This is a genomic window from Congregibacter sp. (assembly GCF_047617445.1).
Taxonomy (GTDB): domain Bacteria; phylum Pseudomonadota; class Gammaproteobacteria; order Pseudomonadales; family Halieaceae; genus Congregibacter.
This window is the reverse complement of the sequence record NZ_JBLGBE010000022.1, coordinates 1-45922: the sequence shown is the minus strand read 5'-3', so window position 1 is coordinate 45922 and position 45922 is coordinate 1. Positions and strand designations below refer to the sequence as shown.

At 52.4% G+C, this 45922-nt stretch carries 45 protein-coding genes, 1 tRNA gene and 1 pseudogene; 18 read left to right on the top strand and 29 right to left on the bottom strand.

Annotation, left to right across the window (positions count from 1 at the left end):
• The 4 genes from ACI9KD_RS07490 to ACI9KD_RS07475 all read left to right on the top strand — a co-directional run.
• Window positions 1-877 (top strand): homocysteine S-methyltransferase family protein (locus tag ACI9KD_RS07490; protein WP_414980537.1); only part of this gene is annotated, 877 nt, incomplete at its 5' end.
• Between the two features lie 70 nt (window positions 878-947).
• Window positions 948-1667: an IS6 family transposase gene (locus tag ACI9KD_RS07485; RefSeq protein ID WP_414980536.1), complete on the top strand. Its 720-nt coding sequence runs from the start codon at window positions 948-950 to the stop codon at window positions 1665-1667.
• A gap of 159 nt (window positions 1668-1826) precedes the next feature.
• Window positions 1827-2450, top strand: coding sequence for a DUF1294 domain-containing protein (locus tag ACI9KD_RS07480; protein ID WP_414980535.1), 624 nt, complete (start codon window positions 1827-1829; stop codon window positions 2448-2450).
• Between the two features lie 611 nt (window positions 2451-3061).
• Entirely contained in the window at window positions 3062-4054 is a 993-nt protein-coding gene (locus tag ACI9KD_RS07475) for a reverse transcriptase domain-containing protein (protein ID WP_414980534.1), read from the top strand.
• Here the strand turns inward: ACI9KD_RS07475 and ACI9KD_RS07470 are convergent.
• From ACI9KD_RS07470 to ACI9KD_RS07460, 3 genes are all read right to left on the bottom strand, one after another.
• The gene (locus tag ACI9KD_RS07470) at window positions 4001-4564 is read right to left on the bottom strand and encodes a PEP-CTERM sorting domain-containing protein (RefSeq protein WP_414980533.1); all 564 of its coding nucleotides are present in this window, start codon (window positions 4562-4564) and stop codon (window positions 4001-4003) included. The two genes, ACI9KD_RS07475 and ACI9KD_RS07470, sit on opposite strands and share 54 nt — an antisense overlap.
• A 402-nt stretch (window positions 4565-4966) precedes the next feature.
• Window positions 4967-5293: a hypothetical protein gene (locus tag ACI9KD_RS07465; protein WP_414980532.1), complete on the bottom strand. Its 327-nt coding sequence runs from the start codon at window positions 5291-5293 to the stop codon at window positions 4967-4969.
• A gap of 21 nt (window positions 5294-5314) precedes the next feature.
• The gene (locus tag ACI9KD_RS07460; protein WP_414980531.1) at window positions 5315-6211 is read right to left on the bottom strand and encodes an alpha/beta hydrolase family protein; all 897 of its coding nucleotides are present in this window, start codon (window positions 6209-6211) and stop codon (window positions 5315-5317) included.
• A gap of 367 nt (window positions 6212-6578) precedes the next feature.
• On the opposite strand from ACI9KD_RS07460, the gene ACI9KD_RS07455 reads away from it, so the two are divergent.
• From ACI9KD_RS07455 to ACI9KD_RS07435, 5 genes and pseudogenes are all read left to right on the top strand, one after another.
• Window positions 6579-7250: a response regulator transcription factor gene (locus ACI9KD_RS07455; RefSeq protein ID WP_414980530.1), complete on the top strand. Its 672-nt coding sequence runs from the start codon at window positions 6579-6581 to the stop codon at window positions 7248-7250.
• A complete protein-coding gene (locus ACI9KD_RS07450; protein ID WP_414980529.1) occupies window positions 7231-8520 on the top strand; it encodes a sensor histidine kinase in 1290 nt (429 codons plus the stop codon). Before ACI9KD_RS07455 ends, ACI9KD_RS07450 begins: the two co-directional genes overlap by 20 nt.
• Before the next feature lie 168 nt (window positions 8521-8688).
• Entirely contained in the window at window positions 8689-9549 is an 861-nt protein-coding gene (locus ACI9KD_RS07445) for a hypothetical protein (RefSeq protein WP_414980528.1), read from the top strand.
• A gap of 72 nt (window positions 9550-9621) precedes the next feature.
• Complete coding sequence (locus ACI9KD_RS07440) at window positions 9622-10506, top strand: sterol desaturase family protein (RefSeq protein WP_414980527.1); 885 nt, start codon at window positions 9622-9624, stop codon at window positions 10504-10506.
• A gap of 95 nt (window positions 10507-10601) precedes the next feature.
• Window positions 10602-11289, top strand: a pseudogene (locus ACI9KD_RS07435) (IS6 family transposase).
• Window positions 11290-11959: 670 nt separating this feature from the next.
• On the opposite strand, the gene ACI9KD_RS07430 reads toward ACI9KD_RS07435, so the two are convergent.
• Together ACI9KD_RS07430 and ACI9KD_RS07425 are read right to left on the bottom strand one after the other, a co-directional pair.
• The gene (locus tag ACI9KD_RS07430; protein ID WP_414980526.1) at window positions 11960-13300 is read right to left on the bottom strand and encodes an amidohydrolase family protein; all 1341 of its coding nucleotides are present in this window, start codon (window positions 13298-13300) and stop codon (window positions 11960-11962) included.
• A 164-nt stretch (window positions 13301-13464) separates the two neighbouring features.
• Window positions 13465-13995 (bottom strand): IS6 family transposase, encoded by a 531-nt coding sequence (locus tag ACI9KD_RS07425; protein WP_414980538.1) that lies wholly within the window; start codon window positions 13993-13995, stop codon window positions 13465-13467.
• Between ACI9KD_RS07425 and ACI9KD_RS07420 the strand changes: the two genes are divergently transcribed.
• Window positions 13888-14241: a hypothetical protein gene (locus ACI9KD_RS07420; protein WP_414980525.1), complete on the top strand. Its 354-nt coding sequence runs from the start codon at window positions 13888-13890 to the stop codon at window positions 14239-14241. The genes ACI9KD_RS07425 and ACI9KD_RS07420 overlap by 108 nt on opposite strands.
• Window positions 14242-14350: 109 nt before the next feature.
• On the opposite strand, the gene ACI9KD_RS07415 is transcribed toward ACI9KD_RS07420, so the two are convergent.
• The 5 genes from ACI9KD_RS07415 to ACI9KD_RS07395 are packed head-to-tail and all read right to left on the bottom strand — an operon-like array spanning window position 14351 to window position 19220.
• Window positions 14351-15253: an alpha/beta hydrolase gene (locus tag ACI9KD_RS07415; RefSeq protein WP_414980524.1), complete on the bottom strand. Its 903-nt coding sequence runs from the start codon at window positions 15251-15253 to the stop codon at window positions 14351-14353.
• Window positions 15254-15312: 59 nt separating this feature from the next.
• The gene (locus ACI9KD_RS07410) at window positions 15313-16767 is read right to left on the bottom strand and encodes a flavin-containing monooxygenase (protein WP_414980523.1); all 1455 of its coding nucleotides are present in this window, start codon (window positions 16765-16767) and stop codon (window positions 15313-15315) included.
• Window positions 16767-17222 carry a DUF3237 domain-containing protein gene (locus tag ACI9KD_RS07405; RefSeq protein WP_414980522.1) on the bottom strand — a complete coding sequence of 152 codons (456 nt, stop codon included), beginning with the start codon at window positions 17220-17222 and terminating at the stop codon, window positions 16767-16769. The genes ACI9KD_RS07410 and ACI9KD_RS07405 overlap by 1 nt, the downstream gene beginning before the upstream one ends.
• A gap of 12 nt (window positions 17223-17234) precedes the next feature.
• On the bottom strand, window positions 17235-18455 hold the full coding sequence (locus tag ACI9KD_RS07400) for a cytochrome P450 (protein WP_414980521.1): 1221 nt from the start codon (window positions 18453-18455) through the stop codon (window positions 17235-17237).
• 9 nt (window positions 18456-18464) lie between these two features.
• Window positions 18465-19220, bottom strand: coding sequence for an SDR family NAD(P)-dependent oxidoreductase (locus tag ACI9KD_RS07395; RefSeq protein ID WP_414980520.1), 756 nt, complete (start codon window positions 19218-19220; stop codon window positions 18465-18467).
• Window positions 19221-19327: 107 nt separating this feature from the next.
• Here ACI9KD_RS07395 and ACI9KD_RS07390 point away from each other — a divergent pair, with 107 nt between their 5' ends.
• Window positions 19328-20023: a TetR/AcrR family transcriptional regulator gene (locus ACI9KD_RS07390; RefSeq protein WP_414980519.1), complete on the top strand. Its 696-nt coding sequence runs from the start codon at window positions 19328-19330 to the stop codon at window positions 20021-20023.
• A gap of 211 nt (window positions 20024-20234) precedes the next feature.
• On the opposite strand, the gene ACI9KD_RS07385 is transcribed toward ACI9KD_RS07390, so the two are convergent.
• Both ACI9KD_RS07385 and ACI9KD_RS07380 read right to left on the bottom strand, forming a co-directional pair.
• A complete protein-coding gene (locus ACI9KD_RS07385; RefSeq protein ID WP_414980518.1) occupies window positions 20235-20915 on the bottom strand; it encodes a DUF4956 domain-containing protein in 681 nt (226 codons plus the stop codon).
• Between the two features lie 139 nt (window positions 20916-21054).
• Window positions 21055-21240: a hypothetical protein gene (locus tag ACI9KD_RS07380; RefSeq protein WP_414980517.1), complete on the bottom strand. Its 186-nt coding sequence runs from the start codon at window positions 21238-21240 to the stop codon at window positions 21055-21057.
• 221 nt (window positions 21241-21461) lie between these two features.
• Between ACI9KD_RS07380 and ACI9KD_RS07375 the strand changes: the two genes are divergently transcribed.
• A complete protein-coding gene (locus ACI9KD_RS07375; RefSeq protein ID WP_414980516.1) occupies window positions 21462-22385 on the top strand; it encodes an alpha/beta hydrolase family protein in 924 nt (307 codons plus the stop codon).
• Between the two features lie 156 nt (window positions 22386-22541).
• Here the strand turns inward: ACI9KD_RS07375 and ACI9KD_RS07370 are convergent.
• Window positions 22542-22618: transfer RNA gene (locus ACI9KD_RS07370), tRNA-Ile, on the bottom strand.
• A 190-nt stretch (window positions 22619-22808) separates the two neighbouring features.
• Between ACI9KD_RS07370 and ACI9KD_RS07365 the strand changes: the two genes are divergently transcribed.
• The gene (locus ACI9KD_RS07365; RefSeq protein WP_414980515.1) at window positions 22809-24863 is read left to right on the top strand and encodes a neutral/alkaline non-lysosomal ceramidase N-terminal domain-containing protein; all 2055 of its coding nucleotides are present in this window, start codon (window positions 22809-22811) and stop codon (window positions 24861-24863) included.
• On the opposite strand, the gene ACI9KD_RS07360 is transcribed toward ACI9KD_RS07365, so the two are convergent.
• The 8 genes from ACI9KD_RS07360 to rpsU all read right to left on the bottom strand — a co-directional run bounded on the left by ACI9KD_RS07360 (window position 24864) and on the right by rpsU (window position 34893).
• Window positions 24864-25928: a sphingomyelin phosphodiesterase gene (locus ACI9KD_RS07360; protein WP_414980514.1), complete on the bottom strand. Its 1065-nt coding sequence runs from the start codon at window positions 25926-25928 to the stop codon at window positions 24864-24866.
• A gap of 74 nt (window positions 25929-26002) precedes the next feature.
• Window positions 26003-27553 (bottom strand): arylsulfatase, encoded by a 1551-nt coding sequence (locus ACI9KD_RS07355; RefSeq protein WP_414980513.1) that lies wholly within the window; start codon window positions 27551-27553, stop codon window positions 26003-26005.
• 110 nt (window positions 27554-27663) lie between these two features.
• Window positions 27664-28194, bottom strand: a complete 531-nt coding sequence (locus ACI9KD_RS07350; RefSeq protein ID WP_414980512.1) for an MOSC domain-containing protein — start codon at window positions 28192-28194, stop codon at window positions 27664-27666.
• A gap of 164 nt (window positions 28195-28358) precedes the next feature.
• A complete protein-coding gene (locus ACI9KD_RS07345; protein ID WP_414980511.1) occupies window positions 28359-29951 on the bottom strand; it encodes a WS/DGAT/MGAT family O-acyltransferase in 1593 nt (530 codons plus the stop codon).
• 152 nt (window positions 29952-30103) lie between these two features.
• The gene (gene rpoD, locus ACI9KD_RS07340; protein WP_414980510.1) at window positions 30104-31924 is read right to left on the bottom strand and encodes an RNA polymerase sigma factor RpoD; all 1821 of its coding nucleotides are present in this window, start codon (window positions 31922-31924) and stop codon (window positions 30104-30106) included.
• A 147-nt stretch (window positions 31925-32071) separates the two neighbouring features.
• Complete coding sequence (gene dnaG / locus ACI9KD_RS07335; RefSeq protein WP_414980509.1) at window positions 32072-33973, bottom strand: DNA primase; 1902 nt, start codon at window positions 33971-33973, stop codon at window positions 32072-32074.
• A gap of 84 nt (window positions 33974-34057) precedes the next feature.
• Window positions 34058-34528, bottom strand: a complete 471-nt coding sequence (locus ACI9KD_RS07330) for a GatB/YqeY domain-containing protein (RefSeq protein WP_414980508.1) — start codon at window positions 34526-34528, stop codon at window positions 34058-34060.
• Between the two features lie 149 nt (window positions 34529-34677).
• Window positions 34678-34893, bottom strand: coding sequence for a 30S ribosomal protein S21 (gene rpsU / locus ACI9KD_RS07325; RefSeq protein ID WP_414980507.1), 216 nt, complete (start codon window positions 34891-34893; stop codon window positions 34678-34680).
• A gap of 230 nt (window positions 34894-35123) precedes the next feature.
• Here rpsU and tsaD point away from each other — a divergent pair, with 230 nt between their 5' ends.
• From tsaD to folK, 3 genes are read left to right on the top strand one after another with little or no spacing between them, the layout of a single operon-like run.
• Window positions 35124-36179, top strand: coding sequence for a tRNA (adenosine(37)-N6)-threonylcarbamoyltransferase complex transferase subunit TsaD (gene tsaD / locus ACI9KD_RS07320; protein WP_414980506.1), 1056 nt, complete (start codon window positions 35124-35126; stop codon window positions 36177-36179).
• Complete coding sequence (folB, locus tag ACI9KD_RS07315) at window positions 36176-36538, top strand: dihydroneopterin aldolase (protein ID WP_414980505.1); 363 nt, start codon at window positions 36176-36178, stop codon at window positions 36536-36538. Before tsaD ends, folB begins: the two co-directional genes overlap by 4 nt.
• On the top strand, window positions 36535-37038 hold the full coding sequence (gene folK, locus ACI9KD_RS07310; protein ID WP_414980504.1) for a 2-amino-4-hydroxy-6-hydroxymethyldihydropteridine diphosphokinase: 504 nt from the start codon (window positions 36535-36537) through the stop codon (window positions 37036-37038). Before folB ends, folK begins: the two co-directional genes overlap by 4 nt.
• On the opposite strand, the gene ACI9KD_RS07305 is transcribed toward folK, so the two are convergent.
• The 4 genes from ACI9KD_RS07305 to rsmA form a co-directional block, all read right to left on the bottom strand.
• Window positions 36990-38285, bottom strand: coding sequence for a multifunctional CCA addition/repair protein (locus ACI9KD_RS07305; RefSeq protein ID WP_414980503.1), 1296 nt, complete (start codon window positions 38283-38285; stop codon window positions 36990-36992). The two genes, folK and ACI9KD_RS07305, sit on opposite strands and share 49 nt — an antisense overlap.
• Before the next feature lie 10 nt (window positions 38286-38295).
• Entirely contained in the window at window positions 38296-39120 is an 825-nt protein-coding gene (locus ACI9KD_RS07300; RefSeq protein ID WP_414980502.1) for a symmetrical bis(5'-nucleosyl)-tetraphosphatase, read from the bottom strand.
• A 16-nt stretch (window positions 39121-39136) separates the two neighbouring features.
• Entirely contained in the window at window positions 39137-39556 is a 420-nt protein-coding gene (gene apaG / locus ACI9KD_RS07295) for a Co2+/Mg2+ efflux protein ApaG (RefSeq protein ID WP_414980501.1), read from the bottom strand.
• Between the two features lie 115 nt (window positions 39557-39671).
• On the bottom strand, window positions 39672-40484 hold the full coding sequence (gene rsmA, locus ACI9KD_RS07290; RefSeq protein WP_414980500.1) for a 16S rRNA (adenine(1518)-N(6)/adenine(1519)-N(6))-dimethyltransferase RsmA: 813 nt from the start codon (window positions 40482-40484) through the stop codon (window positions 39672-39674).
• A gap of 88 nt (window positions 40485-40572) precedes the next feature.
• Here rsmA and ACI9KD_RS07285 point away from each other — a divergent pair, with 88 nt between their 5' ends.
• Window positions 40573-41349, top strand: a complete 777-nt coding sequence (locus tag ACI9KD_RS07285) for an ABC transporter permease (RefSeq protein ID WP_414980499.1) — start codon at window positions 40573-40575, stop codon at window positions 41347-41349.
• On the top strand, window positions 41346-42089 hold the full coding sequence (locus ACI9KD_RS07280) for an ABC transporter ATP-binding protein (RefSeq protein WP_414980498.1): 744 nt from the start codon (window positions 41346-41348) through the stop codon (window positions 42087-42089). The genes ACI9KD_RS07285 and ACI9KD_RS07280 overlap by 4 nt, the downstream gene beginning before the upstream one ends.
• A gap of 188 nt (window positions 42090-42277) precedes the next feature.
• Here ACI9KD_RS07280 and ACI9KD_RS07275 read toward each other — a convergent pair whose 3' ends face one another.
• The 4 genes from ACI9KD_RS07275 to ACI9KD_RS07260 form a co-directional block, all read right to left on the bottom strand.
• Complete coding sequence (locus ACI9KD_RS07275) at window positions 42278-43042, bottom strand: hypothetical protein (protein WP_414980497.1); 765 nt, start codon at window positions 43040-43042, stop codon at window positions 42278-42280.
• An 81-nt stretch (window positions 43043-43123) separates the two neighbouring features.
• Window positions 43124-43882: a polysaccharide pyruvyl transferase family protein gene (locus ACI9KD_RS07270; protein ID WP_414980496.1), complete on the bottom strand. Its 759-nt coding sequence runs from the start codon at window positions 43880-43882 to the stop codon at window positions 43124-43126.
• Window positions 43883-43953: 71 nt separating this feature from the next.
• Window positions 43954-44796 carry a hypothetical protein gene (locus tag ACI9KD_RS07265; protein ID WP_414980495.1) on the bottom strand — a complete coding sequence of 281 codons (843 nt, stop codon included), beginning with the start codon at window positions 44794-44796 and terminating at the stop codon, window positions 43954-43956.
• A gap of 77 nt (window positions 44797-44873) precedes the next feature.
• On the bottom strand, window positions 44874-45922 hold a 1049-nt coding region (locus ACI9KD_RS07260; protein WP_414980494.1), incomplete at its 5' end, for a glycosyltransferase.

Sequence of the window (45922 nt, the reverse complement as noted above, 5' to 3'; positions counted from 1 at the left end):
ATTACTTGATGGAGGCAGGGGGCAAGAATTATTGCGCAGAAGCTCACGTGTAGTTACTCCTATGTGGTCTGCTGACATCATGTTGAACGAGCCAATGCTAGTCAGAGATTTGCATCGTGAGTTTATTGATAGCGGTGCTCGCGTCATCACCCTGAATACCTATACTGCGACACCGCAACGCTTAAGACGAGAAAACCAATTCAGTCAATTAAAAAACCTTCATCAGCACGCCATGAATGCAGCTAAAGAAGCAATAGAATTGGCCCAGTGCAATACTGTAGCCATAGCGGGCTGCCTGCCCCCATTGGTTGCTAGTTATCGTCCTGACGTATCCTTATCCTTCGAAGACTCGCTGGCTACTTACCGTCAACTTGTTGAACTCCAAGCACCGGCTAGCGATTTATTTATATGCGAAACAATGTCGTCAATAACCGAGGCACGTGCCGCCTGCACTGCCGCACTTGAAAGTGGTAAACCTGTTTGGGTGGCATTAACGGTCAGTGATGAACATCCTGGGCAATTACGTGGTGGAGAATCCTTAGTTGATGCCCTTCTAGCACTTGAGTCATTTGATACCCAAGCAACCTTGTTAAACTGCAGTCAGCCTGAAGCAATATCTGCTTGTTGGCCGTTCTTGAAAATGAAACATCATAAGATCGGAGCGTATGCTAATGGTTTTTTATCGGTAGACTCATTATATCCCGGCGATACTGTCGAAGAACTAGAAGTTCGACAAGACATGAGCCCAGAACAATATGCAGATCACGCTATGACATGGGCCAAAAACGGGGCATCAATTATTGGTGGTTGCTGTGAAATTGGACCAACACATATTAAAGCGTTGTTTAACAGATTATGCAGCGAAGGATTTATCTAAGTAGACATTGTGATCTACCTAGATAAAGGGTACTGCCAAGTTAACTCGCCCTACTTGCTAGAATCGATGGATGAATACATACAAACGCCACAGATTCCCGCCCGATATCATTTCCTACGCCGTTTGGCTCTACTATCGCTTCAATCTAAGCCATCGCGATATCGAGGATCTACTGGCTGAACGAGGCATCACGGTCAGCCGAGGAGCAATCTGCCTGTGGTACCCAAAGCACTCGCTACGCTCATGGGGCAGGCCCTGCATCAAGTTCGGAGCTATCTATTCCCGCCGCCTTAAGCGAAAGCACAGCGGCTATGGCGATACCTTTTACATCGATGAAGTCTTCGTCAAGATAAACGGCAATCAGCATTATCTCTGGAGAGCAGTCGACCAAGGTGGTGAAGTCCTTGACGTATATCTTCAATCAAGGCGTTGTGGTGCCGCTGCTAAGCGTTTCTTTACGCGTTTGCTGAGACGTCATGGCGGTGAGCTCAGGAAAATTGTGACCGACGAATTGCGAAGCTTCGGAGTCGCACATCGAGAACTGATTCCAGAGACGATTCACAGTACAAATCGGTATGAGAATAACCGGGCGGAGCAATCTCACGACGCGACAAGAGTTCGGGAACGAGGGATGCGTAAGTTCAAATCAGTTGGTCACGCGTGCAAATTTCTGGGTGCACATCTTGCCGTCTTTAATCTCTTCAAGCTCGGCCGGCATTTAGTCCATGCTCAGTACTACCGCGAGCTCAGGATGAATGCGTTCGCTGAATGGAGCCGGGCAGTAGCTTGACCGTGGAGAGCAGATTTCTCAGATCAAGAGAAGTTAATTTGCCAATACCATTTGGAGGGCTCGCTCGATGCCGTGGAAAGAGTGTGACTTGTCGGCCTGTATGTACGGTGTCCCTGCACCGAACAGCAAACTGCGGTTCGCGGTATTCGGGAGTCTACAATGCGCGGTAAAGGCACGCTGACGACCTGGAACGATGAGAAGGGCTTCGGATTTATCGAACCCTTTGACGGCGGTGCACGCCTGTTTATTCACATCAGCGCCTTTTCCTATCGTGGATGTCGACCGGAAAGAGGAACAGTGGTGACCTACACCATCTCCGGCGATGAAAAAGGTCAGCCACGCGCCGTAGAGGCGACGCTCGCCGGGGTGTCTGTGCCGAAGCAGCGCGAAGCGAACCATGATGGCGTGGTGCTCGCAACAGTCGTCGCAGCGCTGTTCCTGATGGTCGTTGCCGTCGGAATTTTCTCGACCGAGGGCCTTCTGGTGCTGCTGCCGTATTACGCCGTAGTGAGTATCGTGACGTTTCTCGCCTACTACATCGACAAATCAGCCGCAAAGCGCGGTGGTTGGCGTACCGCCGAGCAGAACCTGCACCTTTTGTCACTGATTGGTGGTTGGCCGGGTGGGTGGATTGCCCGCCACTGGTTCCGTCACAAGACTCGCAAGCAACCATTTCGCATTGTGTTCTGGGTGACCGTTGTCGGTAATGTTGCCGGGCTGTTGTGGCTGCTAACTTCGCAGGCTGCGTCTGAGTTGCGTTCTGCTCTGGGAGGCATGCTGTGATGACACCGATCGTGAGCCGGAGCCGCTGTATATGTTCATTCGTAGCAGCAGGCAAGGTGGCGGTCCTGCTGTATCTGGCGCATTGGACGGCATCTGGCCGTTCAGCTTCTGCCTGACTGCGGCTATGACCGGCCACTATGCTTCGCCCACCGATCCACAGTCGATCGGTCAAGCGCATAGAAAAGCTATATAAAACACGAAGATGGTGGGCCCAGCAGGACTTAAACCTACGGCCTATCGATTATGAGGATGGAGGAGAGGGTCGCTGCCCTCGCAGCAAGGTGAAGAAAGGTAAGCAATTTTCTCTGCCATCGACGCGGGCTGAGGTCGAGTCCGAACCTATCCCGAACGTGACGTGCCAGTTGGAGAGGGGAGTAGGGACGCAGGACCAAGAAACGTAAGGGCTTTCGCCGTACCGAACACCGAACGATTCCCGAATTGGTCGAAGGGTGTTGTCGGTGTCTATCTAGTGCCTGGCAGTAAAAGCGGACGTTCAGCAGGCCCCGATCTGCGGCTTTCGAGAGTCAAAAACCGGCCATCACGCGACCGTCGTAATTCCCCCACAAAAGACCGCTTCCGCCTAGCAAGGGTCTTAAAGCTAGGCTGGAGCAGTGATCAACGCAAAACACATTGATGATGCCTACCTGGGGTTATGCCAGCAGCGTCGCAACCATCCTGACAATGCCGATATCTGGCATCTGCGCTTTCACTGGCGATCGGAAAGAGCGTGGATCATGCAATCCATCGCAGAGGGCGATTACACCTTTGCGCCTTTACAGCGCATCACCAAGGCCGACGGTACGGTGATTCATCTATGGCGTTCTGGCGACGCTTTAGTGCTCAAAGCCTTGACGCTGGCAATAACACCGCTCCTGCCTATCTCTCCTCGCTGCACTCATGTAAGCGGCAATGGCGGGCTGAAGTACGCAGTGCGTGATGTGCAAGAACATCTCGCTGCTAACGAGTTTGTCATGCGCACCGACGTGAAGTCGTTCTATGAATCCATTAACCACCACCTGATGCTGGAAAAACTGGCTGTCTACATCAAGGATCGCTTTACCCTGAATCTGCTATGGCAGTCCATGCACCGCTGCGTAGAACGGGGCGGCTTGTTTCGGGATATCAATCAGGGCGTGCCCCGCGGCTGCCCGTTGAGTCCTTTACTCGGTGCTTTCTTTCTGGGGGGACTGGATGAAGCATTGGAGCAGCAGGGCGTGTTCTACGTGCGTTACATGGATGACATTTTGATCATGAGCAAGCGACGCTGGGGACTGCGCAGAGCCATCAGGCAGCTAAACGAAATCTTCAATGCGCTTGGATTGGAGCAACACCCCGATAAGACCTTTATCGGGCGTATTGACAAAGGATTTGATTTTTTGGGTTATCACTTCGGCCGAACAGGTCTACAACTGGCGGCAAAGACGATAGCTAACGCGGTAGAGAAAATGCATCGGCTTTATGAGCAAAAGCAAACGGCCCCCGAAGGAGCCGCTGCGCTTGATGATTATCTCACCCGCTGGGTTCGTTGGACGACAGCGGGACTGTGCGGTTTAACCGTGGTTATGACGTTTCCGGCGACTCCAGACAAGTCCAGCCAAAACTAAACCCAAGAGCGCTATTGTGGGTGGGGTAGGGACAACGGTTCCGCGCTTCCTCCACTCTCCAATCTCAACGTAGTTGAAATTAACGGTCGCAAGAAAGGGTGAAACCACCAGTGAATCACCCAAATCCGGGAAGCGGAAAAACCAATCCGGAAACTCCCTACTCCCTGTCAAAGTGGTTATGCTCCCGCCGTCGTCCGAAAACGTCCAATTAACATTTGAGAGGAGGTCAACAGACTCATCCAGTGACCACGGCCCAAATGCCGCGCCGGGGGCAAGCCCAAGTGTGAAGGTAAACAGGAATGACTCAATTCCTGTGGTGGCATCGGAAAAGCTCCCCCCTGGTGCATAACCCAAATCAGCGAAAGCTATCTCACCTTCGAAGACCTGCCCGGTGGGGTTACATGCAGCCCCCGCATCAGTGCAAACCCAATCAAAGATGACCGTTGCATTGGCCATCTGACAGAATCCGCCTACTAACAGACTTAAAATCAATACTTTCAAAACTTTCATCTCATCATTCCATAAGTCGTTATTAACAGAGAAAATCGCAGAACACCGCAAATCCTGTGCAATTTTCATGCTCATAGTAAAAATAGACACGTAAAGCTGTTATTTACCTATTTCGCCTATTCGAGCCATGAGCCTGACTGTAAAGAATCCTGACGCTGGGCTAATGTCCTCAACGAGGTGGATGCAGCCGAAATTGATCCTGAGATAAAACGAATGCTTCGAGTTGCGAAGGGGGCAATCCACTTGAGGCTGAACGGCCGCTTTCGAGAATGCCTCCCGCCCGCGATGCGCATTTGCTGCTGACGGCGTACTAGGACATATTGGCGCAGCGGGCCGCATGGGGGGCAGTAGCTAGGAATGTTCCTGCGGCTTCCCGACAGTGAACCCGAACCAATCTCTAGCTCAAGATGTCGGTTGATGGTTGGATGTGCTTATGAGCTCTGCCTCGAGGGCCATCGCCTTAAGTCGAGAGATGGCAAGTTCTGGTGTCATCTCTACCGATTCGACCAACGCCATCACGCGGTCTGTTGAGTTTTCATCGATCAACCCACCTGCCACACAAACTGCCGCAAGCTGGGAGAGCTCGTCAAGGTCAGCGCAGTCTTCGGGATGGTTTCCTCTTATGGCACTGAGTCGAGGCGTCAACGATTCAATTAGCTCAGCTCTAACGTTATCTTGAGCAGCGCCTGAGCGAATGAACTTCGCAGCGCCGTATCCCGCTACACCCATTATTACTGCTGGTGCAATGCGTTAGGGATTTTCCACAGGGACTGATTCATCTGTCTTTGAAAGGGATCTATCGCCGATCAAAACCCCTTGACGATTGATCCACTCGCCTAAAGCTGGCAGAAAACCTGGCGCCAGGGCCGCTTCACCCTCCCACATTAGCTTTAGCCAAAACAAAAGCCCAGGCGTTTGCTGATTGAAACTATTTGCCCTCAGCAGTCCGTGGGTAGCATTTCGGATGATCGATATCTGCAAATTGTCTCGATCCCGAAAAAGCTTAGTTAGCTTCTTTTCGGTTTCAAAAATATCTACGTTTAGGTCCTGGTCACCCAGTAAGATCAACAACGGCTGTCTAAGGTTTTTGTAATCACTGTAAGCGTTGACTTCGAAATTTTTTGCGACAAAGCCGTATCGCTGTTCGGACATCAGGTTTGGTGCCTCCATATTCTGTTTCCGAAATTGCCGATACCCCTGCCCTTCCCTGAGTCTGCGAATCTCTTCGAGATGTTGCTCATAAGCAGAATCAATTTCCGCTGGCGTTTTGCCCTCTGACATAAGTCGTCGCTCACCTAAATACCACGATTGGCTTATCCAATCGATTGCAAACCCAATACCAACAACGAATCCGATTTCGGAATTATCATTCGCAACTGCTGGTACAACCCATCCGGCCTGGCTAAATCCCAAAAGCCCTGTCTGCCTCCCCGTATAACCGTATTTTTTTCGAATAAAATGAATGGCTGCTCGCAGTTCGGATTGTCTGTCCAGCATCGACTGCTCCAGCCACTCACCGGATGATGCGCCCACTCCGGGTTTACTCCAGCTGAATATGGCAAAACCCCGTTTGCGCAGAAAATTCCATATCAACGGGTAGTAGCCTTCAGCCTGATAGTTGAGAGGGCCATCCCCATGAACAAACACGATAACGCCTTTGTAGTCTGTGGGATGCGTCGGCAGTAAATGGACAGCCTCCAGCCGATTGTCGCCATTGTGAAAGAACACCTCTTCGGCCGCGGCAGCGGCGCTGTAGAAGATCAAGGCAAGCCACATTAGGGATATATAAAGACAGTATTTTGCTCTTCTCAACATAAACCAATATTCCTCTTACGAGAGATGCCCATACGCATAGTGCAGGATTAATAACCTGCAGAGGCTCTGCCCTGACAGTTCATGACAAAAAGCACCTTCAGATGACAGGTTTCTAAGCCGTAAACGATATGACAGCGGACTGCGGTGCTAAACTCTAGTTCGAACTACGACTGCGTGATTTCTCTCTTAGGGTGCCTTTATGGCCAGCATTTTGATTGTCGAAGATGACGATAAAATCGCTCGCACTATCAAGCGTTATCTTCAAATTGAAGGCCATATCGTAGAGTCCGTTTTAACGGGCGAAGATGCAGTAGAGGCTATTCGTGCACAATCACCTGAATTGGTAGTGCTGGATTTGATGCTGCCCGGCATTGACGGTATCGCAGTTTGCGACACGGTGCGACCTGCGTTTCGCGGCGTCATTTTGATGCTCACAGCTAGTGAAAATGAGTCAGATGAGTTGATGGCGTTAAACAGTGGCGTTGATGATTTTGTCTGTAAGCCAGTTCGACTTCCCGTTTTGGTAGCGCGAATCAATGCACACTTACGACGGGTAGAACGCGGAGCTGCCCCGATACAAATTCAAGCAGGCGCTTTGCTGCTAAATAGGTCCCAGCGAACAGTCAGACGCAGTGGAGAGGAAATCCTTCTGTCAGAGACGGAATTTGAAGTCATCTGGACGCTGGCACTGAACCGGAGTGAAGTAGTGACACGAGACAAGTTATTCGAGTCAGTATTGGGACGTTCCTACGACGGAATGGATCGTTCGATTGACATGCAAATCGCGGGCATAAGGAAGAAGCTAGGCGACTCAGAAAACCCACCCAAGTACATTCGTTCATTACGCGCACGTGGCTACCTACTCCTCTGACATGCATTCACTGTTTGTTCGCATCACAGCATTCTTACTGCTCACCTTGGTCATCGGGCTAGCACTTCTGATCTATGTCGGAGTCAGTTCTTATACAGATCAACTGCTACAGCGGCATGCCAAAGAAACGACTCGGGCACACGCAGTCCTTGTGAGGGATTTACAAGTAACGCCGAAGACCGGCTGGCCGAAATCTATCGCACGGGTAGAGTCGTTTTTGGATTACCAAATCGACTTCGTCGACGTGGGCAATGATATGGAGTCTCCCATCATCAACCACACCAGCTCTACATTCCGTGGTGATACCGTAGAGGCTTTGCATGCGATTAGTGAAGGGGACTCAAACTGGATTCGCTATGCACACACGTACGAGTCAAGCTATGGGCTGGATGACATACTGTTGCTTGCATTGCTATTCGTTGCTACTCCGCTAGTTCTTTTCTTTACACTGCGGCCAATCGCCAGAAAAATTACGGACCTGAGTCAGGTGGCACGCGCCTATGCCGACGGAAAACTAGATGAACGTTCTCTACTTTCGGCGCCTGTGCCGTTAGAAGAATTGGCTAGCGACCTGCACGGCATGGCCATGGCTTTGCAGCGGAAGATTCAAGAGCAGCAAGTCATGACGCATGCGATTTCCCACGAGTTGAAAACCCCACTGACTCGGTTGCGGATGGCAAATGATCTGGCTCTGCGGGAAAATACTCCGGGATCAGCGAGGGCCTACCTTGAAGAGTCGGATGAGGATCTCACTATGCTCGAGAAAATCATGGCGGAGACGCTCACGCTCTCCCGTCTCTCGTTTCAAGGTGAACCGCTGGCGCTCACTGCGATCGCGCTGCTCGACGTGATTAAAGAAGTGACCGATGAATGCCCAACACAAGGACGCGCTCTAGAGGTAGATGTACCGCTAGACTCGACCGTATTGGCGACTAGAGACGCAGTCAAACGAGTGTTTTCAAACCTTCTTGTGAATGCGATTCGATATTCGAAACATCGGATTCGTATCTCTACGCAAGTGCAAGGAAATCAATCCCTGACCACCATCGAAGACGATGGGGCAGGCATTAATTTTGAGGACCGCGAAAAAGTCTTTATGCCGTTTGGGCGAGCCGAAAAAGGTCGATCGCGGATCACCGGCGATACCGGCATGGGATTAGCTATCGCTGCTCTGCTTGTTCAAAAGTGCAACGGGCGAATTTGGGTCGACGATTCGCCTATCGGCGGTGCACGTTTCTACGTGTCGCTGCCGGTGCCTCCAGCCGAATAGACGTAGGGCCTCCGCTTACCGTAACGCAACAAAACCTGACAAAGCCACACGGTCTCTGACTGAAAGCACCCGTGGCGATCGTTACAGTTGCGCTCTTGAAATAACTCAAGCGTTATCGATCAGCCAATCGACGTATCGGTCGATTTTCCTTGGCAGCACGGAGCCCCTATGACCCTACTACTTCAGTTTCAGATTTTCGGCCGAACAAAACCCATCAAGGCGTTCTTCGCAATCATCTTGCAAGTGTGCGCAATCATGCTTTCCAGCTCAAGTAATGCAGATGTTTTAGTTACTACACCTGTAAAAAATAGTTACGTAGTTTCTGCTTTCGGTTCTTCTATCGGGACTATCGAAGTGATTCGCGAACAGGCGATGGCAGGGGATGCGCTAATTAGTCATCAGTCGGTGGTGGTTGCGTTGCATTTTGAAGTCGGCGGGAAGTCCTATTCATTTACCGTGGACAGCAAGGTCGCTCACGATGAGATTGGCATACAGGACTACACCCACAACATTCACGAAAACGATAAGCATTTTCTGACGACTGGTCGGAGAGTCGACGGGAAGCTGTGGCTACGCACCGAGCAAATACATACTGAGACGCAACTGGAGGATAAGGCGCTTACCGATGTCGCCATGGGAGTGGCGTCGCAATCGATACCATATCTCGGTCTTATCACTGACTTGTTAAGCACCAACAGTGATCGATCGGCACTCATTCCGATGAACGAATTTGACACAACTGAAGATGGTTTTTTTGCAGCACTGTCTGACCTCAAGCCGAACGCACGCGAACAACAGTACCGAGTGCTCAATACGGAAACTTTGGAAATCAATAAGACAACCGTCACTGACCCACGGGAAGACGTAGTGGTAACAGGTGGAAAAAAATATCGGTGTCTCAGAGTCGATATTGATTCGAAGGATCATACCCGCACGGCGTGTATCGCCCGTGACGCATTAGGCGGATATCTGGTTTCGCAATCAGGAACAGACAAGGACGGCCCGTACAGCATTCGGCTTGTTCGGTAAACCACGGAAAATTTAGAGAAGAATCACGCACCAGCCTGAGTGCCATCGTAAACACATACAAGAGAAACCAACATGGATCTGATTGAAATAGAGTTCGCTTCATATGCGTCGCTGCTCCAAGTCGTCGAATTTTCGAGTCTTGCGTTCCTTATCGCACTAGTCTCTGAAACCGTTTGGGATACTGTAAGAGGTAAGCGAAAACTTCCTGGGGATACCGTTGCGAATTCTGTGATCGCAGTGGTGACTGTATTGTTGGAGCGGACGATTTATGGGGTCGCGTTCATCATTGGGCTCGTGTTAATAACCCCCTTCGTCAGTTTCGAACTGCCACACGGCTGGTGGATTTTGCCCTCCGCTATTGTGGCGGCTGATTTCTCTTACTACTGGATGCACCGTTGTGAGCACAAAGTCCGTATATTTTGGGCGAACCACAGCGTGCATCACTCGTCACGGGAATTCAATTTCACCACAGCACTTCGTGTCTCGTGGATGGATGGGCTGATTGAGTGGCTGTTTTTTATCCCGATGATTCTGCTTGGTTTTAGTGTGGTGGAAACGGTTGTCGGGTTGGTGATCGTCGTTGCATACCAAAGTTGGATTCACACCGAGAAGGTAGGAAAGCTCGGGTGGCTAGATAAGGTGTTCAACACGCCTTCTGTTCACCGGGTCCACCATGGAACGAATGCGCGGTACGTTGACAAAAACTACGGCGGCATTCTGATTGTTTGGGACCGGCTTTTTGGAACCTTCGAGCCAGAGGAAGAAAGGGTGATCTATGGGCTCGACAAACCCATCACATCGCACAATCCGCTGATCATTAATTTCAAGGAGTACCTCGTGATCTTTCGTGATGTGAAGCGCGCAACTAATTTGGCTTCGGCATTGGGGTACGTGTTCCGCCATCCGGGCTGGAATCCCGAGCCTCCTGTGTTGGCTGGGTCAAAGACCGACGCGTGACCCATAGCGCTGTTAACAACCCCTTTGGACAACAAGCGTGCTTTCCTCGCCCGGGTACTGGCAAGTTAACAGCCCGAAGTTGGTAGACTCGGCGAATGAATGCCTACAAACGCCACCGATGCCCACCCGACATGATTTCCTATGCAGTGTGGCTCTACTATCGATTGAATCTCAGTCACTGCGATATCGAAGACTCGCTCGCTGAACGGGGTATAACCGTCACCCGCGAATCAATTCGCCTCTGGTGTATCAAGTTCGGAGCCATCTATACACGTCGCTTTAAGCGAAAGCATCGGGGCTACGGCGACACCTTCTACATTGATGAAGTATTCGTCAGAATCAACGGCAAGCAACACTACCTGTGGAGAGCCGTAGACCAGGACGGGGCGAAGTCGTTGATGTGTATCTGTGCAGGTAAAGCGAGATGGGGCCGCCGCTGAGCGCTTCTTCAGGCGGTTGCTCAGATCACATGGTGAGGAGCCCAGGAAGATCGTGACCGATAAGTTGCGAAGCTATGGAGTAGCTCATCGAAAGCTAATTCCAGATACGATCCACATTACCCAACAGTATGAGAATAATCGGGCAGAGCAATCTCATGAGGCGACCAGGGTGCGGGAGCGAGGGAGGCGCAAGTTCAAGTCTGTTGGTCAGGCTCGGAGATTTGTCACCGCACATGCCGCAGTCAGTAATCTGTTCAATCTCGGTAGGCCTTTAGTCCGTGCTCAGCACTACGGCAATCTCAGGATGAATGCGTTCGCTGAATTGAGCCGGGCAGTAGCTTGAGCGTGGAGAGCAGATTTCTCAGATCAAGAGAAGTTAATTTGCCAATACCCCGGAATGGGCTATCTCTGCCTGGTTACGGATGCAAGTCGCATTTGTGGATGTTGCAGAGAGGTCGCTCACCTACCGACTCCAGTCTATGAGTCAGCACCCATAGTCGAGTGGTCAGTGCGGCCATAAGCCTATGAAAATTAGAAAGATGGTGGGCCCAGTAGGACTTGAACCTACGACCTATCGATTATCAGGATGGAGGAGAGGGTCGCTGCCCTCGCAGCACGGTGAAGAAAGGTAAGCAATTTTCTCTGCCATCGACGCGGCCTGAGGTCGAGTCCGAACCTATCCCGAACGTGACGTGACGTGACGTGCCAGTGGGAGAGGGGAGTAGGGACGCAGGACCAAGAAACGTAAGGGCTCTCGCCGTACCGAACACCGAAGCATTCCCGAACGGATAGGGTGGTGTCGGTTTTGTCGGTACCGATCTGGTGTCTGGCAGCAAAAGCGGACGTTCAACAAGCCACGATCTGCGGCTTTCGAATGGCAGCAACCGCCGCCATCACCCGACACCCGTAATTCCCTTGCAAAAGACCGTTTTCCCCGTACTTTGAGACATTAGTCTGGTGCTGCAGTGATTAGGCGACAGTTGTTAGTGGCGATAGCCGTGCCGTCGTCCCCCTTAGCGTACTTTCCAACCGTATTGAGGACCGTTGTGGAAGAAGTCCATAGGGGCGACGACGCCGTCGTGCTTGAAAACCAGGCCATCCTTCATGACAAACGATACATTGCGAAGTGCATAAATATCCTCCAGCGGGTTCCCACGAACGGCAATGATGTCGGCCGCAAAACCTTCTCGTATGGGCCCTCGTTCGTTTTCCAGCTCACTTATTTCGTAGCCGTTTGTCGTCAGGACTTTGAGAATTTCGGCGTCCGGAATGCCCGCTGCCTTCCATGATTTCAGGAATTCGATGGTCAGTTCGCCACGGTTGAGGCCTGGAATGAAGTAATCCGCATCAGTGGAGAATGCAAGTTTTACACCCTGGTTGTAGGCATCTCTCAGCATGGTTACGCGACGCTCCCAGCGCTCATCACTCACGCGGGACCAGTCCGCTTTTGGTGTCTCGGTACCCACGCGCCATACACCCTTTGCGACCATAAGAGCGTGGATTTCCGGATCCATCGCATTGTCATGCTCAATGGACCATAGACCTGCTTCAATCGCGCGCAGGGCACCTTCCCGCGTCTGCACGTGCCCGGACACTTTCTGTCCGGCATTCGCTGCCTCACTCACGAACAGCTTTAATTGCTCAGCGGTGTAGGGGTAGGCCTGGCAGTCCACACATACTTTTATGACCTTGGCGCCGTAGTGAATGTTGCGCCGTATGGCCTTGACGATTTCGTCATTGGTGTCGGCATTCAGGTATTCCGGGTAAACCGTGTCTTCGCGCTCCGGAGTTTCGTGGAACTGGCCGCCAAACGCACCGATGATAATGCCTGAATTGATGATGGTTGGGCCGGGCACCCAACCCTGGGCGATGGCCTTACGCAGGGCGGTATCGGCGTAGAGACCGTTGTTGCCCAGATCCCGCACAATGGTGAATCCCGAGGAGAGCTTTTGGAATCCCGTGGAAAAGGCCTGGATGGCCCGGATGGCCGTCGAATCCATAAGCGTAGTGAAGTAATAAGTATTGCTCTCCGGCTCTTCCTTGTAAGTGAGGGCCAGATGATCATGGGCATCGACGAGTCCCCCGAGCAAGTAATGGTCGCTTAGGTCGATGACCTCGGCACCCTCGGGAATCTCTGCATCGGCACCTATGGCCACGATCGTCCCACGGCCACTACTGTTGTCGCGTTCAATCACTATGATCTGGTTGGACGCCACCGTTCCCGTGGATGTGTCAATGAGGTGGCCCGCTCGGATCGCGGTGACGCTCAGTTCCTGCGCCATGGTCCGGGTGACACCCGGGATTGCAAACAAGAGAAGACAAAATGCATAACGGGAGATTGTTGAGGCGTTCATAGCATAGGTACCAATGCGTGGGTGGGTGGGTGAAATAGCTCGGTTGGCTGATGGAGTATAAATTAACCTAAGTCAAAGTACTCCCTGCTGCGCTGCCAGCCATTGATCGCACTTGGGTATCGACAACTTAACTTCTTGAGATCAAAAGAATCTGGCTCTTGGCCTCAAGCAACCGCTCTACTCCATTCTCCGAACGCACTTATCCTGAGATTCCGATAGTGCTCCGCCCGGACCAGATGCCGCCCCAAATTGAATAGGTTAGAAACGGCCGCATGTGTAGTGGCGAACCTCTGCGCCTGCCTCACCGACTTAAATCGCCGCATCCCTCGCTCCCGCACCCTAGTCGCCTCGTGTGACTGTTCCACCCGATTATTTCCATACTGCTCAGTGCTATGAATCGTGTCAGGAATCAGTTCCCGATGAGCAACACCATAGCTTCGCAATTTGTCCGTAACAATCTTCCTGGGCTCTTCATCGTGGCTTCGCAATAAGCGCTTGAAGAAGCGTTTCGCAGCAGCCCCATCCCTCTTGACCTGGAGGAATACATCAACCACCGCACCGTCTTGGTCAACTGCCCGCCATAGATAATGCTGCTTACCGTTAATTTTGACAAAGACCTCATCGATGTAGAAGGTGTCGCCATAAGACCGATGGTTTCGCTTCAACCGACGGGCGTACAACGCTCCGAATTTGATGCACCACAGGCGGATGGACTCGCGGCTGACAACGATGCCTCGCTGGGCCTACAGGTCTTCAATGTCTCGATGGCTAAGGTTGAAACGATAGTAGAGCCAGACGGCGTAGGAAATGATGTCTGGTGGGAATCGGTGGCGCTTGTATGTATTCATCGCCGGATCATCTCATTTCAGCGAGTTAAGTTGGCAATACCGAAAGTCGGACGGGTAGAACCCGCACCGAATCCTTTTAAACCGGAACTGTAAACTATGTGTCCGGTATAAAGTGTTAAGCACGTCTCCGGTACGGACCAAAATAACAACGTTCACTGAGGTTCGGGTAGCGCTCTTAAACATTTCAGCGAGCTCCATTCACCTACTTTAAGAGCATTCTCTGAATCTCACCGCCAAGTCTTTTGATAGCTTCGCGTGCTTGAGGCAACATGGGCCAAAAATACTGGAATACATGAAACATATCAGGATAAACATCGATTCTGGCAGAAACGCCATGCCCCAAAGCCCTGGTGGCGATCAGGTGACTATCATCGAGGAGGATTTCCTTATCACCCACTTGAACGTAGAGTTGGGGCAACCCCGCCAAATCTGAATGTATTGGCGACAACGACGGTCCTGCCGCCTGCGATGAACCTTGGTACAGCCCAGCGAAGTAGAGTAATTGCTCTTTGGTCAACATAGGATCGCTGCTTGCCCGGCTTACATAGCTTTTGGTCGAAGCCGTCAAATCCAACCAAGGTGATAGAAGAACAGACCCGGCAGGCAGGGCATCACCCGCATCTCGAAGCGCCAGAATCAAACTCATTGCCAGGCCGCCGCCAGCACTGTCGCCTGCGACCACTATGTCTGCCGGCGATAGATTCTCTATTCTGCATAAACCACTAAACGCTGCAAGACCGTCATCGACCGAAGCTGGGAAAGCATGCTCGGGCGCTAATCTGTAGTCCACCGACCAAAGTGTGACGCCTGCATCGATCGCTATACGCGCCATTAAATGACGATGCGACAAAGAAGATCCAACCACATAACCGCCACCATGAAAATACAGGATTGCCTTACCCGCTGTGGCAGCTTTCGGTGTGATCTTCATACAGGGAATGTCGCCCAACGAAACCGACACGATATCGTGAGGCTCATCGGGAAGAGGCATCGCTAGCCCGCCTTCTTCAAACGCCGACCGCTGTTGCTCCAAACTAAGATCTTGGGGTGTGTCTTTCTTCTGCTGAGAGAGCATGCGAAGAACTTCTTGCAAATCATCGTCCAATAGCCATCACCTCTTTTGTGTCCGCTTTCGTAACACGCAAGCTCCGGTTCAACGCAGTTTTAGTGTGTAACGCTGAACTCCTCCAAGCGCGGCGCCTTGAGCTCTTCTCTAAAACGCGCGCCCGTAAAGGGCCAGGCCGACGGTATGCCCTTTTTGCCTGTGTACCAGTTAGTGCAACCAGAGACCCAAATGGTATCTGGCATTGCCGCATACACCATCTTGTTGAACTCATCAGTGGCCTGTGTCGTGGCCTCTACTGTGCGAACACTCCCCTGCCCAGCCCACGCAATACACTCGATAATGTAATCAATTTGTGTCTCGACAATACTAATAGCCGAGAAATTGCCGATGGGGCTTTGCGGTCCCAATGTGAAAAAGAAGTTCGGAAACCCAGGAACGGCCACCGTGCGCAGTGCAAAAGGGCCTTCGGACCATAGATCATTGAGCTGGACACCGTCCTTGTTCTTTAAGTTCATCGGCCTGAAATAAGCGTGCGCGTCGTAGCCTGTAGCAAGCACCAGTACATCGAGCTCATGCTGCTGCCCATCCTTCGTAAAAACCGTGTTGCCCGATATTTTTTCGATGTCGCCATCCGCTATCGACACGTTCTCCTTCTGGATAGACGAGTAGTACGAATCACTCATCACTAATCGCTTGCAGAGCGGTTCAAAATCAGGCGTTAAGCGCGCTCTCAAATTAGGGTCTTGAACAGACTCCAGATTTTTCTTACATGCCCAACCCATCAAACGACGTTGCCAGCCGGGTTTTATCACCGCCTTGGCAAAAAGATTTTCGAAAGTCACTCGGTAGAAGAAGTGGCCAAAGCGGGCAATACTCGGAAACCACTTGGCCAAAGTTTTCTCAGCCGATGAATACTCTCGATCTGGTAATGGGAAAACCCATTGCGGCGTTCGTAAGAATATCGTCAAGCTCAACTTAAGCTTAGCCAAATTGGACATGATCTGAGCGCCGGTGGATCCCGTTCCAATAAGTCCAACCCGCTTACCTTCGAAACTTACGGAATGGTCCCATCGGGCAGAATGAAAACAGTCACCTTCGAACTCATCTAGGCCGGCGATATCCGGATAGGTCGGGTTGAACAAAAGACCGCAGCACGCGACGACAAAATCAACAATCAGCGTTTCTCCGTCCTGCAAGGTGACGGTCCATTGTTTCCCATCATGCTGGCAATCAACGACCTCTTTATCGAAGGAGATAAACTGATGTAGCGCGTGTTTTTTGGCCACATCCACCAAATACTGCTGAATCTCACTTCCCTGTGGTAATCGAGCCGTCCAGTTGGGATTGGGTTCAGACTTATACGTGTAGTAGTGCGAGGGTACGTCACAGGCAATCCCTGGATACGTATTGACTCGCCAGGTACCACCAACATCAGGACCTTTTTCATAGACTCTAAAGTCTGTAAAGCCCGCCTCAATCAATCGGATCGCGGCGAGCATGCCCGACATTCCGGCACCAACGATGAGTATTTTTGGTTGCCGTTGAGGAGCCATTACAAAACCTCAAAAATGTCGTAAACGACGCGACCGCCGCCAAAACTACGCATAGATCCAATGGTCGCGATATCGTTTAACCATGCATATTTGTCTGACTGCGTTTCGAAATAGGGCGTAGCACGAAAATACATGTCATTGCCGTCGATTTCGTCACCCGATTCGAGTCGCTCCGCCAATCCCTGGTCCATCCGCAAGACCCCGTTATAAAAGCAATGCACGGCCGATCCGTCATCGGCCTCAAACAACAAACGCACATCCAACTTCCAGTTGCCATTAGGCTGCAGTCGTATCCAATCCCCACCCGGACCAATGAGTTTTGCATTAAACCTTGGGCTTTCAATCCACGCGGTTTCTACGTTAAACACCATCAGATTGTCCAAGGGCATTTTTGCTTCGGGAATCGTGCCATGCATCGTACATAACCAACGGGTTTTAAGTTCTAGATCTGCCATTTTCCGGTCCTCTTAGTTGAACGTGATTGGATAGGAAGCCATTACTCTGAAGAACGAGGGCGACCACTCGATCTCCCCTGGCTGCACGTTGAGTCCCTCGGTGCGCTGCGCAAACTGATTGAAAACGTGGCGCGCCTCCATTTTTGCCAGCCTATTGCCCAGGCAAAAATGCTGCCCTCCACCAAACGCCTGATGCGCCACGTCGGTGCGGGTGATATCAAACTTGTCTGGCTCATCAAAACGATCGGGATCTCGATTGGCCGACGCCAACAACTGCCAGATAACCGCGTTAGCTGGCAATGTTTTGCCGCCCACAACATAGTCTTCTTCAAGCACTCGCCAATTGAACATGATTGGGGTATCAAAGCGCAGACACTCATTGGTGGCGTTTGTTATCAGAGAAGGGTCCGTGCGCAGCTTATTAAGTTGATCGGGGTTCTCGACGAATGCTCGCAACCCATTACCAAGGAGCCCTATCGTCGTTTCGTAGCCAGCAACGATGACGCCAATGGCCTGAATGATCAGTTCTTGATCAGCGAACTGGTCACCTCCTTCCGAGGCTTGAATCATCGAACTTAACAAATCATCACCAAGATTTTTTTTACGTTCCGTAATCAGAGCTCGAAAATAATCTTCCATTGCCGCACCCGCATCACGCGTGCGTTGCTGCACGTCCGGCGGCAAAAACTTGCCAAAAAACGCGTTGGTTCTAGCCGCTGTCCACGCGTTAAACATTGTTCGGTCGGACATGGGAACACCCATAATCTGACAGATCATGCGAGATGGAACTTCGTGTGCTAACGCCGAAATCCCATCCATACCTCCTTGAGACAGTGCTGTATCCAAGGCGCCTTCAACAGTTTTTTGAACTTCGTCCTCCATAAGCTCGACGGTTTTATTGCCAAAGGAATTCTTTAGCAAAGCTCGCAGTCGTCGATGCTCCATACCGTCTTTATTGAGAACGAACTCTTGAAAGCTTCCTTGCGTATCCAGCGGGTCAAAGTTAGGGGACGCGCCATCAGCATCTGTCATGCTTGTTTTGGCGTCCGTAAACACCGCACGCACATCTTCGTAACGACTAATTCGCCAAGTGTTTACCGGTGTCAAGTTCACAGGATCGTTGGCACGTAGCGCAGCTAGTTTCGGATAGGGGTCGTCTCTAAAGTCCGGGTCAAAGAAATCCGCACCACACCAATCACCCATTTGTTCGACAGTATTTTTTTCAGTACTCATATTGCTTTCCTAATGTGCTGTCCAGCCGCCGTCGACCGGCATTGCTGTTCCGGTGACAAAACTCGATTGCTCCGAAAGCAGCCAGCAAGCCGCCTCGGCAATTTCTTGTGGGTTTGCCAGTCGCTTGAGCGCCGACATAGACGCAAGGATCTCTTCGGTCACTCCGGCATCCACCAAATTCTTTAAGATGGGTGTGTGAGTGGCTCCCGGGCAAATCGCGTTGATCCGAATATTCTCGCTGGCGACCTCCAGGGCGGCAGCTTTTGTCATGCCGATAACCGCATGTTTGGTCCCTGCATACGGCCCCTGCATGGCTAAACCGACCAAGCCGGCAACCGACGCGTTGTTCACGATGGCACCGCCGCCGTAGCTTCTCAAAGCGCTGATCTGAAACTTCATACACAGCCAGACGCCCTTCATATTGATCCGGACGATACGATCAAACTCATCTTCCGTTACCTGATCAATGGGTTTAGCTATTAAGCCGATACCGGCATTGTTAAAAGCACCGTCTAGTCCCCCAAGCACCTCGATAGACTGTCGCACCGCCGCTTCGACGGACACTGCGTCTCCCACATCAACATTACAGACGCTTACCAGTTGCCCACGCCCCGCCGAAGCCGCAAGTTCGTTGCACGGTTCCGTATTGATATCCCAGAGCGCGAGCGATGCGCCTCGTGCCATCAATAGCTCAGCAGTTGCTCTACCGATACCAGTCCCTGCGCCAGTAACTATGATTCTTTTGCCTTCGATGCTGTGAGACATGTTTTAATTTCTGACCTTGTTGTTGTTAGGCTTACATTTAAACAATTAGATTAATTAATCTAATATTTGTTATTAATAGTCTATTATTTTTTTCGAGTCAAGCCGTTATGCCTAAACAAAAAAATTCCGCGACGCGCCTCAAGGCCCCACGATTAGGAAACCGTGAGCGCATCATTGAGGCCGCCATTGAGTTGATGAATATCTATGGTTCGAGTGTCGGCACTGCGCAAATCGCCGATCACACAGGGATTAGTCCTGGCAGCCTTTATTACCACTTCCGTGATTTTTCGGACATTGCACTTGTAGTGTTTGACCGAATGAGAACCGAACTAGCGGCTACCCTGGCCATGCCTCCATTTGGAGCCATTAGTGCGCCACAACTCGTCGCCTACTACTCTGGAGGTGCACAAGTTCTATGGCGATATCGTTTTGCTGTGTCAGCAGGTCGTGAACTGACAAGTCGCAATTCAGACCTGGCCGAGAGCTATCGTGACTTCACCCTCGATGGCATAGAGGCCGTCAGGTGCATTTTGGAAAACGTTTTTGAACACCATCCGGGCGGTATTCGAGTGTCAAAATCAGACTGCGCTCTATTGGCAGAGAACAGCTGGGTTTTGTGGAGCGCTTGGCCACGCCATGCAGAAACCAAGAACAGATCCAGCAGAACCAGTGCACCTGAGATAGCCAAAGGTCTACAGCAAGTCGCCATGACCATCGCGCCCTACCTGGATCGCAAATACTATGATGCAGTGAACGACGGCTTAATCACTTACGTATCAAGCCTTGAGGGCAAATTTGATTGAATAGCGTGCTATCGATCAAAGGGGTACTGCCAAGTTAAGTGCCTCAAATTGATAGACTCGGCCCATGAATACTTACACGCGCCAGCGATTCCCGCCTAACATCTTCAGCTACGCAGTCCGGCTCTACTACCGATTCAACCTTAGCCATCGTGATATCGAATACCTTCAGTCCCGACGTGATGGTGCAGCCGCAAAGTGCTTCTTCAAGGAATTACTTTGTCAGTAGCGACTTGGCCGCAAGCTTAGCCTTTTGCGCAGCGCGTCGCTGATCATCGACAGGATTCTTCCCATAATCAATCATCCACAAAATGGCGTTGACCAACGAGAAGATCATCGCCATGACCAGCGCCACACCCAAATACCCGATGCCGGCGGCGAGTCCAACGCATATTGCGGCAAAAATGTAGACGCCATCGATAGCCTCGCTAAGGGCGACGCGAAAGCGCACGGCGGCAACGAGCGCCGCCAGACCAAAGGCCAGCGCCAGGCTGTCTTGCACCAATAGCACGACGGTTGCTGCGCAAATTGGCATAAGTAACAGTGCTTGTACGAATACCTTCGAAGGACCTGTTTCAAACCGGGTCGCTGAATAGGTCCAGGTAAGGGGCAGCATAACGAGGATCGTCCCTATCAAGGTTGTGGCTAGCAGCACAATGGTCTGTTTGATGAGTTGGGCTGAAACCCGCGGTTTTGTCGGTTGTAATTGCGGCGTTTCGGCTTCCACGAGCATTGCTCGGGGGGCGACGACTTCGTGAGCCAGGGCATCGTGGCCGCCCAGAGGGAGTAGTTTCAAACTGGGAGAATCTACGTTCAACAGCCAGACGACTGACCCGAGCGTAACCGCAAAGTAAGCAAGGAGAGTGAGAAGCAGTTTTAATGGTGTGGGGTTCATGGCATCTGCTTGATATTAAATTATGTCACTTTATTCTATCTCCGATTGCGGCGAAGGTGGGGGTTGTCCGATGCTGCCAGTCACGCGCCCAGTCCGCTACTCGCGGTTGTGATCATGACGTTGCGCCTACCAACGCTCTCTAGTTGGCGCCTGTATCGGCTTGATCCTCTGACGCCTTCTCATCAGCCGCCCAGATAGCGCCTTTGATGCCCTTTGCGGACGAGGGGGTATCAGCCAGCCAAGCGCCGATGTGGTAACCCGTGATCTCAGCGCGGCTGTCAGCAATCTTTTCAAGCTTGGTCGACATCGGGTTCGTGCGCAGCACTACCGCCATCTTAGGGTAAGTGCGTTCGCTGAATGGAGTAGGGCATTTGCTTGAGCGTGGAGAGCAGATTTCTCAGATCAAGAGAAGTTAATTTGTCAGAACCAAAGTCTTTCAGTACGAAGTCTATCTCCTTAAAAGGTGAAATCCTGTTCAAGCAATTAGCCACGGATAGTTCACCTATTTTTCACCCAGGGAGGCTTAAGGTGCCAGGGAGCCCTTAAATGATAGAGATCACTCTGATGAACAAATATCTGAAATGGACTGGCGCAACTCTGGGCATTATTGCCCTGGTCGGGCTTGTTTATTACGTGACTGTTGCTCGCCTGCCACAGGAAGACTTTTCACAGAGCCAGATACTCGCAGCCTATGAGTATCAAACGGGCTACAGCGACTTCGAGGTGGTCTCATTTACCAATCGGTCCCGTGAATTCACTTTCAGTGGATTTGACGGCGAAACGGTTTACGGACAGTTAACCCTTCCCGATATAGGTACCCCACCATACAAAGTGCTAGTCGGTGTACACGCCATGGGGCGCAGTTATCCGCGCTGGTTTAATGATGTAATTAAGGGACGGCCGACCATCACTCTCGTGGATAAAATTACCGAGCAGGCACTGCAGAAAGGCTATGCGGTGCTTGCCATTGACGCGCGTTATCACGGCAAGCGAAAAGTGCCTGAAAAGCCACTGCGCAGCATCTGGAACGACATGCACTTTTTCGGCGATAAATCAGACTACCAGGACATGATAATCAACACGGTCATTGATAACCGCACGCTAATGGACTGGATTGAAGAACAGACGGAACTGGATGCTAATGATATTACCGTTGCCGGCTACAGCATGGGCGGTCAGGTAAGTCTGATTCTCGGTGCTGTGGATGACCGGATTAAACAGATCGTATCGATAGTGCCGCCATTTATCGATAATAAAATTGCCCAGGCGTCTCCATTAAATCTGGTTTCACTGATTGATCAAGCCAGGGTTCTGATGATTTATGGCGAGTCTGATGATGTGGCCACACCCGAACAAAATCAGAAGGTATTTAATGCCATTACGAGCCAAGACAAGCAAATTGATTCTTTTCCTGGCGATCACATTTTGCCGGTTGAATATGTGGAAAAGGTTGCTAACTGGCTGAGATGATTGGCTCTTCATCATGAACGGGGGACACAGGTGCTCATTAAACTAAGTTTGCGAAGACCGTTTAATGAGGAATCCATCGACGTCCCACGTAGGGCCCCACTAACCGACCCCCAATCGATTGGTCATACTTATAAAAAGCTATATAAAACAAGAAAATGGTGGGCCCAGTAGGACTTGAACCTACGACCTATCGATTATGAGTCGACTGCTCTAACCAGCTGAGCTATGGGCCCGAAGAGGATGTTGCGACGCGCGATTATAGGGGATCACGCTCCAGCGCGCACCGGGTTTTGGTCCTTGACGCTGACATTATGCCGCGCCCTTGATTACTGATCTAAGGCTGTTTTTTCGCGCTTGTGACTATGGGGTCATCAGCGGTGGACATGTTCTCAACCCCACTGTCCCTTTGTATGTTTTATCGCAGTGATAGAATTTGTCGCTACTCCAATAAAACTGGTCACCAAAAAACTCATGAATAGAGCCTTGTTGCTTTTCCTTGGCACGCTTGTCTTTGCTGCGAGTGCTTATAGCGAGGCGCCCTATGAGTATCTTATCGGTCGTGGTATTTCAGACGTTACCGGCCCGGCTGTTGGTGTTCAATTGTGGGGATTCGGCAAAAAAGATCAGATCGCACAAGGCGTTCATATCCGGCAAAAAGCGAGAGCTTTTATTATTGCCGACAGTAAGCTCAACAAACGTATAGCCTTTGTGAGTGTCGACATTGGGAGCATCGAACACCACATTACTCTAGAAGTTCTGGATCGCTTGCAAGAGCAGTTTGGCGACCAATACCAGATCGACAATGTGATTTTGAGTGCAACACATACACATGCGGCGCCGACCGGCTATTGGCACTCACGTACAGACCTTGGATTGGACGGTGGTTTCTATCCCGAGCATTTTGACAACATTGTCGGCGGCATTGTTGAGGCCATCGGGAAAGCTAATCAGGATCTGCAGCCGGGCAATATCGCCATCAATCGAGGTCGGGTAGAAAACGCAGGTATTAACCGCTCCTTAACGGCCTATGACAAAAACCCAGAGTCCGAAAGACAGAAATACGCGGACGCCATTGACAAAGACATGACCCTGCTAAAGTTCACTGACGCCAGCGGCGACATTGGCTTGCTTAACTGGCTAGCAGTTCACCCTACGTCCATGACGTTTTTTAATCGACTGATTTCGGGAGATCATAAGGGCTATGCATCGTTAACTGTCGAGAGAGCAAAAGGTGTTACTTATGTTGGGCGCGATGAGTTCGTTGCGGCCTTCGCCCAAAGCAATGCAGGCGATGTGACACCTAACCTGAACCTTGATAATACCGGCCCGGGCAAGGATGACTTTGACAGCACGAAAATTATTGGACAAAGACAAGTAGAGGCCGCACTTAACCTCTTTGCCACCGCGAATGAGTTGTTAAAAGGCTCCATTGATTCCCGTCAAATTTATCTCGATCTATCGCAATTTGAGGTTACGGACGAGTTTACCGGTGAAGGCACCCATTACACTTGTCCTTCCGCTTATGGATACTCGTTTGCCGGTGGTTCGACGGAAGATGGCGGTGGTCATTTTCTGTTTGAAGAAGGCATGACCGAACAGAGTGTTTTCTTGGACTTTCTGATCAGATGGCTAACTGGTGCGCCAAAATGGACCGCAGCGGTCAAGCAATGTCAGTCGCCAAAGGCTATTTTGTTTGAAACAGGCTCAAGCAACCCGCCTTTACAGTCACAAATACGCTCCGTGACCGTTGCAAGGATTGGCCAGCTTGCCATTGTTGCACTACCTGCGGAGGTAACAACCATGGCCGGTCGCAGACTTAGACAAACGGTTAAAGCGCAGCTAGGGGAGTGGGCCAGCTATGTTGTTCTTGCAGGTTATTCAAACGGCTACGCCGGTTACGTCACCACGCCAGAAGAATATGATCTGCAGCAATACGAAGCTGGCCACACACTGCATGGCCGCTGGACTTTGCCGGCCTACCAGCAGGTCGTCGCAGAGCTGGCCACTGCATTGCAGAACGATACCGCGGTAGACCAACAGATCATCTATGATGATTGGCGTGGCAAATCTCCGACTTTACAGCTTCACGATGGAAGCCCGGATCCACTTCCCGACGGGGTTGCACTTGATCGTGCTTTACCCTTGGATAAAAAAACGTATTCAACAGGCGAAGTCGTTATCACTCGCTTTTATTCGGGCAATCCTACTGCGCAATACAATCGCAACGACTATTTTATGAGTGTTGAGATGCGACAGGGAGACGTATGGGTAGAGATCCGTAACGACCATGACTGGTCAACCAAAATTCGATGGCACGAAGAGAAAAAACCGAAGGCGTTGATCGCTCAGCTTTCTTGGGATACCGCCGGCAATACCACAGCGGGTCAATACAGGATGAAACATACGGGTCTGCTGACATTGTCAGACGGGAGTATCAAGAGAATAGTGGCGACGTCAGATGTCTTCACCATTGATTAGTCATTCGAATTCAAGCTCTATGATGACAGGATAATGATCCGACAAATCATTGAGCTCAATATCGGGTTTGAGTAGTTTGGTCCCTAGCCAAGGAGTTTTGGATTTAAAGTTGATTACCTGCAGCTTCGGGTTGTTAACGGGCTGGCGATGATCGGTACGATAAAGCATGTAGTCCAGGGTTAGATCCGGACGGACCTTGGAATCAGCGCCGGTAATTAAACGCAGATATTCATTGGTGCTTTGAGAAATCGATCCTACCCCATCCTCTGGCAACACCACATTTGCATTGGCATGCTCTAACAAATCATTAAACCTCGATTTATGGGTCGAACTAATATTAAAGTCCCCCCCCAGAACAATCGGTTCCTCTTTGGGTATCCCAAAGCCATCAATAAAACGGCGCATTTCATCTAGCTGAAGCAGGCGTATGTCATGTTCTGCCGCCGACGCCTGAAGGTGCGTACCAAAAACATGTAACGCTTTGGACTCTTTGGGATTGCCGCTCGGGACTTGAATCTTTGCATAGACCACGCCTTTGCGAGCTAGAAAATCAAACGACTGACTGACTCGCACCGCATGAAACACATAAGCATGCCGTTGCTCGATGGGCCAACGGCTAAAAATAAGTACGCCGCTATTACCCCTAAAAAAATTAGTCCGGCAATTTCCAGAGATGCTGTTCCAGCGAGGGTCCTTGCAATTCTCTCCTGCAACTTGCGTGTGGAACGGATAAACATCAGCCATCTTGTTGGTCAGAAAATTAAAAGAATGCTCGGTAAAAACTTCTTGCAGTATGAGCACGTCAGGGCGTTTCGAAAGCGCCTTAATTGCTTCGGGAATCAATTGAAGCCGGGGCTTTTCAAAATGATTTGCCAGCCAGTTTGGATAACCTAGTTGTTGGATGTTGTAGGTCATCATTGTCATAGTCTGAGGTGCCCGGGTTGTCGCAGCTTCGTGCTTAAGCACTGTATCTGCGACAACCCCGTTTGCTAATACAAAAGCAAGTAAACCTGTAAGTAAGGCCCTGCAGGCTGAAAGACGGGTGACATCAATGACTGCTGGCATAGAGAATCTCTTTCTGTCTTTGCATAAAAAACGCCCCGTTAGGGGCGTTTTCGAGAGAGCACCGGGTGACGGAGTTACTTGTCGCCAGCGCCTCGTTTGACGGATTCCATGACTTTATCAAGGTTAAAGCTGCCGGGTTCCTGACGCGGTGGAAACTCCTTAAAGCTTTGCAACCAGTTAGCTATGTAGGCGCCCGCGGGTGCAAAGGCAAACATGTGCTCAACCCACCAGCGCTGGTAGCCCATGGAGTTTTCCGCCTCTGCGCGCTCGAACGGGTCCATACGAAGATTAGTCAATGACGGAGCCCGAAGCACTTCAAAGGGCGTGGTCCAAACCTTGTAGCCTTCCTCGGGTTGCCTCAGGAACGTGACTTTCCAGTCGTTGTAGCGGAGGGCTGCAACGCTGCCGTCATCTGTCCAATAGATGAACTCTTCCCGGGGCCATTCGGCCTCACCCTTGAGTGCCGGCATTAGGTTGTAGCCATCGAGGTGCGCCTTAAACGATTTGCCGCCCACTCTGCGTTTCTTGAGCAGGTCTTCTTTGACGGTTTCGTCGCCCGCTGCAGCAAGCAGTGTGGTCAACATATCTTCGTGCGCTGCGATCTCGTTATTGATCGTGCCGGGCTCGATTACCCCAGGCCAGCGCATAACGGTTGGAACTCGGTAGCCACCTTCCCATTGCGTATTTTTCTCACCGCGGAACATGGTGGTTCCACCATCAGGCCAGGTAAAGGTTTCGGCGCCGTTGTCCGTGGAGTACATCACGATGGTGTTATCAGCAATACCCAGTTCATCCAGCTTGGCCAGAAGCTCTCCAACCATGGCGTCGTGCTCGACCATGCCGTCTGCATACACGCCGTACCCCGTTACGCCCTCAGAGGCTTCTTTGAGGTGCGTGAAGATGTGCATGCGGGTGCTGTTCCACCAAACGAAGAAAGGCTTGTCGTCTGCGACCGCTTTGTCCATAAACTTTAATGCGGCGGCGGTTGTCTCTTCGTCGACAGTTTCCATGCGCTTCTTGGTCAGAGGGCCGGTGTCTTCGATACGGCCGTCGGCATAGCTGTGAATGACGCCTCGAGGACCAAAGTTTTTCCGAAACTCTGCGCCGTTGGGATAATCAGGGTTTTCGGGCTCTTCTTCAGCGTTCAGGTGATACAGGTTGCCAAAGAACTCATCGAAGCCATGTTCCGTAGGCAGCATACGATCCAGGTCACCAAGGTGGTTCTTACCAAACTGACCGGTCGTATAACCCAGGGGCTTCAATAGCTCCGCAATAGTGGGATCTTCATCCGTCATGCCTTCTGGTGCACCGGGAAGGCCGACTTTTGTGAGTCCTGTACGTATCGGGGATTGGCCGGTGATGAACGCAGCGCGTCCGGCGGTGCAGCTTTGCTGCCCGTACCAGTCGGTGAATAAAGCACCTTCTTTGGCGATTTGATCAATATTCGGCGTGCGGTAGCCCATCATGCCTTGGTTGTAGGCACTAATGTTAAAGCCGCCAATATCGTCACCCCATATGATGAGGATGTTGGGTTTTTTCTCGCTGTCCTGGGCAAATGCCGCCCCGCTCATAAGGCCCATTGCCATCAGAGCGCAGCAACCTATTCTTTTTAAGTTTGTTTTCATTGGAGTTTCCTGGCTACTTAAACATCACTTACTGTTGGGTGCTTACAATGATAGCAGCGATCAAGGCTGTAATCTCTCTCGGGCTACGTTCGCGCCTCTATCGTCACAGGCTAGGGCGACTTACTGAACATGTCCCGAGTCGTGCCCTGAGCCTCGACGCGCACATCGTCTCCGACAGTGATCAACCCGCTGCGAATGATCCGACAACACAAACCACCATGCCCGAGCATGGCCGCAACACCGCCTTTGCCCAGTGCGGTCTCCATGCGCGAGCAGGGATGGCAAAGGGCGCCTGCTTCAAAAAGCGCGTCGCCAATAGAGAAGCGTTGGTAGCGCAGAGCATGCAGGTTCATGCCACAGATCACGAGGTTTCGTCTTAGCTCGCCGGGATCAATGTCTTCGATGCCAAGGAAGTGCGCAGTCTGTTGGATAAACTCCCGGGAAATCACCGTTACCTGTCGACCGGAGCCCGGGGTTTTGTCCACACGGTGGTCGCCTTCCAGGCCCCGGTTCGCAATCGCAAGTACGGAGTGTGTCGTCACCAAGGGGGCTCGGCGCTCGGTGCGCAGTCCAATCCACTCCAAGGAGCCTGGGGAGAGGTCCTTGGCAAATCGATCCAGAGGATTCACTCGCTTGCTCACTACGTCGCCATCACGCTGATAGTGTTCGCGGTCCCTGTGTGACTTTGAAATAGCATTTAAGCTGCCTGAAGCCGATAGTTGACGAGGACTCGCTGTCGCAGCAGTTTGTCCTCATGTTTAAGAAACTTTTTTAAGAGCTAGTAGTCACCGCGTGGGATGGCAGGCTAGGCTTGGGCGCGCTTTCTTGCGGTCGCCGCATTGGCGACACGCTTGGGCTTAACCTTGGCGGGAGCTTTGGCAGCGGTTTTGGGTCGCGATGTTTTTGCTTTTGCTTTTGCTTTGGGTTTTGTCTTCGCCTTCGCCTTTGTTTTTACAGCAGAGGCCTTGCGTCGACTTGCCGGAGCCGCTCCTAGCGTGGCTGATTTGAGGTCCTTAAAGCTCGCCATCAAGCATTCCCGATAAAACCCCGGGTCTGGCATCATCTCTCGACAGCTGGTCGCAGAAATACTGAATTCTCCGCAGTAGCTGCTAATGACATGGAAGAGGCCCACGCCATCAGCCACTGGGCCAGTACCAAAGCTCGATAGCATCCGTGCGCCGGTGTTGTAGAGCGGTACTTGAGGGCCGGGGACATTGGTAATCACGCAGTTATAGATAGGATTAATTTGATTGACTAGGCCCCAGCGACTGGCTAGGCGCGCCGCCTGTGCCGTCAGCGTGCTGGGAATGAACTGGGAATAGTCGGTCATTGTCTTGGCACCGACGGCGTTGCTGTACTCTTTTGCCGTTTGGGTCCCTTCATGTACTGCGATCAAGCGGTCACGTGCCTCGGCTACATCACTGCGGATTTTGACCGCCATGGTGGATACGATATTGCCGCCAGTGCCTTTTTCTTTGGTGTCGCGAACGTTTACTGGGGCCATGGCGACCAAAGATTGGTCGGGTAACTCATTGTGTGCTTCCAAATACTTGCGCATTGCGCCACCGACGATGGTCAGGGCAACATCGTTGACCGTCGCACCAGGCACAGCGTTCTTTATCGCTTTGATGTCCTCAAGGGGCAGGCTCACGGCGTTGAAGACCCGATAAGCCGAGACGGTCCCATTAAAGCGCACCCGAGGAACGGTGCCGACGCGCTGAAGATCGCCGCGTCGCAGTTGCATAAATACCTTGGCAAAGCCGGGCACCGTGTTTCGCGCAACCGAGATGAACCGAAGCGGCTGGCGCATGCCATTCACCTGAGCGCGCGTCAGCAGTCTGAGTGTGCTGGGGTCGCGATCGGGTCGAGTGATGACGGATTTGGGCTTAACCTTGGTGTCGGCTTCTAAATCGTGAATTGCCGCCGTGATTTCCATGCCGGACGCGCCGTCCACCGCCGCATGGTGCATCTTGGTGAACAACGCGAAGCAGCCTTTTGGATAGCCCTGGACGTTGTCGAGGCCTTCGATCACATACATCTCCCAAAGTGGGCGTGATCGATCCAATGAACGTGCGTGAATACGCGAAATCAAAATACACAGCTGACGCCAATCACCGGGCGCCGGCAGGGCAACGTGACGGATGTGAAACTCGGGGTCGAAGTCGCCCTCGTCAATCCAATAAGGGTGATCCAGGCCCAGGGGAACCTCTTTGAGCCGACGCGTTAGGCTTGGAATGCCCTTAACTCGATTAGCCGTGCCCTCAAGGATCTGCTTGAAGCGTACCTTGCCTTTGGGTGCCGTCTCTTGGGTGTAGATATACAGTCCAGAGATATGCATTGGTGAGTTTGGTGTCTCTAAATACAAAAAAGACGCGTCGAGTCCGCTGAGTTGCTGCATGCTATGAATCTCGTAAATTATCGTTATGTAGTAGAACTATAAGTGTACACCCCGACCGCTAGAGCGCCACGGGGGATTGTTTTAGTGAAAGCCTATACGCAAAAAAAAGCCGCTCAATGAGCGGCTTTTTATCGAAGTGAGCTGGTGTTCCCTTAGGTCTCATCCAAAAAGCTGCGCAGGTAATCAGAGCGCGTAGGATGACGCAGTTTGCGCAGTGCCTTGGCTTCAATCTGACGAATCCGCTCGCGGGTTACGTCGAACTGCTTACCGACTTCCTCGAGAGTGTGATCCGTATTCATATCGATACCAAAGCGCATTCTCAGTACTTTCGCTTCACGAGCGGTTAGCCCGGAGAGAACATCTTTGGTCGCTTCCATCAGGCCCTGACCCGTTGCTGCATCGATCGGGGAGTTGACGGTCTGGTCTTCGATGAAATCACCCAAATGCGAGTCTTCATCGTCGCCGATGGGCGTCTCCATTGAGATGGGCTCTTTGGCGATCTTAAGAACTTTGCGAACCTTGTCTTCGGGCATTTCCATACGCTCGCCAAGCTCCTCGGGAGTTGGCTCGCGGCCCATCTCCTGAAGCATCTGCCGGGAAATACGGTTGAGCTTGTTGATCGTCTCGATCATATGCACAGGAATACGAATCGTACGTGCCTGGTCTGCAATTGAGCGGGTAATAGCCTGACGAATCCACCAGGTAGCATAGGTCGAAAACTTGTAACCGCGACGATACTCAAACTTATCAACGGCTTTCATGAGGCCGATGTTGCCCTCCTGAATAAGATCAAGGAATTGCAGGCCACGATTGGTGTACTTCTTAGCGATAGAGATCACAAGGCGCAGGTTGGCCTCGACCATTTCTTTCTTGGCGCGCCGAGCCCGTGCTTCGCCCATAGACATGCGGCGATTGATTTCTTTGATCTCAGTCACCGACAGGCCGGTCGCTGTTTCAATCTGGCCAATCTGGCGCTGCGCACGATGAATCTCTTCTTTGTAGGCGTTTAGCTTAGGACCGTAGTCTTTCTTACGCGCGTGCCGAGACAGCCATTTAGCATTGGATTCGCTACCCTGAAAGGAGGTAATGAATTCTTTGCGGGGCATTTGGCAGCGACGTATGGCGATGCGCATGATTTCGCGCTCCTGCTCGCGCACGCCAGCCAGTGCAGATCGTGCCTCGTCGTTCAGCGGATCGAAAACCTTGGGTGGGAACTTGAAGAACTTAAAGATTTCGCCAAGCTTCTCCATCTCTTTGATGGCTGCTTTGTCCTGACGGCCTTTCTCCGAGAGGATCTTTTCTGTCTTGTTGAACTGACGTTTCAGCGCGGTAAAGCGCTTCTTGGCTTCCACGGGATCAGGGCCCGTTGGTGCATCGCTGTCGTCTTCATCGGCGTTGCCGGCGGCTTTGGCCGCTTGTTGGTCAGCGATTTGCTGTGCCGAAGGGACATGATCTGCAGGGTTGAGGTAGCCCACAAGCAGATCGGCGAGCTTTTTCTCTTCTTTGGCGACCAGCGCGTAGATATCCAGCACGGCCTTCACCGAGCCGGGGAAAAAGGCCAGCGCGGCCATGAGCTCACGGATGCCTTCTTCGATGCGTTTGGCGATGACAATTTCGCCTTCGCGGGTCAATAGCTCAACCGTTCCCATCTCGCGCATGTACATACGCACGGGGTCGGTGGTGCGGCCGGCTTCGGTTTCAACCGCCGCTAGCGCTGCGGCGGCTTCCGCGGAAGCGATGTCGTCGGCAGAGCCATCGCCATCAGCCAGGATAAGATCATCGGCATCCGGGGCCTGTTCGAAGACCTGAATACCCATATCGTTGATCATCTGGATGATGTCTTCGACCTGATCCGGATCAGAGATGTCCTCAGGAAGGTGGTCGTTGACCTCGGCATAGGTTAAATAACCCTGCTCTTTTCCTTTGGCGATCAGAGCCTTCAAACGCGATTGTTTTGTAACGGCGTCGTTCATTCGGTACCTTGCTTGGGTTTTGCCGGCCCTCGCGGGACGGACGTTTAAAACGGTAAAAGCCAGCCCGCCAGTTTAGCACAAAGTCGGACAAATTGCTTACACACTGTTGTTTTTCTGTCGTGCTTAGGGTGACACATGGCGCTGCATTTACTGGCCTGCGGGGCCGCTACGGGTATCCAGGTCCCGAAGGGCTCTGATGAGCTCCGGTAATCGGGCCTTGTCGTCTGCGGTCATTTGGGCGTAAGGACGGCCTTTGAGACCGCTGATCTCATCGACGATGCGCTGGCGCAGGGGTAGGGAGGTCAGGCGGCGCATAATATCCTCAAACTGTGCCTCGATGCCGTCTGTCGGAATGAGCCGCTCCTGCCCCGCAAGCTCTGCCAGCAGCTCGCCTTCTTGGCTGCCGTGCCAGTGTCCCAAAAGCATTCCGGTGCTTGATTCGGGGCGTTTTTGCAGAAGTTCGATAATAGCTTTGAGCAGATCACCCTCGTGACCGGACAGTGCCGACAACGCATGAGCGTCCGCCAGGGTGGCGACACCGGGTTTGTGCAGAAGCAGCGCCATTGCTGCTTGCGTAAGCGTAGCATGGGCATGCGGTGCTTTGCTAAGTGGGGCGCGTTGACGGGGGCTTGGTTCTTCATCGGCCGGCCCCCAGTCGCCGTCATCCGGCGGTGGAGCATCATCGAAGCTCGCGTAGTACCCATCATCCGGTGTCGCTTCAGCGGTGGGAGGGGGTTGCGGTGGTGGGAGCTCTAGTTTCATGAGGCTGGCAAGGTCAAGCCCGGTGCGCTGCGCCAGCGATTGGAACATGAGTTCACGGTAGACACCTTCGGGAAGGACCCGGATAAGCGGTAGGGCGCGTTTGGACAGTCTTGCACGGCCTTCCATGGTGCCGATATCAAGGCCCGCGGCCTGGCTCTGGAACAGAAACTCCTCAAGGGGGACGGCAGCCTGGACTAAATCTAAAAATGCCTGGGTGCCTTCCTTGCGAACCAGCGAATCCGGGTCTTCGCCCTCGCGCAGAAACAAAAAACGAGCCTGTCGTCCGTCAGCCATGGTCGGCAATGTGTTGTGCAGCGCACGTTCAGCGGCCTTTCGGCCGGCTTCATCGCCATCAAAGCAGAACACCACCTCCGGTACGACCCGGAAGATTCGGTCCAGGTGCTCAGTGCTGGTGGCTGTCCCCAGGGTTGCAACCGCATAGCTAATCCCCGCCTGGGCGAGGGCGATCACGTCCATGTAACCCTCGACCACAATGATGCGCTCAAGTTTACGATTGGCTCTGCGCGCCTCGTAGAGGCCGTACAGCTCCCTGCCTTTGTGGAATATGGGGGATTCTGGTGAGTTCAGGTACTTGGGTTTGTCATCCCCGAGAACCCGGCCCCCGAAAGCAATGACACGACCGCGACGATCCCGGATGGGGAACACAATGCGGTCCCGAAAGCGGTCATACACCCGGCCTGAGTCGTTTTTAACCAACATGCCTGCGGTGATGGCGCGAGTCTGTGTTGTTTCGTCATCCCCCAAAAACGATAGAAGGTTGTTCCAGCCCGGTGGTGCAAAGCCCAGACCAAAGTCCCGGGCCACGATCCCCGTGAGACCGCGGTTTTTCAGGTAGTCGACCGCCGCCTGTCTTTTGGGGTGCTGCTTGAGAGCGTCTTTGTAAAAATCAGTTGAGCGTTCCATGAGCGCATAGAGAGGCTTGTTGGGTGACTCACCGGGCCCGGCACTGGATTGACCTCGGCTCTCTTCTCTCACAACCTCAAGACCTACACCGCCGGCAAGGTTTTCTATGGCCTGGGGGAAGTCGATGTTCTCGTAGTCCATGAGGAATCCGAGGGCGTTACCGCCAGCGCCGCAGCCAAAACAGTAGTAAAACTGCTTCTCGGGGTTCACGCTAAAAGACGGCGACTTCTCGTCATGGAACGGGCATCGGGCGCTGAAGTTCTTGCCGGTTTTTTTAAGTTTCACGCGCCGATCTATCACATCAACGATATCGACGCGATCAAGTAAGTCATCAATAAAACTTTGGGGTATTCGTCCGGCCATGCTTAGTCTTTTGCCATGTAGGTCGGCAGACTCGTGTGCGCCAGATTATGCCACGGGGTCCTGCGTGTTATCTTTGGACCGCAATTACCCGACGAGACGAGCTTTGACTTTTTGGCTGACGGCGCCCATGTCGGCGCGACCCTGAAGCTGAGGCTTGAGTTGGCCCATGACCACACCCATCGCCTGCATGCCTGAGCCATCCGCAGCTGCAATGGCTGCATCAATGAGCGTCTCGAGTTCTTCGTCGCTAAGTTGCGCGGGAAGATATTCCTGAATCACAGCAATTTCTGATGCTTCCTGGGTCGCCAGGTCATCACGACCCGCATCTGCGAATTGCTTATAGGAGTCGCGGCGCTGCTTGATCATCTTATCGAGCACAGTCATCACGCGAGCTTCATCCAGCACGATGCGCTCATCGACTTCGATACGTTTGAACTCCGCCTGCATGAGACGGATAGTTGCCAGGCGTTCTTTATCGCGACTTTTCATCGCTTCCTTCATGGCAAGCTTGATGGCTGCCTGAGTTGCTGAAGGGATGATGGCCGGTTCGCTCATGATAATCGCTAAGGTTTGTCTGAGAGGTTATGCGCTAATAGCTAACCTTGCAGCTGCAAGGTTGGCTCTAACAGGAGATTTTCCGGGTGGGGGCGAGTAAGTCGATCCCACCGCACCCCGAGATAGCAACGCTATCCCAGGCAAAATACTTAGTAGAGACGAACGCGCTTACGGTTCTCGCGAGACATTTTTTTGAGGTGGCGCTTAACCGCAGCGGCAGCAGCTCGCTTACGAACGGTTGTGGGCTTCTCATAATGCTCGCGGCGACGTATTTCCGAAAGTACACCTGCCTTTTCGCAAGAGCGCTTAAAACGGCGCAGAGCGACGTCAAATGGCTCGTTTTCTTTAACCTTGATGTGAGGCATCTAAATCCTGTCCTGTCTATACCTGCCGGAGACGAAAAGTTATCGCCCACCAGCGCGAGGGCGCGCATTCTATACGCAGCTTGTTGGATTTGCAAAGGTCAGTTATCCGGATTTTTGTCCTTAGGCTGCTCCGATATTGGTATCGGGCCTGTCGCCCATAGCTGGGATTCATTAGACTTGCGCCTCGCGCGCCGCTGCCAGGTGACTTCGGCGCTAAAAAGGACCCGATCATGAACGTTCTCGGCATAGAAACCTCCTGCGATGAGACCGGCGTGGCGCTGTATAGCACGGAGCGCGGCCTTCTTGCGCATATCTTATACAGTCAGATAGCTGTGCACCGTGAATACGGCGGTGTCGTGCCCGAGTTGGCCTCGCGGGACCATGTGCGCAAGACCTTGCCTTTGGTGCAAGAGGTCTTGGCGGCTGCTGGTTTAAAGAACAGCGATGTCGACGCGGTGGCCTACACCGCAGGGCCCGGCCTCGTGGGAGCCCTGATGGTGGGCGCGACAATCGCACGCGCGCTTGCGCTTGGCTGGGATGTTCCCGCGCTGGGCGTGCATCACATGGAAGGGCACCTACTGGCTCCCATGCTGGAAGAGAATCGGCCGGAGTTTCCCTTTGTGGCCTTGCTGGTCTCTGGCGGACACACGCAGCTGGTGCGGGTGGACGGTATTGGTGAGTATCAAATACTGGGTGAGTCTCTGGACGACGCTGCGGGCGAAGCCTTTGATAAAGCAGCAAAAATGCTCGGCTTACCGTATCCCGGCGGGCCTCAAATCGCTCGCATCGCCGAAGATGGCGACCCCAAGCGGTTTAATTTTCCAAGACCCATGATCAATCGCCCGGGACTGAATTTCTCATTCAGCGGACTCAAGACCCATACCCTGACCACCGTGCGTGCACTGGAAGCAGAGGCGCCTTTGACCAATCAGGATAAAGCCGACATTGCCCGAGCCTTTGAAGAGGCGGTGGTCTCTACCCTGGTGATCAAGTGTCGTCGCGCGCTGGCGCAGGAGAGCCTGGATCGTCTGGTCATGGCAGGTGGTGTGAGCGCCAATCGCAATCTTCGCAAACAGTTGGCAGAAACCTTAGCTAAGCAGGGCGCCGAGGTGTTTTATCCCGCGCTACAGTTTTGTACGGATAACGGCGCGATGATTGCCTATGCGGGAGCTCAGCGTCTGGCCGCTGGTCAAGCTGATGGTGCAGAGGTGCAGGTGAGGCCGCGATGGCCTATGACCGAACTTCCGCCCATTCAGGTGGCGGCATCATCCGGGAGCGCTTTGTGAACGATATTGTTTTTATCCGCGCACTGCGGCTCCCCACGGTGATCGGCGTCTACGCCTGGGAGCGAGAGGTTCGTCAAGAGCTGTTGTTGGATTTGGAAATGGCTTGGGATATTTCTCCTGCAGGCGCCAGTGATGATGTGGCTGACGCGCTGGATTACTCCGCCGTCGCAAGCCGTTTACGGGCTTTTGCGGCCGAGAACAGTTTTGAGTTGATAGAGAAGATGGCCAGTGAGTTAGCAAGCTTGGTGATGGCAGAGTTCTCTGTGCCCTGGCTGCGCCTGCGTTTATGTAAGCCCGGTGCGGTCAGCGAGGCTCTGGATGTTGGCGTGCTTATCGAGCGGGGGCTGCAACCTGCATGACGCGTTTGTTTTTAGGTCTGGGCAGCAATATCGAGCCGGCTCGTTACTTGCCCCTGGGTTTGTCGGAGCTTGAGGCATTGCTGGGCGCTTTGCGGATTTCACCCGTCTATGAAGGTGCTGCGATTGGGTTTTCGGGCGCACCGTTTTGGAATTTGGTGATCGAGGCCCAGACCTCGCTTGCCGTGGGAGAGTTGCAAAGGGCGATAAGGACCATCGAGTACGCCCATGGTCGTCCCGAAAACGCGTCTCGCTTTAGCCCGCGCAGCTTAGATATCGATATCTTGGTCTACGGCGATGTGTGTGGCGTCGTTGATGGGGTGGCATTGCCACGAGGAGAGATACTGGAAAACGCTTTTGTACTGCGTCCGCTGGCAGAGTTAGCGGCCGACGCCATTCATCCGGGCGTTAATAAGAGCTTTGGCGAGCTGTGGACCGCTTACGACGCAGCGTCTCAACCGCTGTCCCCAGTGTCACTGGATGCGGAATCCTTGCGAAACTGAGTGAGTCGCTTGATACGTTCATCGCGCAGCGCGTCACCTATGGCCTTACCTTTAAGACCCGACACATCTAAATCTACAACCGTTACGGCGACAGCAATGTCTCTTGCGCGCCGCAGATAGTCCGCCTGCGGGTAATTCTGATCCTCCAAGCCGGCCCGGCCTCGGGAATCGGCTTCGCAGGCCATAAGATAGTTTTCGAATCGCTCCGTCTGGCGCAGCGCACCGGTGGCTTCAAGTAGTTTGAGCAAAGTCTCGCCACGGAGTTCTCGCGCCCGGTGCATGTGCAGATGGTATTCACAGACCGACAGGGCGAGTTGGCGGTGGGCGTTCGGTACTTTGAAGCGTGCGCAGACATCTTCTACCAGCGGTAGTCCTGCTGTCTCATGTCCACGGTGGCTGGGCAGAACATCGTCTGGGGTAATCCCTTTGCCAAGGTCGTGGGTGAGCGCAGCAAAGACCACTTGGCTGTTTCCGGATTCAGTTGCGGCCGCTGCTGTGGCCTTTGCGCTGCGTTGGCGAGAGAGCAGTGCGGCCTGCTCAATCGCCATCAAGACATGCACGCCGGTATCGATCTCGGGGTGATAGTTGGCTTTTTGTGGAACGCCGAATAAAGCGTCGAGTTCGGGTAGCAGTGCTTTCAGCGCCCCACACTGGCGCAGTACCTCGATAAAAACCTGGGGATCGCGCTCTCTGAGCGCTCGCTCGGTCTCCACCCAGATACGCTCCGGGGGCAGGTACTGTAGCTCGCCCTGCGCCACGATGTCCGTCATGAGGGTGAGGGTCACGTCGGCCACAGAGAATCCTAAGTGCGCGTACCGGGCGGCAAAACGTGCCACGCGAAGTACTCTCAGCGGATCTTCGGTGAAGGCCTCAGAAACGTGGCGGAGCAGCCGCGACTCTAAGTCCCTGAATCCGCCATAGGGATCGATCAGCGAGCCATCGTCATCTTTGGCGATAGCGTTGATGGTCAGGTCGCGGCGTTTGAGGTCGTCTTCCAGCGTCACGTTGGGGTCGTAGTGGGTTTCGAAGCCGGTGTAGCCATGACCCTTTTTACGCTCGGTACGGGCCAGCGCGTATTCCTCTTTGCTCTGGGGATGCAGAAACACCGGAAAGTCTTTGCCCACCTGCGTGTAGCCAAGATCTAGTAACTCCCGGGGCGTGGCGCCCACAACCACCCAGTCCCGCTCTTTGACGGGATAGTTCAGGAGTTCGTCGCGGACTGCGCCGCCGACCAGGTAGGTTTTCATGGGTAGGATGTTAGCAGTGGCAAGGTTCTGACACGCGCTCGCCGGTCTCCAGGTTGTAAAACGTCATGGAGTTGCCCCACACACAGCCTGTATCTAGCCCGATAGCGTTGGCGGTACTCGTCTGGCCCTGTAAAGAGGCCCAGTGACCAAACAGAATTTTGTCGTTCGCGGCTTTACGGTTCGGGTAGTTGAACCAGGCGTCCAGCGCCTTGCTCTTGGCCGCGGCCCCTCCGGGGTTGCTTAAGGGGCCCTTACTGAGCAGATCCAGACGACCGTCTTCATAGCAGTAACGCATGCGGGTGAGGTGGTTGGTAATGACCCGTAATCGTTCCATACCTTCGAGATCATCGGACCATAGTGAAGGCTCGTTGCCATACATCGCGGCAAAGAAAGCTGTGCAATCGGGACTTTTGAGGACGGCTTCTACTTCTCGGGCACGCTTGGCCGCCTGTTTTAGAGACCACCGGGGTGGGATGCCGGCATGCACCAAGGCAAAGCCGTGCTCCTGATATAGAAGGGGCTGCTGATGCAGCCAGCCTATTAACTCGTCGCGGTCCTCGGCGAGGAGAATAGGTTCCAGCGTGTCGTGTCGCCCAAGCTGCTTCGCGCCTGCTGCAATGGCCATGAGATGCAGATCGTGATTGCCCAGCACGATACGTATGTTGTCCCGGTGTTTATAGAAAAAGCGTAGTGTCTTTAGGCAATTAGGGCCTCGATTGATGAGGTCGCCGGTGCACCAGAGCATGTCCCGGTCCCAGCTGAAGCCTACTTTTTTGAGTAGGCGTTTGAGCGGCTGTTTACAGCCTTGGATATCGCCTACGACCCAGGTGGCCATGAAATATGCCTCAGTCTCAGTTCAGGGATGTAGGCGTGTGAAGCGTAAATGCCGGAATGGTGACCTCGAAGGCGAGCTGCTCGTTAGGGTCCGGCGGACGATCATCGTCGTGAAGAACCATCGTGTATTCGCCGTTCATGTATCCCACCGGCGTCGGCAGCCTCGCGCCGCTGGTATACCGAAAAAAGCGTCCGGGACGGATGATGGGCTGTTCTCCGATGACGCCTTCGCCGCGTACTTCCTGCACGTCGCCATCTGCATCGGTGATTTGCCAGAATCTTGAGAGCAACTGCACGGACACATCACCGGCGTTGCTGATGGTGATGGTGTAGGCAAACGTATATTGGCTGTCTTCAGGGCGCGAATGGGTTGGCAGATAGGTCGTTTGCGTGGCGATACCAATAAGGGCCGGATTTAGAGTCTTGATCTGGCTCATGGGAATGCCCCGAAAGTAATTGTCTGGAAGTAACGCCGCTCAATGGCCACGTTATAAGCGCTGTTCTGGTGAGGCGCAAGTGTTGGCACGTCGACGGCTGCTCACGGCCTCGGATTCACTCCGAGCCGTTTGTTTCCAGTGCCTTTGCCAGGGTAACAAATTGCGAAAGCTCTAGGGTTTCTGCGCGGCAGCCAGGGTCGATACCCAAATCTTCGATCACTTCATTGCCCAACATGCCCTTGAGATTATTGCGCAGGGTTTTACGCCGCTGTGCAAAGGCCGCTTTGACGACTTTCTCAAGCACAGCAACGTTGCAGTCAGGAAACAAAGGGCTGGGGTGTGGCGTAAGCCGGATGATCGCCGACTGTACTTTGGGCGGAGGGTCAAAAGCCTCGGGGGGCACCTCGAACAGTAGTTCTGTCCGACACAGATACTGCGCCATGATCCCCAGACGACCCCAATGCTTGTTGCCGGGTTGGGAGGTAAGACGCTGCACGACCTCCAGCTGCAACATAAAGTGCATGTCCTTGATGATGAGTGCTTGCTCAAGGAGCCGAAAAATCAAAGGCGTAGAGATGTTGTAAGGGAGGTTGCCGACCACCCGGAGTTGCTCGCCATCATGCACTACGCTTGCAAAATCAAACGTTAGAGCATCGGCGCTATGTAAGGTGAAGTTGGGGTGAATGCTAAACGCCGCCAGAAGCGGCGTGACCAGGTCGCGATCCAGCTCAATAGCGTCCAGCTGGCAGCCGCTTTGGACCAGGGCGTCGGTGAGGGCGCCGAGGCCCGGGCCGATTTCTACCAGATGCTGGGATTCGGCCGCTGCAATGGCTCGCTCCAGACGATCAATGATCCCGGGGTCGCGCAGGAAGTTTTGTCCAAAGCGTTTGCGGGCTTGGTGGGAGGGAGTCGCTGATTTTTTACTCATGCGCCTATTCTACGCTGCTGCGCGTTATCGGCGGCCACTGATAGAATGGCAATTCGTTCTTTTTGTTTCGACAACATGACACTGTGACATGACACTACGACGTTTTTGGATGCTGGTTGATGAGATGGCTCGTATGTCGCTCAAGGCCGATGCATCGCGATTCTATCTCGGCTACCTCTGGTGGGTGCTTGAGCCCTTGCTATATGTGGCAGTTTTTTATGTTGTGTTCGAAGTGCTGCTGGGCACTCGCCGCGCTGATTTCTTGGTTTTTTTGATGTGCGGAAAGCTCACGTTTATCTGGTTTTCTAAATCGGTGGTACACGCGTCCAGAAGCATCGTGGCCAGCAAGGGGCTCATTGGCAAAATTGATCTGCCCAAGGCACTGTTCCCTCTCGCTGTGGTGCATGAGGGTTTGTATAAGCAGGCGGCGGTTTTTGCGCTGCTGTTCGCTTTTTTAATGTTGAATGGCTATGGCGTGGGTGCTAACTGGCTGTGGCTCATCCCCGTTCTGGTAGTGAATTACTTTTTGGTAGTTGCAGGCTCGCTCATCGCGGCTTTTCTGGTGTGCCTGGTATTCGATTTCACGATTGCGATCAGCATGGGGATGATTTTTTTGTTATTTACATCGGGAATATTTTGGGATGTTCGTGCACTGGCAACACCCGAGATGACCGACTGGGTGCTGGCCCTCAACCCTTTGGCATTCATCATAGATGCTTACCGGCAGGTGTTAATGGTGGGAGTGGCGCCAGACTTGTTCCATCTTGCGGCCGTCGCTATCGCAGCCTGCTTGATAATCGCTGTGATGCTGCACTTGCTCCGTAAAAACAGCCAGTTTTTGGCGTTGCGGGCGATTACGTCGTGAGCACGCAAGATATTGTCGGTAACTCTGAAAGCGGCTCCAAGGCGGCTGATAAAGAGGTGATGCTCGAGTTGCTGGGCGTGTCCCACGCCTATCATGCGCGTCGAGCGAACTTTGAGCGAGGCATCCATCGTGTACTGGATGATGTGTCTCTCAAGCTCTACCGGGGGCAGACTTTAGGGATTTTGGGCCGTAACGGCGCAGGCAAAACGACCTTGTTACGACTCATGGCTGGGATCCTGGCGCCGAGCGCAGGTGAGATTCGCCGTGCGCCTGGGGCGCGGTGTAGTTTGCTCACGCTGGGCCTCGGCTTTCAAGCGCAGCTGAGCGGTCGAGATAACGCGCGACTATCTGCGTTGTTGCAAGGTGCGAGTCGAGATGAGGCCGAGCAATGTCTTGAGCCGATCAAAGAGTTCTCTGAACTTGGAGCTTCGTTTGATGAGCCGGTTAACACCTACTCGTCTGGAATGCGGGCGCGGCTGGGGTTTAGCACGGCGCTTGAGACCAAGGTTGAAGTGCTGTTGATCGATGAAGTCTTGAGCGTGGGCGATCGATCGTTTCGGGAAAAGGCGTCTTCAGCCATGCGCGAGCGAATACAGGGCGACCAGACTGTTGTACTGGTGTCTCACTCAGAGAGTCAGATTGCTGATGTTTGTGACGTGGCGGCGTGGATAGATGATGGGCAGGTTAAAGGGTATGGGGTTGTGGATGAGGTGATGAAAGCTTACCGGGCGTCTGTTTGAAGTTGCCGTTGGTGTTCACGAGAAGAGACCTCTCAGTTATGGCGGCCGAGCTTGCCGCTTGTGATTCACTGCAGAGGGAACCATATTCGCAACAATTTGTACTTCAGCGCCGCGTATCGGCCTTGGGCTTCGCGATTCTATGTCAGATTGCGTCTACAGAAAGAAAAAGTGTGCACCCACCCCTTACCTTAGAACTTGGAGAGCTTCGGCATTATATGCCTGACTTTTTGAGCCAAAAACCGCCACTTTGGGAGGAGATTCCACTTATGCTCCTCTCCTGATGTGAGTAAGGTTGGGCCTCGCTTTAAATGTCGTCTCGCCAGCCTGAGTTTTTTGCGCTTAGTACGAACTGAGCCCGTGAAATGAAGAACGAATACCTCATCTCCATTCAACAGATCCTCGACTCTACTGTTGAACGCGTCAAATGAATAGCGGCTATAGTTTAGAAAACGAGCGTCTGTGTGAAGAAGGTAAATCATGCTGTCCTGATCTCCATTGGTAAAGAAGCCCATCTCAGAAGGCCACCATTTACGGACAGCATCGAGATCACAAGACAGTACTTCGTCAATAAAATCCTTGGATGTTGCATCACACCTCAGGAACAGTTGCCCAGAGCTAATGTAGGTATGGATCTTTCTGTTAGTCGGACTACTGCATACTGAAAAGAACTCGTTCGATCGTGGTAAGAATTTTGACAGTGGAACATCTAAATCAATGAAGAATGCATCGTCGTCAATCCAAAATACGAAGTCGAATAAGCCTATGTACTCTTTTAGATACTCCAGTTTATTTAGATATCGATTCTTTTGTCCGGTGGGCCAATTACAATAGATGTAGGTATAGCCGTGTCGCGAGCAGTAGGCCCTGTGGTTTATGTAAGATTTGAAGTCTGATGCGGGATATCTTCCCGAGATTACACCAACTTTCGGAAAAGAGATGGGTTCCTTATCCACGAATATAGTCTCTCTCGCATCTTGTTTCTCCCGACTCTAAGTGAGCCGCGACATGATGTAGGCGCCTATCGATAGGTTTAGTCATACGGCTATACGAGCGCTAAAAAGAAGCTCTTTTTTTGGAAACGCAAAATCGCTGAGTTGATACGTTAACGTTAACGGAGAGTTTGGGCAGCTAAAAAAGTTCACTTCTGATATGTCACGTAACATAGGAGGCATGTCTCTGCCGATCGATAAGAAGTAGTCTTCGTATTTCAGTGTTGGCTCACCAGTCTGCGGTTTCACGACCACGCACGGCCTGTTAAGGGCGTGAGCAAAAATGACGCCGTGCAATGAAGAAGAAAACACGAGTTCTGAAGAAAGTATTGCTCTTGCGACATTTAGTGGTTTATCGTCAATATCGACGAACCGGATTCCGTTCTGTAAATTGTGACGGTATAGATCTCGTTCTCGATAATGTGGAATGAAAATTGACCCTTGAGGCTTGCTGGGCTCTTGGATCTCGTCGCCCAGAAACCTCATTAGAAGTCCAGGGTCGAGAAGAAACTTTACTTCGCTCACGTCATGCCCGGCTCTTTTGAAAATGTCGTAGCTCATCGGGCCCCGCAATCCTACGACCTGTATTTTGACCTTGTTGGCCTTTGGGATATCGTGTGATTTAACGCCAATCCCACACGCTATATCTCCTGATTGAATGCGGTGTCCAATCGAACCCACTAGCAACAGGCGATGCCCGCCTCGCCGAACATTTATCGTGTCGCAATCATACTGCCAGCGCAACAGTTGATCAGCAAGGATGTCTCCGGCATTCCCTACTAGGAAAAAACGCTCCGCGCTCATGCCCAAAGCTCGTCGAGCCTTTAATCCGAATCGAGAAACGACACGATCGTGCCAGTAAAATGTTCTGATCTTCATAAGTCTTTGATATGAGCCTCTGCAAACCCCGTACTCAGGTCATTGATCCCGTACCCAATCACTGCTCGGCCGTTCCCGAGTGATGCTAGACCGGAAAAATAGGTGCAGCTAAGCAGGTTTTTGTTGTGCTTCCTGAAGGAGCCCAAGAGAGCCGAATAAGAATGGATGAGTCTACGCTCTGAAACAAGGATTTGAGGCCGGCTGTCGAAAAGACGTAATCTGACTAACCTACCTGCGTAAGCTCTGTATTGAAGGACCGAGTGTTTCTCGTGCGCAATCAAGAATAAATCATTTTCTATTTTTATAGCCTGAGTGCCTATGGCGAGAGGCTTGTTGTGATTCGCGAGCGTCATGCCCGGATCATCGTTAAAAACTATCTTCTTGGACTGGTTATTGGGAGGATCGGAGGATAGCTGTTTGAATGGTGTTATTGAATACACTGCTCTCAGGCGCCCAGCGTGAACAAAGAATGCCCAATTCTTCTCGATTCTCTGGCGACTCGCATATTCGACTTCTATTGGATGGCCCAGAGTTGGCGACACCCGCATTAGATATAGCGAATTTGAGCTCCTTGCCCAGCCGCTATTGAACGTCACCCAAATCTCGTCGTTCATCTCGAATAGCTTCGGGTCAGCGACCACGCTGACGCCGTATTCCGCAGCGTGATGGGATAAATTGACTGTGACGAATACATTACTATCGATATCGTATTGTAGTAGCGAGGCCTCAAAGGGGGGCGTGGAGTCCGGCCCGAAGTGGCGCAGCGCCATAAAACAACTTGAGCTACGATAGGCGATACTGGGATTAAAGCTGTTGGGTTGGTTAAATCTTTCGACCATGTGATTCAGCACATTAGTCGCGTCGGATTGTTTGGTCGCTAAGGTAAGGGATTTCCGCGTTATCATAATCTTAGTACTTAGACATCAACAGACGGACGGTTGCTCTGACATGGTTCGATCAAGCAAAATCTGCCGTTCTTTGTTTGAACTCCGGCGACCGTGCCAAGGTGCGTGGCCTGCTCAATCCACTCTTCTCGTCGGTTTTTGATCAAGTTTGGAATTTTCTCCCGCAGTGTGTCTGATTGCGTTAACGCGCTGGATATACACTTCGCAATTGACTCGGCAGAGTTTGACGAGAATTCTGCGGCATCCTCAAGATAGCAGCGGGTGGCAGGGTCATCACTTGTCACTACGGGCGTGCCCGCACCTATTGCTTCATGGCATGCACGGGTTAGGACACCCTTTCTGGTCGATAGCGCGACAGCAACAGCTGAAGTCTTCAGTAACGAATCATATTCAAAGTCTGACACAAACCCCGACAGCCGAACATTGTTAGGGAGATCGCGCAATAATGCTTTATGGCGCTCCCGAGGTTGGCCGCTGATAACAAAGCGAAGTGACGGAAGTAGTCTCGCAGCACCAAGAATCTGGCTTATGGGCTCGTCTTCCGACCAAGAGCACATCACAAAAACTTGATTTGCGTAAATATCGCCTGCGGACGTTTGTGGTGTTGTCGGAATTACGTCGTAAAGGACCACAAACTTTCCTGGCCAACCCTCATTTATTATCCAGCGGTGAATCTCCTTATTATGAACGACGTTGACTTTCGCCCAACGGTATACGAGTCGATTAATCCAGCTAATGGGTGGTTTGTTCCAAGGAGAGTCGATAAATGGGCCATTGTGACAATCGGTTATGAGCACCGCGCCTACTGCCCGGCAGTAAATGGCGGCGGCCAGAGAGCAGAACGGCTGCGTATGCTGGCTAATAACTACCCTGGGGCGATATGCAATTAGGCGCATCAGGGTTTGCACGAATTGAACGGGGTACCGAATCGCAACCACTAAGGGGTGCTTTGCTTGCCATTTCAAGTCTACAAGCGTGAGCCCCAAACTGGCTGCGATTTCATTTGCTCGATTTCGTCTGCCCCCCCACCGGAGATAAACTGCGGACATCTTTAAATCCG

Coding starts and splice junctions, on each gene's coding strand:
- rsmA (WP_414980500.1), bottom strand. CDS start 40,484: ATGAGTAAAAAATCAGCGACTCCCTCCCACCAAGCCCGCAAACGCTTT.
- ACI9KD_RS07265 (WP_414980495.1), bottom strand. CDS start 44,796: ATGGTCGAAAGATTTAACCAACCCAACAGCTTTAATCCCAGTATCGCC.
- folK (WP_414980504.1), top strand. CDS start 36,535: ATGACGCGTTTGTTTTTAGGTCTGGGCAGCAATATCGAGCCGGCTCGT.
- ACI9KD_RS07465 (WP_414980532.1), bottom strand. CDS start 5,293: ATGGGTGTAGCGGGATACGGCGCTGCGAAGTTCATTCGCTCAGGCGCT.
- tsaD (WP_414980506.1), top strand. CDS start 35,124: ATGAACGTTCTCGGCATAGAAACCTCCTGCGATGAGACCGGCGTGGCG.
- ACI9KD_RS07470 (WP_414980533.1), bottom strand. CDS start 4,564: ATGAAAGTTTTGAAAGTATTGATTTTAAGTCTGTTAGTAGGCGGATTC.
- apaG (WP_414980501.1), bottom strand. CDS start 39,556: ATGAGCCAGATCAAGACTCTAAATCCGGCCCTTATTGGTATCGCCACG.
- ACI9KD_RS07300 (WP_414980502.1), bottom strand. CDS start 39,120: ATGGCCACCTGGGTCGTAGGCGATATCCAAGGCTGTAAACAGCCGCTC.
- ACI9KD_RS07400 (WP_414980521.1), bottom strand. CDS start 18,455: ATGAGTACTGAAAAAAATACTGTCGAACAAATGGGTGATTGGTGTGGT.
- ACI9KD_RS07270 (WP_414980496.1), bottom strand. CDS start 43,882: ATGAGCGCGGAGCGTTTTTTCCTAGTAGGGAATGCCGGAGACATCCTT.
- ACI9KD_RS07305 (WP_414980503.1), bottom strand. CDS start 38,285: ATGAAAACCTACCTGGTCGGCGGCGCAGTCCGCGACGAACTCCTGAAC.
- ACI9KD_RS07440 (WP_414980527.1), top strand. CDS start 9,622: ATGGATCTGATTGAAATAGAGTTCGCTTCATATGCGTCGCTGCTCCAA.
- ACI9KD_RS07405 (WP_414980522.1), bottom strand. CDS start 17,222: ATGGCAGATCTAGAACTTAAAACCCGTTGGTTATGTACGATGCATGGC.
- ACI9KD_RS07360 (WP_414980514.1), bottom strand. CDS start 25,928: ATGCCAGCAGTCATTGATGTCACCCGTCTTTCAGCCTGCAGGGCCTTA.
- dnaG (WP_414980509.1), bottom strand. CDS start 33,973: ATGGCCGGACGAATACCCCAAAGTTTTATTGATGACTTACTTGATCGC.
- ACI9KD_RS07355 (WP_414980513.1), bottom strand. CDS start 27,553: ATGAAAACAAACTTAAAAAGAATAGGTTGCTGCGCTCTGATGGCAATG.
- ACI9KD_RS07430 (WP_414980526.1), bottom strand. CDS start 13,300: ATGAACGCCTCAACAATCTCCCGTTATGCATTTTGTCTTCTCTTGTTT.
- ACI9KD_RS07445 (WP_414980528.1), top strand. CDS start 8,689: ATGACCCTACTACTTCAGTTTCAGATTTTCGGCCGAACAAAACCCATC.
- ACI9KD_RS07345 (WP_414980511.1), bottom strand. CDS start 29,951: ATGCAGCAACTCAGCGGACTCGACGCGTCTTTTTTGTATTTAGAGACA.
- ACI9KD_RS07420 (WP_414980525.1), top strand. CDS start 13,888: ATGCTGCTTACCGTTAATTTTGACAAAGACCTCATCGATGTAGAAGGT.
- ACI9KD_RS07330 (WP_414980508.1), bottom strand. CDS start 34,528: ATGAGCGAACCGGCCATCATCCCTTCAGCAACTCAGGCAGCCATCAAG.
- ACI9KD_RS07485 (WP_414980536.1), top strand. CDS start 948: ATGAATACATACAAACGCCACAGATTCCCGCCCGATATCATTTCCTAC.
- ACI9KD_RS07385 (WP_414980518.1), bottom strand. CDS start 20,915: ATGAACCCCACACCATTAAAACTGCTTCTCACTCTCCTTGCTTACTTT.
- ACI9KD_RS07480 (WP_414980535.1), top strand. CDS start 1,827: ATGCGCGGTAAAGGCACGCTGACGACCTGGAACGATGAGAAGGGCTTC.
- rpsU (WP_414980507.1), bottom strand. CDS start 34,893: ATGCCTCACATCAAGGTTAAAGAAAACGAGCCATTTGACGTCGCTCTG.
- ACI9KD_RS07455 (WP_414980530.1), top strand. CDS start 6,579: ATGGCCAGCATTTTGATTGTCGAAGATGACGATAAAATCGCTCGCACT.
- ACI9KD_RS07410 (WP_414980523.1), bottom strand. CDS start 16,767: ATGGCTCCTCAACGGCAACCAAAAATACTCATCGTTGGTGCCGGAATG.
- ACI9KD_RS07390 (WP_414980519.1), top strand. CDS start 19,328: ATGCCTAAACAAAAAAATTCCGCGACGCGCCTCAAGGCCCCACGATTA.
- rpoD (WP_414980510.1), bottom strand. CDS start 31,924: ATGAACGACGCCGTTACAAAACAATCGCGTTTGAAGGCTCTGATCGCC.
- ACI9KD_RS07375 (WP_414980516.1), top strand. CDS start 21,462: ATGATAGAGATCACTCTGATGAACAAATATCTGAAATGGACTGGCGCA.
- ACI9KD_RS07395 (WP_414980520.1), bottom strand. CDS start 19,220: ATGTCTCACAGCATCGAAGGCAAAAGAATCATAGTTACTGGCGCAGGG.
- ACI9KD_RS07285 (WP_414980499.1), top strand. CDS start 40,573: ATGACACTACGACGTTTTTGGATGCTGGTTGATGAGATGGCTCGTATG.